Below are 57,671 nucleotides of genomic sequence, written 5' to 3' on the forward strand. Positions count from 1 at the left end.
ATTGAGAGGCATCGTCTCCATCTTGGATGGATTGGTCGATCTGTTCAGCAGCCCCTTCGGCTCTGGACATGACCAGTCCTATGGCCCTGGGTAGGGCATCGGCCACCTGCCCGGCGCGGATTGGCTGTCCCATGTGCCCAGCAACGACCCCCTGACCCTCAGGCTGGTTGTCCTCGGCAACCAGATCCGCAAAATCCTGAGGCTTGCGGGGGTCGAAGATCAGCGGTTGTTCCCAGCCGGTCTGCCTGCCGCCGCTGGCCAGAGAGCCTGCCAGTCCGTGCAGGAAGGCCGCGGCAGCCGTTAGATCCACCATCAGTGTGGCATCATCCTGGATCGGTCCGGCGTTCTGGGCCAGCATGGCCCCGATGGTTCCGGAGAGCACGTCCCCTGATCCGGCTGTGGACAGCCAGGCTGGGCCGAAACCGGTGGTCATGACTCGAGGGCGGTCGGTGCCGTCCTCGCCGACGACCAGTGTGATGGCCCCCTTGAGCAGAATGGTGGCCCCGGTCAGTTGGCAGGCGCGGACAGCCCAGCGCAGGGGTTCGGCCATGACCTGGTCGCCGTCCACGTTCTCGCCATGCGAGTTGAGCAGGGCGGCCATCTCGCCGGCATGCGGGGTCAGCACGGTACGCGGGCCCAGTCGGTCCGGCAGCAGATCCAGGGCTCCTGCATCGGCCACCACCGGCGGGTCGGCCGCTGCATCGTCCTCGTCCAGGTCCGCGGCCTGACGATTGAGTATGTCGGCAATCAGGTCCCTCTGGCCGTCCTGGCCTTCAGGTCCGGCGGCCTCCTGGGCCTGCCGGGTGGGCACGCCCGAGCCCAGCACCCAGGACTCGACCCGCCCACGGCCCAGGACAGTTTCGGGCAGCTCCTGCAGGATTAGGTTGCCCACCTGTTCGGGGCCACAGTAACGGATCATGCCCACATTGCTGCTGGCCGCAGCCCTGCTGGAGAGCAGCCCGGCGCCATGGTAGAGGGCGGATCCGGTGACCAGGCCGACTACGCCCCGGCTGTACTTTGTGTCATCGACCCGGGGCGCCCGCAGGAGACCGGCGCAGTCCTCGGCGTTCATGCAGGAGACGCTGGGGACCAGGGCCGAGGTATCGAAGCCGAAGTCCACCAGGACGATTCTGCCGCAGACGTAGGCGGACGGGGGCAGCATCAGGCAGGGCTTCATGGCCCCCATGGTCACGGTCACATCAGCCGGGATGTAGGCCCCGGGCAGGGTGCCTTCATCAATGTCCACGCCGGAGGGGGTATCTACAGCCAACACCAGGGGGCCATCCTGTCCGGCGGGATCGTGCCAGGCTGGTCTGTCGGGCAGACCGCTCTCCATGCCCAGTTCTGCGGCCAGAGCTGCGGGAATGCCGCGCAACGCACCCTTGAGACCGATACCCGTCATGGCGTCGATGATCAAATCCGCCTGTCGGCACAGCTCCAGGGCCTGGTCCAGCTCCTCGGAAGCCTGGTCCGGTCCTACTGGTGCCTCGCAGCCCTGGATGGCTGCCTGGGGATCCAGGGTAGTGACCACTCCGCCGGCGCGCAGGAGGGCATCCAACCCGCCCTGGTGCAGGCTGCGCCCGGTCGCCACCACAGTCACGTCGGCTCCATGCCCGGCCAGATCAGCCGAGGCATAGAGTCCATCGCCGCCATTGTTGCCGGCCCCTGCCAGCAGGACGATCCTGGCTCCTGCCGGCTCCAGCCCGGCCTGGGTCAGCATGACGTCGGCCACGGAGGCCAGGGATCCGGCGGCAATGCGCATCAGGGGCACCCCGTCATCCAAAAACGGCTGCTCCAGGGATCGGATCATGTCGGCGGTATAGGCGCTGGTGGCCAGGGTCCGCCAGGCTTCGCGGCGTTCATCTGATGACGGCTTCATGGCATCACACCCTTCATTCAAAAGGTCCACGTGCGGCGGCGGCAGGGCCGGCCACGTGCTGGCTCCACTCTATCCGATGGCCATGTCCTGCAAGCGTTATAAAGTCTGCCTATTTACGAGGGCAGGAAGGGAATTTCATGCAGGGATTCGCAATGCCGAATCAAGGCCAGATTATGGCGGTGGTCCTGACGGTGGTCCTCTGTGGCCTGATCGGCTTCGAGCGCGAGTTCCTCAAACATGACGCTGGCATCCGCACCCACATCCTGGTGGGTCTGGGAAGCTGCTTGTTCACCATGGTCTCCCTCTATGGCATCCAGGCTGCTGTGGGCAACTACTCCTGGGACGCCTCGCGAATCGCAGCCGGAGTGGCCTCGGGCATCGGCTTTATCGGCGCCGGAGTCATCTTCTTCAACCATGATTCGGTCAAGGGTCTGACCACGGCCAGCGCCATCTGGGTGGCTGCCGCCGTTGGCATGGCCTGTGGGGTACAGCTCTTCGCCATCGCCATCCTGGCGGTCGTCTTCTACTTTCTGGCCGTTCTGGTCATCGCGCCCATCCTCAAGTGGTTCCTGCGCAACCGTCAGAATACGGTCCTGCGCATCGTATATCAGGATGGCCACGGCTGCCTGCGCGAATCTTTGCTGCTGGCAACCCGAATGGGCTTCGAGTCCCGGGTACTGACCATCCACGAGCTGCACCGGGATGCCTGGAAGGGCGCCGATGTAACCGTCAACCTGCTGGGCAAGGGGGATGTGACCGAGCTGGTCGAATCCATTGGGCAGACTCCAGGGGTCAAAGGCGTGGAAGTCCTGGGGGAGGACGACTGACCCGCTTTTCGCTATCGCGGCTACCTACTCCTCGGCCACCAGATCCAGGTAGTCGTCGCTCCAGAGGTCCTCGTCACCGTCGGGCATGAGCAACACCCGTTCGGGATTGAGCGCCTTGACGGCACCCTCGTCGTGGGTGACCAGCACGATGGCTCCCTCGTACTTGGCGATGGCCTTGAGAATCTCGTCGCGCGAGGCGGGGTCCAGGTTGTTGGTGGGTTCGTCCAGCAGCAGGACGTTGGCCCGGCTGGTCACCAAGGTGGCCAGGGCCAGACGGGTCTTCTCGCCGCCCGAAAGCACCTTGGTGGGCTTCATGGCATCGTCCCCTGAGAAGAGGAAGGAGCCCAGGATGGTCCGTGCCTGGGTGTTGTCCAGGTCCGGGGCCACATGCTGCAGGTTCTCCAGAACGGTGACGTCGTTATCAAGGGTGTCGTGCTCCTGGGCGAAGTAGCCGATCTTGGCCCCATGCCCCAGGGTCACCTTGCCCGTGTCGGGCTGCTCGATGCCGGCCAACAGCCGCAGGGTGGTGGTCTTGCCGGCACCGTTGTATCCCAGGATGACCACCCGGGAGCCCTTGTCGATGGCCAGGTTGATGCCGGCGAAGACGATGTTGGAGCCGTAGGCCTTGGACAGGTCCTCGGCCATGATGGGCGTGCGGCCGCAGGGTGCCGGATCCGGGAAGCGCAGATCGGCCACCTTTTCGGCCTTTTCCGCCTCCTGGGTGTCGGCCAGCAGACGCTGGGCGCGACGCATCATATTTTGAGCAGCCACAGCCTTGGTGGCCTTGGCATGCAGACGGATGCCCTGCCGCATCAGCCGGTCGGCCTTCTTTTCGGCCACCTCGCGTTCACGGCGGCGGCGTTCCTCGTCCACCACCCGCTGGCGCAGGTAGGCCTTCCATCCCATGGTGTACATGTCGATGCAGGAGCGCTGGGCATCCAGGTGCCAGATGCGGTTGACGGTCTCGTCCAGCAGCTCGGTGGAGTGGGAGATGATCAGGAAGCCGCCCTCGAACCGGCGCAGGTAGCCCTTGAGCCATTCGATGGAGTCGGCATCCAAGTGGTTGGTGGGCTCATCCAGAATCAGGGTGTCGGCGTCGGAGAAGAGGATTCTGGCCAGTTCGACCCGTCGGCGCTGACCGCCTGAGAGGGTGCCCAGTGCCTGCTGCAGGGTCTCCTGGCTCAGCCCCAGGCTCTCGCCCATGACGATGGCCTGCGATTGAGCCGCATAGCCGCCGGCGTTCTCGAAGTCCTGCTGGGCCTTGTCGTAGCGCTTCATGGCCTTTTCCATGACCTTGGGATCAGGACTGGTCATCTCGGTCTCGGCCTTGCGCATCCGCTGGATGATGGATGCGATGTCCCTGGCGCTCATGACCCGGTCCAGTGCGCTCTGCTCGGAGTTGCCCGCATGGGTGGACTGGGGCAGGTATCCCAGCTGTCCGGTCACACGCACCTTGCCGGCCGAGGGGAGCATATCGCCGGTGATGACCCGGGTCAGTGTGGTCTTGCCTGCGCCGTTACGGCCCACCAGGCCGATCCGGTCGCCCTTGGTCACGTGGAAGTCGGTGGCTTGCAGCAGTAGCCGGGCACCTATTCGGATCTCAAGTCCCTGCGCCTCAATAGCCATGCCGCCTCCGACCCCGCTTTCCTTATGGATTCAAAACTTGCAAGGAATCATGGTAGCAAGAAGCAAGCCCCGCCAGTGCGTCTCGGCTGACGGGGCAATGGATCAGTCATGGATGGGTCAGCGACGGACCACCCTGAACTTGCTCCAGGGGAAGTAGACCAGGAAGGCACCTACTGCGGTCAAAGCAATGACCAGCACACCCATGACTGCCGCGAAGGAGAAGATCCTGATGCCGATGCCCAGGCAGGCCCAGATGACCACCAGGCCGAAGACCCAGTCCTTGCCATGCCTGTTCATCAGATAAGCGACGGCCAGTAGGGCGCCGACCACGATGATGGTGGCGAATCCCTGTACTGCATTGCCGACCTTGTGCCCGGCCACCACCATGTATCCGGCGTTGACCAGGGTGGCCACACTCAGCCAGCTTGCGTAGATGGACAGGGGGATCCAATCCAGGGCCTTGGCTGCGGTGGGGGTTCCGGCCTTGGTGGCATCCCTGCGCACCAGGGCGTAGAGCATCCAGGCCAGCACGGTCAGAATGAGGATGATGACCAGGGCCCAGAAGTTGCGCTCCATATGCCACAGTGCCAGCCAGGCGATGTTCAGGCAGCAGGTGGCCACGAAGAGCAGCCCGCTCAGCGTGAAGGGCAGGAAGCCAAGACGTTTGCGGCTGGGGCCGGCCAGGCAGAAGCGGAAGAGCCAGATGGCCAGGGCGATGTAGATTACCCCCCAGATGGCGAAGACGTATCCGGCGGGCATAATCCACAGGTCGACCTTGCGTGCCAGGCCGCCCACGGTCGTGCCATTGAAGTGGTAGACCTCCGCATAGCCGTTGAAGCCCACCATGGCCACCCAGGCCACCCAGAGCACGATATCCTCGAAGAGCTTCCAGCCGCGTCCCTTGGAGGATTGCTGCTCCTTTTCAGGCTGACTCTGCTTTGTTTGATTTGATTCCTGCGCTGCCTCATTGCTGCTGCGATTAGAGCGACTCTTGACTCCATTGGCAGTCTCATCTGCACTGGTTTTGTCAGTTGGCGCCTTCTTCGACGAATCACCAGACTGGTGGTCTGCGGCACCTGAAGGCGATGAACCTGAGCTAGATGAATTTGAAGTAGACGACTTTGGTGTCGATGAATTCGGAGACCCCGAACCTGTACTCGTCGAACTCCGAGATGCCGATGCCGAATTTGCGCTCGATTGGTTGCCCTGCATGGCAGGGGAGGTGCGCTTGGCCCTCTCGACCGGGTTCTCATCGTCGGTCCAGAGTCTGCGCGGATTGTCCTTGTCAGTCATGGCACATGCTTCCTCTCCTTGCCGGCCGCAACCGTACTGCCGCCGTGGGGATTGCCCCGGGCATGGGCCGACCGGCCTCTGCTCCAACTCTAAATCAGCCCGCCTGGCTCAGTGGTATTGACCACCCGTTCCGGGCGGCCTCCGGTGCTAGCCTGAAGCCGAATACTGGAGAGGGGGAGTGCGAGATGGTTGAACCTTTACATCGGTGCGACTGGGCTCAGGTGGACGATCCGCTCATGCGCAGCTACCACGACCATGAGTGGGGCCGCCCCTTGCACGGGTCCCAGAGGCTCTTCGCCATGCTCTCCCTGGAGATATTCCAGTGCGGGCTCAGCTGGCAGCTGGTCCTACACCGCCGCCAGGCCCTCTTCAAGAATTTCGACAACTTCGATATCCAAGCGGTCTCCAACTTCGATGCCGACCGCATCAACCGTCTCATGGCCGACCCTGCCATCATCCGCAATCGTCGCAAAATCGAAGCCACGGTGGCCAACGCGGCCCTGATCACCCGACAATTTCCCGGGGAGGCATTCGACCGCTACTGCTGGTCCTTCACCGGTGGCCAGACCATCAACCACGACTACCCGGACGACCCCTCCATACCGCGCTACGACCACCTGTCAGCCATCGTCTGCAAGGACATGCGCGACCTGGGCCTGCGCTTCCTGGGGCCGGTGACCGTCCACTCCTTCCTCCAGGCAGCCGGCATGATCAACGACCACCAGCACGACTGCTTCCTCAACGGCTGCGGCCGTCCGCCCCTGGATTCGCCCGCCCCGTCCATCTAAGCCGTCGTCGAACACCTGTTCGAATTATTCGGCCCCGGCGATATTATGGTCAGGCTTTGGCCTCAGCCTTGGCCATGGGTCTTCAGGGAAGCGGATGGGAAGCACGTGAAGCAGCAGAACAAGCCTAAGTCGACAGTGGACGCGGCCATCGAAAACCCGCGCATGATCGAATCCAAGGGGTCCCTGGTGGCGGACCTGTCCATGGTGCCCAACGACCGCAAGATCGTCATCCAGGGCGCCCGGGCCCACAACCTCAAGAACGTCAACCTGTCCATACCCCGCAACCGGATGGTGGTCTTCACCGGCCTGTCGGGCTCCGGCAAGTCCTCCCTGGCCTTCGACACCCTCTTCGCCGAGGGTCAGCGCCGCTATGTGGAATCCCTCTCCGCCTATGCCCGCCAGTTCCTGGGCCAGATGGACAAGCCCGACGTGGACTTCATCGAGGGCCTGAGCCCGGCCGTCTCCATTGATCAAAAGACCACCAACCGCAACCCCCGGTCCACCGTGGGCACCATCACCGAGGTCTACGACTACCTGCGCCTGCTCTTCGCCCGGACCGGCATTCCCCACTGCCCGGTCTGCGGGGCCGAGGTGCGCGCCCAGTCGCCGCAGCAGATCGTCGACACCCTCATGTCCAGGCCGGAGGGGACACGCTTCCAGCTCCTGGCCCCCATCGTCAAGGGTCGCAAGGGCGAGTTCGTGGAGACCCTGGAGCTCCTGCGCTCCGACGGCTACTCACGGGCCATCATCGATGGGGACATGCACCAGCTGTCCGACTCCATCAAACTGACCAAGCAGAAGAAGCACACCATCGAGGTGGTGGTGGACCGGCTGGTCATCCGCGAGGGCATGCGCCAGCGGCTGACCGACTCCGTGGAGACCGCCCTGCGCCTGGCCAAGGGGACGGTGGTGGCCGACTTCGTGGATCTGGATGCCAAGGACCCCGAGCGTCGTCAGCCCTTCTCCGAGAAGCGGTCCTGCCCCAACGGCCACGAGCTGGAGCTGGATGAGATCGAACCCAGGACCTTCTCCTTCAACGCCCCCTACGGAGCCTGCCCGGCCTGCACCGGCCTGGGATTCAACCTGGAGATCGACCCCGAGCTGGTGGTGCCCGATCCCGACAAGAGCCTCAAGGACGGGGCCGTGGAGCCCTGGAGCGGCACCAAGAGCCAGCAGCGCTTCTACGGCCACCTGCTGGACGGCCTGGCCAAGGAGATGGGCTTCTCCACCTCGACCCCCTGGAAGGACCTACCCGAGGAAGTCCGTCACGCCGTCATGTACGGGCACGACTTCAAGGTGGACGTCTCCTACCGCAACCGCTGGGGACGCCTGCGCGAGTACACCACCGGATTCGAGGGCGTGGTCCGCACCCTGATGCGCCGCCACGACGAGACCGACTCGCAGCCCATGAAGCAGTACTACGAATCCTACATGCGCGAGGTGCCCTGCCAGGTCTGCCAGGGCAAGCGCCTGAAGCCCGAGGTGCTGGCCGTGACCGTGGACGGCCTGTCCATCGCCCAGGTCTGCGACATGGCCGTGTCCGCCAGCCTGAAATGGGTTGAGGGCCTGCATATGGAGGGTGCCCAGGCCAAGATCGCCGGGGAGGTCCTCAAGGAGATTCGTGCCCGTCTGCGCTTCCTCAACGACGTGGGCCTGAACTATCTGACCCTGTCCCGGGCTGCGGCCACCCTCTCCGGCGGCGAGGCCCAGCGCATCCGCCTGGCCACCCAGATCGGCTCCGGACTGGTGGGCGTCATGTATGTGCTGGACGAGCCCTCCATCGGCCTGCACCAGAGGGACAACGACCGGCTTATCAAGACCCTGCAGCGGTTGCGCGACCTGGGCAACACCCTGATCGTGGTCGAACACGACGAGGACACCATCCGCCAGGCCGACTGGCTGGTCGACATCGGCCCAGGGGCCGGCGAGCATGGCGGCGAGGTCATCTTCTCCGGGCGTTCGCAGGACCTGGTCAAGGCCTCCCGCTCCATCACCGCCGACTACATTGCCGGGCGTCGGTCCATCGAGGTGCCCAAGCGCCGTCGCAAGACCAGCAAGACCAGACAGCTGACCGTGGTGGGGGCTCGCGAGAACAACCTGAAGAACCTCAAGGTCTCCTTCCCGCTGGGGGTCATGACCCTGGTCACCGGCGTCTCCGGCTCCGGCAAGTCCACCCTGGTCAACTCCATCCTCTATCCGGTTCTGGCCGACCAGCTCAACAACGCCCGCATCGTGCCCGGCAAGCACACCCGGGTGGAGGGCGTGGACCAGGTGCGCAAGGTCATCCATGTGGACCAGAACCCCATCGGCCGCACCCCGCGCTCCAACCCGGCCACCTACACCGGCGTCTGGGACAAGATCCGCCAGCTCTTCGCCAAAACCCCCGAGGCCCAGGTGCGCGGCTATGGTCCCGGCCGCTTCTCCTTCAACGTCAAGGGCGGCCGCTGCGAGACCTGCCACGGTGACGGGACCATCAAAATCGAGATGAACTTCCTGCCCGACGTCTACGTGCAGTGCGAGACCTGCCACGGCAAGCGCTACAACAGGGAGACCCTGGAGGTCACCTACAACGGCAAGACCGTCTCGGATGTGCTGGACATGCCCATTGAGGAGGCCGCCCACTTCTTCAAGGCCTATCCTTCCATCGCCCGCTACCTGGACACCTTGGTGGACGTGGGCTTGGGCTACATCCGCCTGGGTCAGCCAGCGCCCACCCTGTCCGGAGGCGAGTCCCAGCGGGTCAAGCTGGCCACCGAGCTGCAGCGGCGCTCCGACGGCAAGACCGTCTACATCCTGGACGAACCCACCACGGGTCTGCACTTCGAGGATGTCCGCAAGCTGCTCAAGGTCCTGCACGGCCTGGTTGACAAGGGCAACACGGTCATCGTCATCGAACACAACCTGGATGTGATCAAGACCGCCGACTGGATCATCGACCTGGGACCCGAGGGCGGCGACGGCGGCGGCACCGTGGTAGCCCAGGGCACCCCCGAGCAGGTGGCCGCCAATCCGAACAGCTGGACCGGCAAGTACTTGAAGCCCATGCTGGATCCCGCCAAGGTAGCCAAGGCCACCCGATCATGACCCGTAGCTGCTTCGAGCGGCACACGCCGCAGGTATGGCGACGCACCGCCCAAGCCCTGGAGGAGGAGTCCGCCACCGGCACCACGACCGGTGTCAACAAGAACGGCGCACCCCTGCTGGGCGACAGCCGGGACCTCTTCCGTCCCAAGACCTCGGACATTCCCACTCAGCCGGGGGTTTACAAGTGGCGGGACGGCGACGGCCGGGTCATCTACGTGGGCAAGGCCAAGAACCTGCGCAACCGTCTGACCAACTACTTCCAGCCCCTGGAAAACCTGCACCCGCGCACCCAGACCATGGTCCTGACGGCCCGGAGCCTGGAGTGGACCGTGGTGGGCACCGACCTGGAGTCCCTGACCCTGGAATACACCTGGATCAAGGAGTTCGACCCCCGCTTCAACGTCAAACTGCGGGACGACAAGACCTACCCCTACCTGGCTGTCTCCGTGGGGGAGGAGTTCCCCCGGGTCTGGATGACCCGCGTGCGCAAGCGGCACGACACCCGCTACTTCGGCCCCTACGCCAAGGTCTGGGACATGAAGCACACCCTTGATGCCCTGCTCAAGACCTATCCGGTGCGCACCTGCACCCCCGGCGTCTTTCGCAAGGCCAAGCTCAGCGGCCGTCCCTGCCTGCTGGCCTCCATCGGCAAGTGCTCAGCCCCCTGCGTGGGCCGGATCAGCGCCAGCGACCACCGGCGTCTGTGTACGGAGCTGACCGGGGTCATCACCGGCAGGCTGGGCAAGAGCTACCGGGCCGGACTGACCAGGAGCATGCAGAAGGCCAGTAAGGAGCTGGACTTCGAGAAGGCCGCCCGCCTACGCGACCAGATCGCCATGTTGGACACGGTCATCGAGCAGAATGCCGTGGCCTTCGCCTCCAACGTGGATGTGGACGTCTTCGGAGTGGCCTCGGACGAACTGGAAGCCTCGGTCCATGCCTTCTTCGTGCGCTCAGGAGCCATCCGTGGCGAACGCAACTGGAGCGTGGAGCGGGTCGAGGACGTCTCCGACAGCGAGCTGATCAGCGACCTGCTGGTGCAGGTCTACTCGGACCTGATGAATGAGAATGACAGTGAGCTACATAAGCTGCCCGGGGATTCTGATGCACCTGTCTCCATCAGCCAGGACCGGGATGCCATGGGCTCCACCCAGAAGGTCACGGCCTTGGATGCCGAGGCCCGGGCCAAGGCCACCAGGAGCCGACACCAGCATCAGGATCAGACCGGACGCGCCGACCTGCTGGCCCCCATCTCGCCGGTGCCTCCCGAGGTCATTGTCCCCATCCAGCCGGATCGGACCGGCGACCTGCAGGAGTGGCTACGGGAGCTGCGTGGATCCGCAGTGACCATCCGTGTGGCCAGCCGGGGTGAGAAGAAGTCCCTGATGGACCGGGCCAACGCCAATGCCCGCCAGGCCCTCCAGCGCAGCAAGCTCAGCCGCATGAGCGACATGGGTACCCGCACCCAGGCCATGAACGACGTGGCCAAGGCCCTTGGACTGGACCGCGCCCCGCTGCGCATCGAGTGCTATGACATCTCCAACACCGTGGGCGGCCAGTTCCAGGTGGCTTCCATGGTGGTCTTCGAGGACGCGGTCCCCAAGAAGTCCGAATACCGTCGGTTCGCCATCCGCGGCGAGGACGGCAAGGGCGCTGTGGACGATATGAGCGCCATCTACGAGACCCTGACCCGGCGCTTCCGCCATGGCAACATCGCGGGCGACAGTGGCGACAGCATGGAAGCCGAGCGAAAGGCCAGCGACAAGGCACCCGAATTGGTGGAGCAGGAGGAGGGGGCCATCGTCCAGCAGAACACCGCCGCCCGCCACTTCGCCTACAAGCCCAACCTGATCGTGGTCGATGGTGGCAAGCCCCAGGTGACCGCCGCAGCACGGGCCCTGCACGACTGCGGAGTGGACGATGTGGCCCTGTGCGGGCTGGCCAAGCGTCTGGAGGAGGTCTGGGTGCCTGACGACGACTATCCCATCATCCTCAAGCGTCAGTCCGAGGGCATGTACCTGTTGCAGCGGGTGCGCGACGAGTCCCACCGTTTCGCTATTACCTACCACCGGCAGACCCGGCGCAAGGGTGCCCTCCGGTCGGCCCTGGACGAGATTCCGGGCATCGGCCCCTCCTACCAGAAGAAGTTGCTCAATCACTTCGGTTCGGTCAAGCGCATGCGCCAGGCCTCCCAGGAGGAGCTGGAGGCAGTCAAGGGCATCGGCGCAGCCAAGGCCAAGGCCATCTACCAGGCCCTGCACAGTGACCAGGACCAGACCGGGGACAGCCAGCGATAAAATGGCTCAGGAGGCTGGCAGAGGGCCATGCCCTGAGTTGATTGGTGCGTGATTGCAGATATGAATGGACCTGATCGTCGTTGTGCCGTCCTGGGCGACCCAATCAGCCATTCCCTTTCGCCACTCCTGCATCGTTCAGCCTATGCCGCACTGGGCCTGGATGGTTGGCGCTATGACCGTGTGCGCATGGACGCTGACGGTCTGGCGGACTTTATCCACGGCCTTGACCCGTCTTGGGCAGGACTCAGCCTGACCATGCCCTTGAAGAGTGCTGTAGGGCCTTTGGGTGATTTTCGCGATTGCTGGTCCAAGACCCTGGGAGTGGCCAACACAGCAGTCTTTGCACAGGGCGGCCCCGCCAAAGGTTTGTCCTTGTACAACACAGATGTAGAGGGGATAGTTGCCGCTCTTCTGGAGGCTGCCGACCGTTGCCGGGCTGACGAAGATCCTGACGATCTGGCCGCCTTGCTGGAGGCAGCCGGTCAGGGTCGGCAGGACCGACTTCCTGATCAACCGTATGGGGGAGCGCAGGCCCTGGTCGTCGGCAACGGGAATACAGCCGAGTCCGCCTTCTGCGCCTTGAAGGTGCTGGGGGTCGAGCGTGTGGACCTGTTGGCCCGCAACCCCGAGCACTGCGACCACATGCTGGACCTTGCCTCCCGGCTTGGCCTTCCTGGGCCAACCGTCACAGCCATGGACCAGTCTGAGGCAGCCGAAAAGGCACTGATCGGGACCGATATTATCGTCTCAACCCTGCCTTCGGGGGCAGCCGACCCCCTTGCTGATCTGCTCAATACAGCTGGGACTCCAGAGGCCGATGACGACAAACGCCTGGGCCCGGTTCTGCTGGATGTGGTCTATGACCCCCGGCCCACCCCACTCATGAAGGCCTTCTGCAGCCGACCGGGTGCCCGGGCCATCAGCGGTGAACGTATGCTGCTCTACCAAGCCGTGCGTCAGGTGGCTCTGATGACCGGCCGACCCCTGGCCACTGTTCCGGTGGCCGCTATGGACCAAGCCTTGAGGGAGGCATGACGATGACGACGGAAAAACCGCCCTTCGCAGGCTTCGAGGTACTGCTGATCACAGGCATGTCCGGCGCAGGCCGCTCCCGGGCCGCCGACTCCATGGAGGACATGGGCTGGTATGTGGTCGACAACATGCCCCCGCGCCTGCTGGTGCCCCTGGTCGACATGATGACCTCGGCCGGCAGCTCCCTGCACCGCCTGGCCGCCGTCATCGACGTCCGTTCCCGCTCCTACTTCGATGATCTGTCGGCCGTGCTCAGCCACCTGGACGACCTGGGTGTGCGCTGCCGCATCCTTTTTCTGGACGCCTCAGACCAGGTGCTGGTCAAACGCTATGAGTCCGTTCGCCGACCCCATCCTTTGCAGGGCTCGGGCCGCCTGATCGACGGCATCCGCGAGGAGCGCCGCCTGCTGGCCGGGCTCAAGGAACGTGCCGACATGGTCATCGACACCTCCAACCTGAGCATCCATCAGCTCTCCACCCGCCTCTATGAAATGGTCCTGGGCTCCGGCCCGACCACCGTAGGCGTGCACATCATGAGCTTCGGATTCAAGTACGGCCTGCCCATCGATGCTGATTTCGTCGCCGACGTCCGCTTCCTGCCCAACCCCTACTGGGTCCCCGAGCTGCGCGACCTGAACGGGCATGACGGCCCGGTCCGTGACTATGTGATGGCCAGCAAGGGCGCCAAGGAGTTCCTGGATGCCTACACCACCGCCATTCTGACCGCGCTCAGCGGCTATGCGCGCGAGGACAAGCACTATGTGACCATCGCCTTTGGCTGCACTGGCGGACAGCACCGCTCAGTGGCCATGGCCGACGCTCTGGCCGCCCGTCTGCGGTCCCGGGGAATGGAGGTGACCGTCTCGGCCCGCGAGCTGCCGCACCGTTCCCGCGGATAGCCAAAGGCGCAATTTGTCCAAGATATTCGGTATCACAGTAATCCGGTGGTCGGCACGGCAGGTGTGTCGCGCGGCCAAGAAGTATTCATTTTTCAGTATTTTTTCGTAGGAGGACGGCTCTTGGCCCTACTTGATGATGTCAAAAGCGAGCTGGCCGCGATTGACAACGAACCCCCCTCTGCCAAGAAAGCACAATCGGCGGCGATGATCCGCTTCGGTGGCGGTCTGCACATCATTCAGCGCCACATTGTGGTGGAAGCGCAATTCGACTCCTTGCCGGCAGCGCAGTGGTTGCAGAACACCATCAGGGACGTCTACGGCCATGATTCCGATCTGATTCAGGTCAAGCGGCAGGCCCCCACCGGCAACCTGACCCGCTACTCGGTCCGCGTGCTGCGGGCGGGCGGCGCCCTGGCCCTGCAGACCGGTCTGCTGGACCGCCGCAAGCATCCGGTTCGTGGTCTTCCGGCCGACATCGTCTCCGGCAACATCGCCCAGGTCAAGGCCGCCTGGCGAGGGGCCTTCCTGGCCCATGGCGAGCTCTCCGACCCAGGCAAGGCCTCCTACCTGGAGATCGTCTGCCCCGGATCCGAGGCAGCCCTGGCCCTGGTGGGTGCAGCCCGCCGTCTGGGCATCAACGCCAAGGCCCGCCAGGTGCGCAGCTCCGAGCGCGTCACCCTGCGCGATCCGGACGTCATCGAACGCATGCTCAACCTGATGGGCGCACCCAAGTCCTCCAGGGAGTGGACCGGCAAGCGCAGCGACGGGGAATCCCGCGGCAAGGCCAATCGACTGGCCAACTTCGACGACGCCAACATGCGCCGGTCGGCCAAGGCCGCCGTCGAGGCCAGTGCCAAGGTCACCAAGGCCTTCGAAATTCTGGGCGACGACATCCCCGAGAACCTGCGTGCGGCCGGCCAGCTTCGTCTGGATCACCGTGAGGCTTCACTCGAAGAGCTGGGTCGCCTGGCCGATCCGCCGGTCACCAAGGATGCCATCGCCGGACGCATCCGCCGTCTGCTGCAGCTGGCCAACAAGGTCGAAAAGAAGAGGGCCGAGGAAGAGACCAAACAAGAGTGAGATAGCTCACACAGGTCGGTCAGCCTGAGTACCATGGCAGAGGAGCGGGCGCATGGACCCGCAGTCAGAAAGGATACGCATGAAAACACTGAAGAGCCTCGGTGATCTCAAGGGCAAGCGCGTGCTCGTCCGCGCGGACTTCAACGTGCCGCTGGACGGCACCACCATTACGGACGACGGCCGCATCCGCGCCGCCTTGCCAACCATCGAGCAGCTTCGTGGCCAGGGCGCCAAGGTCATCCTCATGGCCCACCTGGGTCGCCCCAAGGGCAAGGTCGTTCCCGAGTTGAGCCTGGCCCCCGTGGCCGCTCGTCTGGGCGAACTGCTGGGCGTGCAGGTTCCTCTGGCCGAGGACACCTATGGTCCCGATGCCCATGCCAAGGTGGCCGCCATGAACGACGGCGACGTGGTTCTGCTGCAGAACGTGCGCTACAACCCCGAGGAGACCAGCAAGGACGAGGCCGAGCGCGATGCCTACGCCCGCAAGATCGCCGACCTGGGCGATGTCTTCGTCTCCGACGGCTTCGGCGTGGTCCACCGTGCCCAAGGCTCCAACTACTCCGTGGCCAAGTTCCTGCCCTCCGCAGCAGGCCTGCTGGTCGAGAAGGAAGTCAAGGCCCTGTCCAAGGCGACCGAGAACCCCGAGCGGCCCTTCACCGTGGTCTTGGGCGGCTCCAAGGTCTCCGACAAGCTGGGCGTCATCGAGAACCTGCTCAGCAAGGCCGACCGTCTGGTCATCGGCGGCGGCATGGTCTTCACCTTCCTCAAGGCCGAGGGCTACGAGGTCGGCTCCTCCCTGCTGGAGGAGGATCAGGTCGATACCGTCAAGGGCTACATGGCCACCGCCCGTGAGAAGGGTGTGGAGCTGGTTCTGCCCACCGACATCGTGGTGGCTGACGAGTTCAAGGCGGATTCGCCCCACCAGGTGGTTCCTGCCGATGGCATCCCTGCAGACAAGATGGGTCTGGACATCGGTCCCGACTCCCAGAAGCTCTTCCACGACAAGATCGTGGACTCCAAGACCGTGGTCTGGAACGGACCCATGGGCGTCTTCGAGTTCCCGGCATTCGCCGACGGCACCCGGGCTGTGGCCCAGGGCCTGGTCGACGCCACCAAGGCCGGAGCCTTCACCATCGTCGGCGGTGGCGACTCCGCCTCGGCCGTGCGCAACCTAGGCTTCCCGGAGGATGGCTTCTCGCACATCTCCACCGGTGGTGGCGCCTCTCTGGAATTCCTTGAGGGCAAGGAGCTTCCGGGTCTGAAGGTGCTGGAGTAAAATCGGCAGACAGACGGGCAATGCCGGGTCACCGGGTTTCGCATCCGGCGGCCCGGCATTGCTGTTGTTGCGCGGATGGAAAGGTCTGGTATGGCACGCATTCCCCTGGTGGCCGGCAATTGGAAGATGAACTTCGACCACCTGGAAGCCACCTATTTCGTACAGAAGCTGGCCTGGCTCCTGCGCGACGCCCACTTCGACCGCAGGCGCTGCCAGGTGGCGCTGATGCCCGCATTCACCGCCCTGCGTTCTGTCCAGGTACTGGTCGAAGCCGACAACCTGCCCATCGAGTATGGGGCCCAGGCCGTCTCCGTCACCGCCCAGGGGGCCTTTACCGGCGATGTGTCCGCCGACATGCTGGCCCAGCTGGGCTGTAGTTACGTCATCGTGGGCCATTCGGAGCGGCGCAAGTACCATCCCGAGGACGATGCCAACATCGTCGACCAGGTCCGCGCCGTTCTGGCTGCGGACATGAAGCCCATCCTCTGTGTGGGGGAAAGCTACGAGGAGCGTCGCCAGGGCATCCAGCTGGACTTCGCCGTTGGCCAGGTCAATGACGTCACCCGAGACCTGGCCAAGGAGGACATGGACAACCTGATCGTGGCCTACGAACCGGTCTGGGCAATCGGCACCGGCATGGTGGCCACCCCGGACACCGCCCAACAGGCCGCCCGGGCCATCCGTGACCATATCTCAAGCAAGTTCGGAGAGCCAGCCGGCCAGGCCGTGCGCATTCTCTACGGCGGCTCGGTCACCTCCAAGAACGCCTCCCAGATGATCACCCAGCCGGACGTGGACGGTTTTCTAGTGGGCGGCGCCTCCCTGGATGTGGAGGAGTTCGTGCGAATCGTGCGACTGGCCGCCAAGGGCTGATGCGTTTTTCGACGGGTGTATGTATACTTGTTCCCAGTTCCTTACATGGAGGTATGTGCCGTGACCATTGTCAAGATTGTGCTTCAAATCGTCGTCATCCTCGCCAGCATATTGCTGACCATGTTGATTCTGTTGCACAAGGGCAAGGGTGGCGGTCTGTCCGATATGTTCGGCGGCGGAATCGGCTCCAACGCTGGCACCTCGGGCGCAGCCGAGAAGAACCTGAACCGGCTGACCATTATCGTGGCTCTGATCTGGGTTGCCATCATCATCGCCTTGGACCTCATTTCCAAGTACAAGCTGGCCTGATTCCAGCAACCAATACCTGAAATACCTGACCCCGGCATCGCCCGGGGTCTTTTCATATCCGGACGATTTCAGTGCAAGGCACATAGTCCTTGACTATTACCACAATATGTCATTCACAATGCACCGATAATCCAACGATTCAGCCGCCTGGCGGATAGAGTGGGTAACGGTGTGCCCGACGAGTGGCACATCACACAATGTCGTGCAAGCTAAGCAAGCGAAAGGATGTGCTCATGGCTGAGCAAGCTGCACCGAGTCTGGAGGGCTGGTTCTGCCTTCACCTCTTCTGGAAGATCGATTGGGCCAAGTGGCGCCGAGTGGATCAAAACGAACGCCGGGTATGCCTGGTGGAGTTTGATAACCTGGCCGCAAAGTTGGATGCGGTCCAGTCCCAGGGGAAGGGAAGCCATTACTGGTGCCAGGTCAACGGGCAAAAGGCCGACCTGGGCCTGATGGTCCTCAGGGAGACCCTGGATCAGCTGCAGGAGGTCGAGACCTCCTTGGAGAAGCTGCCTCTCTCCGATTATCTGGAGCCGACAATCTCCTATGTGTCGGTCACCGAAGTAGGCCTCTATTCGGGCGAGCCGACCACGGACCGTGGCTGGTCCTACGTCAATGCCAGCCTGCATCCCAAGACCCCTGACAAGCCTTACATCTGCTTCTATCCCATGTCGAAGACCCGAGTTCCGGGCGCCAACTGGTACACGCTGCCCTACGATCAACGCAAGGCCTACATGCACGACCACGGCAAGATCGGCCGTTCCTATGCCGGCAAGGTCTCAATCATCCTGACGGGCTCCATCGGCCTGGACGACTACGAGTGGGGCGTCACCCTGTTCGCCGACGACCCTGTCCAATTCAAGAAGATCGTGACCGAGATGCGCTACATCGAAGCCAGCTCCATCTACGGCGAATTCCCCTACTTCCTGGTGGGCACCCAGACCGATCCTGAGCGCATCGACAGGCTGCTCACGGACCAGATGGGACAGTAACACCATGTCGACAAGAGAGAGAAGATCAATCCTTTCCACGCCCATATGGTTCTTCATGGTCATCGTCTTCATCACCCAGCTGGATGGGGGAGCGGTGCCGACCATGCTGCCGTCCATCACTCGGACCTTCAGCCTGACCACCATGGGCTCCTCCTGGGTGGTCGGACTCTACACCCTGGGCCTGGTGGTGGGCACTCCCATCACCTCCAACCTCTCCGACGCCCATGGGACCAGGAAGGTCTTCCTCTGGGAACTGGCCTTCTGGTTCCTTGGATGTCTGATGACGGCGGTCTCGCCCAACTATGCGGTCATGCTGCTGGGTCGGTTCATCCAGTCCCTGGGAGACAGCGGCATCATGGTCCTGTCCATGAACGTCCTTCTGCAGCGCGCCCGCAGGAACAACCAGGGCAGGAAGGTCTCCACGGTGGGCATCATCGCCGGTCTTTCCGCCATGGTCAGCCCGGTCCTGTCCGGCATGCTCCTGGGCATCACCCACGGATGGCGGGCCTACTACTTCATGATGCTGCCCTTCCTGGCCATCCTCTTCATCGTGGCCTGGTTCATGATGGGTGACTCCCAGACCGACCGCGCCTGGAAGACCGACTACCTGGGCTTGGGCTCCTTCAGCATCGCTCTGGCCCTGCTGATGGTGGCGATCACCTTCCTCCAGTACGGCACCACCTACCTGGCCCTGATCATCGGATGCCTCCTGGTCGCAGTGGTGGCCGGCGCGATCTTCCTGGTGCATGAGCGCAACCTGGGCGACGCCAAGGACACCATGCCCTTCCTGCCCATCCGCCTGCTGAAGCTGCCCTCCTATGGGCTGACACTTCTGCTGGGGACGCTGGGAGGCATGTTCTTCTCCCTCTTCGTCTACATTCCAACCTATGTCCACTCCGTCTTCGGGCTTCCGGTCCGCTCGGCCGGCATGGTCATGGTCGGCGTCGGGCTGGGCTCCGTAGTCGGATCCTGGCTGGGCGGGCTCCTGGTCGACAAGTTCGGCTACCGGACCACGCTCGTTTTTTCATCGTCGCTGATAGGCCTGATGGCCCTGGTGATCACCCTGACCCTGCACAACCTGCAGCTCTTCATGGTCCTGTCCTTCCTGATGGGGGTCGGCATGGGCTCCATGATGTCCTCGCCGCTCCAGGTCATCGCCGGAAGGCTGGCCGGGCCCGAGAACCGCATGCAGGCCATCGGCGGGCTGTCGGCCTGCAAGAAGATCGGCACCACCATCGCCCCCCTGCTCTTCGCCTCGGCCATTGAGCTGGGCAAGGCGGGTGGACAGGCCGGGCTGGCCTCCTACAGGAACATGTTCCTGGTGGTCATCGTCATAGCCCTGGTCAATATCGGCCTGACATATTGCATTCCATTTTCACAGAAAGAAGTTGCTGATGACTGAACCTACAGCAGTCCTCCTCATGGCTTACGGCACCCCCTACCAGGAGTCCGACATCAGGAGGTACTACACCAACATCCGCCATGGGCAGGAGCCGCCCAAGCCGCTCATGGACCAGCTGGTCGGCCGCTACAAGGCCATCGGTCTGCCCTCGCCCCTGGCCAGGATCACCACGGCCCAGCGCGACGGCCTCCAGGCTGCGCTGGACAAGGCCCATCCCGGCGCCTACAAGGTCTACGAGGGGCTGAAGTACATCACCCCCTTCATCAAGGATGCGGTCGACCAGATCGCCGCCGATGGCATCACCAGGGTGATCGGCCTGCCGCTGGCCCCGCAGTACTCCTCCTATTCGAGCGAGGACTACCACAACCGCGCCCGCAAGGCCATCGAGGCCCATCCGGGCATGGAATACCTGCCGGTGCGGTCCTGGTGGAACCACCAGGAGCTGATCCACTTCTGGAGCGACCAGCTGGTGGCCAAGAAGGATCTGACCGACCGGCCGGACACCAAGGTGATCTTCAGCGCCCACTCCCTGCCCCTGCGCATCATCCAGGGAGGGGACCCCTACAAGGATGAGGTCATCGGTCTGTCCAATGCCGTGGCCCGGGCAGCCGGTCTCAATGAGGACCAGTACGTACTGGCCTGGCAGTCGGCAGGCCGCACCGAGGAGCCCTGGATCGGGCCTGATTTCGTCAAGGTGGCCAAGGATCTGATCACTGAGAGCGGCATGAAGACCATCGTCTCCGCCTCCATCGGCTTCATCGCCGACAACCTGGAGATCTGCTACGACGTGGACATGGAGCTGGCCAAGGCCATCGAGTCCGCCGGCGGCACCCTGACCAGGCTGAACATGCCCAACGACAGCCCAGCCCTGATCGCCACCCTGCAGCAGGTGGTCGAAGAGACCAAGGCCGAGTAGCCCCGCAGCGGCAAGAAATCCAGCAAAATCCATCACTAATATCAATTGTGCCCCGTCTGGTTTAAACCAGATGGGGCACAATCTTTAATAGCTGCGACTGCCAGTCAGGCGCTCAGCCGTTGACGCGGTCGATGCCCTTCTGCACGTCGGAGAGGACCGAATCCCAGGAGTCGATGAAGGCGGCGACGCCATCGGCCTCCAGCTTGTCGGTCACATCCTTGATGTTGATGCCCAGGTCTGCCAGCTTCTGCATCACCTGGTGGCTCTCCTCGTAGGTGCCCTTGACAGAGGGAGCGCCGTTGCCGTGATCGGCCAGAGCGTTCAGGGTCTTCTCAGGCATGGTGTTGACCACGTCAGGGGCCACCAGCTCGTCCACGTACTTGCAGTCGGAGTAGGCGGCGTTCTTGGTGCCGGTGGAGGCCCAGAGCGGACGCTGACGCTTGGCGCCCTTGGCTTCCAGGTCGGCCCAGCGGGGATCGCTGTCGAAGGCCTTCTCGAAGAGCTCGTAGGCCAGGCGGGCGTTGGCAACAGCGGCCTTGCCCTCCAGGGACTTGGCCTCGTCAGAGCCGTTGGCCTCCAGCAGCTTGTCAACCGCAGTGTCCACGCGGGAGACGAAGAAGGAGGCGACCGAGCCCATGTGCTTCAGGTCATGGCCGTTCTTGTCGGCCTGGACCATGCCCTCGATGAAGGCGTCGATGACCTGCTTGTAGCGCTCCAGGGAGAAGATCAGGGTCACGTTGACCGAGATGCCCTTGGCCAGGGTGGCGGTGATGGCAGGCAGGCCCTCCAGGGTGGCGGGGATCTTGATCATGGCGTTGGGACGATCGACCTTGTTCCAAAGCTCTTCGGCCTGCTTCTCGGTCTCTTCGGTGTTGTGGGCCAGACGAGGATCGACCTCGATGGAGACGCGTCCATCCACGTAGTCGGTCTTCTCGGCAACCTCGCGGAAGATGTCGGTGGCGTTGCGTACATCGGTGGTGGTCAGCTCGCGGACGGCCTGCTCAACGGGGATGCGGCCCAGCTGCTTGAGCTGTTCGTCATAGGGACCCACCTGGCTCAGGGCCTTCTGGAAAATCGAGGGGTTGGTGGTCACGCCCACCACATTGCGCTCGGCGATCAGCTGCTGCAGATTGCCCGACTCGATGCGGGTGCGGCTCAGATCGTCCAACCAGATCGAGACACCTGAATCGCTGGTGCGCTGGGTGTTTGCATTTTCTGCCATCTTGTCACTCCTTATTTGGGTTCCCGATGGAATCACATTCACTATGCACTACCGGGAAGTCTGTTGCTGTATTCCCGCAGGCCCGCGTTTCGGGCGTGCCTGCAGGGGAGGGGGCCGGCGTCGCGGACGGCCCCCGATTGATCACGATGCCGGGGTCAGCGGGCCCGACGGACTTCCTCCAGGGAGGCCTGTGCTGCTTCGACCACATGATCGGCGGTGATGCCCAGGTCGCGCATGTTCTCGTCGCCGCTGCCCTGCAGGCCGAACTGCTCGATGGAGACGGGCTTGCCATAGCTGCCCAGGTACTTGTACCAGGGTGTGGCCAGTCCGGCTTCGACGGAGACGCGGGCCTTGACGGAGGCGGGCAGAACGGCTTCCTTGTACTCGTCGTCCTGCTCCTCGAACCACTCCAGCGAAGGCACGGAGATGACGCGGGCCTTGACGCCCTGCTCGGCCAGGGTCTTGGAGGCGGCCACAGCGTGCTGCACCTCGGAGCCGGAGGCCATGATCAGCACGTCGGGCTGGCCCTCGGTGTCGACCAGCACGTAGGCGCCCTTGCGCACGCCTTCGCGGGCCTTGGCCTTGGTCTCCTCCAGGGTGGGCACGCCCTGCCTGGTCAGGATCATGGCCGTGGGGTGGGTGTTGTCCTTCTCGAAGAAGGCGCGGTAGGCTTCAGCGGTCTCGTACTGGTCGGCGGGGCGCACAACCTCCATCCGGGGGATGGCGCGCACGGCGGTCAGGTGCTCGATGGGCTGGTGGGTGGGGCCATCCTCGCCCAGGGCCACGGAATCGTGGGTCCACACATACAGGTTGGGGATGTCCATCAGGGCGGCCAGGCGCACCGAGGGGCGCTCATAGTCGCTGAACTGGAAGAAGGTCCCGTTGTAGGGCCTGGTGTCCGAACCCAGCAGGATGCCGTTGGTGATGGCGCCCATGCCGAACTCGCGCACGCCGAAGTGCAGCTGGCGGCCGTACTTGCTGGCCTTGGGCCACTGGACGGTCTTGTCGGCCTCCGGGGCGAAGGAGACGGCACCGTTGATGTTGGTGTTGTTGGAGCCGCCCAGATCGGCGGATCCTCCCCAGAGCTCGGGCATGATGGGGGCCAGGGCGTTGATGACTGCGCCGGAGGCCTTGCGGGTGGCCACCTTGGAGCCGGGCTCGAAGCCAGCCTCCAGATCGTCCAGGGCCTTGTCGAAGCCCTCGGGCAGCTTGCCGGCATGGATGCGGTCGTAGAGGGCAGCCTTGTCGGGGTTGGCCTTGCGCCAGGCCTGGTACTTCTCGTCCCAGTCCTTGTGGGCGGCCAGACCGCGCTGGGCGACCTCGCGGGCGTGGGCCAGGGCCTCCTCGTCAATCTGGAAGTTCTGCTCAGGGTCGTAGCCCAGGGTCTTCTTCAGGCCGGCGACGGCCTCGGCGCCCAGGGCTGAGCCGTGGGCTGAAGGATCGTTGGTCTTGCCGGGGGTGGGCCAGGCCATCAGGGTGTCCACCTTGATGAACTTGGGCCGGTCGGTGACCTGCTCGGCCTTCTCCAGGACGGCAGCCAGGCCCTCGACGTCCTCCTTGTAGGAGCCGTCGGGCTGGATGAAGCTGAACTCGTCGGTGTACCAGCCATAGGCCTGGTAGCGCTTGAGGATGTCCTCACCCAGGGCGATGCGGGTGTCGCCCTCGATCTGGATGTGGTTGGCATCGAAGATGACGGTCAGGTTGCCCAGGCGCTGGTCGCCGGCCAGGGAGCTGGCCTCGGAGGAGACGCCCTCCTCGACGTCGCCCTCGCCGCAGATGACCCAGACCTTATGGTCGAAGGGGGACTGCCCCTCGGGTGCATCCGGATCCAGCAGACCGCGCTCGTAGCGCTGACCATAGGCGAAGCCCACGGCCGAGGCCAGACCCTGGCCCAGCGGGCCGGTGGTCATCTCGATGCCGGGGGTCAGGCCGTACTCGGGGTGGCCGGGGGTCCTGGTGCCGGCGGTGCGGAAGCGCTTCAGATCGTCCAGGGTCAGTCCGTACCCGGAGAAGTAAAGCTGCACGTACTGGGTCAGCGAGGCGTGGCCGCCGGAAAGAATGAACCGATCACGCCCGACCCAGTCGGGGTCGTTGGGGTCGTGCCGGATGAAGTGCTGGTAGAGCGCGTAGGCGATGGGCGCCAGCGAAATAGGGGAGCCGGGGTGGCCGCTTCCGGCCTTCTCGACCGCGTCGGCCGAGAGGACCTTGGCCATCTTGACAGCCCGCTCATCGAGTTCGGACCATGTGAAATCTGCCATATGGTGCTGCTTTCCTTCCAATGTAGAGGTCTCCATGTTCGACTTGTGTCGAAAATGTTCGATTACCTTCACTATGCGTTTCCATCGTATCGGTTTGAGACGACACAATTCGGCTCTTCGCACGACGTTTTGGCACTCTCATGGCCCGAGTGCTAATAATGAAACCATGACGGAAGGAGCGACATTGCCTAATACCAGACGCATGCTGGTGCTGCGCGCGGTCGTCGAGGACTATATTCGTTCTCGCGAGCCGGTAGGGTCGGGTTCGCTCACCAGAAATCATCAGCTTGGAGTCAGCTCCGCCACCGTGCGCAACGACATGGCGGCCCTGGAGAGCGAGGGCTACCTGGTCCAGCCCCACACCTCGGCCGGCCGCATCCCCACCCAGAAGGGCTACCGTTACTTCGTCGACAGGCTGGCCACCATCGTGCCCCTGTCCGCCGCCCAGCGCCGGGGGATTAACGCCTTCCTGTCCGGGTCGGTCAACCTGGAGGACACCCTCCAGCATGCCGCCCAGCTTCTGGCGCAGATCACCGGGCAGATCGCCGTGGTGGCCTCACCCTCCCTGGCCAGTTCCAACCTGCGCCGGGCCGAGCTTATAGGACTGAGCCGGGGGACCATACTTATGGTGGTCATCACCGACACCGGCCGGGTGGTCCAGCGCACCCTGCACGGGCCCCTGCAGGAGGACCCGAACGCCCTGGCGGACCTGTCCGACCAGATCAACAGACAGTGCCAGGACCTGCCCCTGGACCGCGCCGCCGACCGCTGCCGCATGCTGGCCGACTCCCTGACCGAAGGCCGTGACAAATCCATGCTGCGCCTGGTGGCCACGATCTTCGACGAGATGGCCACCCGGGAGCAGACCAGCGGCCTCTACATGGCCGGCACCTCCCAGCTGACCCACAGCCAGGCCGTCTCCCTGGGGGACCTGGGCTCGCTGCTGGACGCCCTGGAGGAGCAGGTGGTGCTCATGCGGCTCATGCGGGCCCAGAGCGAGCTCTCGCGCGAGAGCAATGGGGTCAGCGTGGCCATCGGCACCGAGACCCGGACCCCTGAACTGGCCCACGCCTCAGTGGTCACCAGCGGATACGGGCATGCCCGGTCCAGGCAGACCGACGGCTCCGAAGCCGACGAGCCCGTGGCCTTCGTAGGCTCCATCGGCCCGACCCACATGGACTATCCGGCGACCATGAGCGCGGTTCGTGCCGTGGCCTCGTATTTGACCGGTTTCCTGGCCGGCGGCGGGGAGCCGTGAGCGTCAAGGCGGCGACATAAGTCATAGGTATCGTGGGCCCATGCAACCATGGGTCGAGAGGGCATCAAACGAAAAGGATGATCGGTGGCAGATTACTACGAGGTTTTGGGAGTCGAGCGCGGCGCGAGCGATCAGGACATCAAGCGTGCCTATCGCAAGATGAGCCGCAAGTACCACCCGGACATCGCCGGGCCTGAATACGAGGACAAGTTCAAGGAGGTCAACAGCGCCTACGAGGTGCTCTCCGACCCCGAGAAGCGGCGCATGTACGACGCGGGCGTGGACCCCAACGACCCGCAGGCCTCCCAGGGAGGCAGCCCCTTCGACATGGGCGACGTCTTCAACCAGTTCTTCGGCGGCGGCTTCGGGGGCACCGCCCAGGGGCCCATTCCGCGCACCCAGCCCGGCCGGGACGCCCTGGCCCAGGTCTCCGTGGACATGAAGACCGCCATCTTCGGCGGCGTGGTGCGCACCCCCATCAGCACCTACGGCCTCTGCCAGGAGTGCGGCGGCTCGGGGGCCCAGAAGGGGACCTCGCCGGTGACCTGCCCGGTCTGCAACGGCAAGGGCTATGCCCAGAAGGTGGTGCGGACCCTGCTGGGGCAGATGATGAGCCAGGCACCCTGCGAGCGGTGCGAGGGCCACGGCACCATCATCGAGCACCCCTGCCCGGTCTGCAACGGCCATGGCCGTGTGCGCACCCGGCGCGAGGTGGGCGTCAACGTGCCCGCTGGCGTGGCTGACGGCTCCCGCCTGCGGCTGGCCTCCCAGGGCGAGGTGGGCGAGGGCGGCGGTGCCGCCGGCGACCTGTATGTGGACATCACCATCAAGCCCGACAAGCACTACACCCGCAGCGGCCAGGACCTGCACTGCTGGATCGCTGTGCCGATGACCTGGGCCGTGCTGGGCCACCAGGTTGACCTGCAGACCTTCGACGGCCAGCGCCAGGTGGATATTCCCGCCGGCTGCCAGCCCGACCAGGAGATCACCATCAAGGGTCTGGGAGTAACCAGGCTCGGCAACCGGGAGGATCGCGGCGACATCATCGTCCACGTGCTGGTCCAGATTCCCACCAAGCTGGACGACGATCAGCGCCGCCTGATTGAGGACTTCGCCAACAGCCACGACTCCGAAGCCAAGCAGGTCCCGCAGAGCGCCAAGCCTGCCGGAGTCGGGGGCCGCAAGGGGATCTTCGGCAAGCTCAAGGACATCTTCAGCTGAGTCGGCTGGCTCAGCCCAGCAGCGACTGGCACATGGCCCGGTACTCGCTCACATAGCCGCCGCCGAAGAATGCGCAGTGCCCGGCGATGGCGTAGAGCTGCCAGAGCGTGGTCCGGTTCCGGTAGCCGGCCGCCAGCGGGTGCACGCTCTGGTAGCCGTCCAGAATCTGCCCCAGGTAGGGGATGCCGAACAGCTGCAGCATGGCCAGGTCCTCCTCGCGGTGGCCGCCATGGGCCGCAGGGTCGATCAGGACAGCTTCGGTGTTCCCGTCGTTCCTGGTCCACATGACGTTCCCGCTCCACAGGTCCCCGTGGACCCGGGCGGGCTTGTCATTGGCGGCCGCGCCCAGCAGCTCCGGCAGGGCCTGGATCACCTCTTCGGTCATCTTCATGTCATCGCGGTTCAGGGCCCGCCGATCCATGGCCATGCCCACCATCGGCTCCAGCCGTCCCTCGGCCCAGTAGGTGGCCGGGTCGTCCCAGGCGCCCACGTCCATGGGGAGCGGATCCTGCAGGGGTCCGAAGTAGCAGGTGCCCGTGTAGCCCTCGGGCGCGGAGCCGAAGTGGTCTGCCCCAGCATCATGCATGTGGGCCAGCTGGGCGCCGAAGCGGTAGGCCGCACCAGGCGTGGGGGAGGCGGAGGTCACCTCCTCGATGTCCAGGTAGTCCGGCCCCCAGCCGTAGACGTCCACCACCCGGGGACCGCCCTGCGCCTGGGCCTGGCCCAGCCATTGAAGCCCGCGCCCCTCGCACTCGAAGAATCCCGCCGGGGCCCCGCCCCTGGATTTTCTGTAGGTCTTGGCCATGATGATCCACACCCCTAATCGTCGAGTCGTCGATTCCGACAAGACCCATTGTGGGCATTCTGCGAGACATGCCCGGCCCCTGGCTCTGCCTGCCCTGTGCGGTGGCTATGCTTGCCATTGTTGTCCGACATAGCAAGAGGGGTCCATGAATTTCTTCGAAGCCATTCTGTTCGGCCTGGTGCAGGCCCTGACGGAGTATTTCCCCGTCTCATCCAGCGCCCATATCCGCATTGTGGGCGGCCTGCTGGGCCAGGACCCGGGCGCAGCCTTCACAGCCATCATCCAATTCGGCACCGAGCTGGCGGTCCTGCTCTACTTCCGGCATGACATCGCCCGCATACTGACCCACTGGTTCCGCTGCCTGGCCGGCAAGGACGGCTCCTCCTGGCGTGAGCGGATGGGCTCCAAGGACCATGACGCGGCCCTAGGCTGGTACATCATTCTGGGCACCCTGCCCATCGTGGTGGCGGGCCTGCTCTTCCAGAAGATCATCGAGACCAAGCTGCGCAACCTCTGGATCACCGTGGTGGTGCTGATCGTCTTCGGCCTGCTGCTGGACTACTTCGACCGCCACGGCCGCCAGAACAAGGAGATCCGCCAGATGAGCGCCCGCGACGCCCTGCTCTTCGGCATCGGGCAGATGCTGGCCCTGATCCCCGGTGTATCCCGCTCGGGCGGCACCATGACCTTCGGCCGCGCCCTGGGCTACACCCGCGAGTCCGCCACCCGGGTCAGCTTCCTCATGGCCATTCCCGCCGTCTTCGGCGCCGGCATCCTCGAGACGGTAAAATCCTTGAAGAACATCAACGCGGACGCCGCCTTCCCCGGCTGGGGGGCCACCATCTGCGCCACCGTGGTCAGCTTCCTGCTGGGATACATCGTCATCATCGCCTTTTTGAAGATCGTCTCGCGCTTCTCCTACCGGGGATTCGTCATCTACCGGATCGGCCTGGCCATCTTCGTGGCCATCATGCTCATGGTCGGCGCCCTGCCCGCAGTGGGCGGCGTGGCGGCCAGCTGAGCCTTAGTGAACTGCCGGGGGATTCGACGCTCACATGGCCCCGTGATAGGATTTGCTCATGCGCTGCCCATGGTTGCGGGGGACTGGGTAAGCCAAGCGTTTTGAATCCTTTGGGGAGGTTTGTTGTGGTTTCGTCGTCGACGTCTGCCGGTTCTCGTAAGCATAGGTTTGGCCTGCGGCCGCTCATGTCAGCATTGGTGCTGATACCCCTGCTGCTGACCGGCATGGCCACCGGCACCGTCTTCGCCTCCGGCTCAGATGTCAACGAGGGGGGGGGGGTCGTTATACCGCTCAGGTAGATAACGGTTCCCTAAGCCATCTACAACCTTCTAGCCTGCCTTCCCCCTCGCCGCTGAAAACTTCATCTGTTTCCTCCTCACCTGTTCAAACCCCAGCAGGTTCTTCCCAACCCCTGGGAATCTCGCCATCCAGCTCTTATTCACCTGCTGGGACCCAGTCTGCTGCTGATCCTCGTACTGTGGTGTTCGAACCTGCTAATGGAAGCAAAGCGGAACGTGTAACTGTGCACGACGGTGCTTTGGTGTCGCCGCCTGCCGATAATCCGAAGCGTGACGGCTACCGGTTCGACGGATGGTCGGAGCATGGCAGGATCATGGACTTCCGCACCCCAGTCACCAGGGACATCACCTTGAAAGCCAAGTGGATCCCGGTGACTGATTGGGCGCTCAGCCCCGACCATGGTCCGGCTTCCATCGGCACCAGCATCACCATCACACCCCCGAGTGGAGATTCACCCTCGTTCAGCACACTGGAAGCCCATGACGGCAAGCTGATCGGTGTGACCGGCGATGATCGCCTATTCACGTGGACATCAAACGATAAGAAGCCTATTCAGGTGCCATCACCTAGAGATACGTCTGGCGAGGTGCGATTCATAACTGGAGTTGTTGGCGATGACAGATACGCGGCCCTGAGCCGGGACCACCGCATCTACACCTGGAGCAAAGTCGGGGAGACACCAGCCCTGCTCGACACAGGCTCCACGACCTACACCAGTATTGCCATAGCTGCCGACCGACTCATAGCAGCGGACCGAAAAGGTCAAGTCCATATTTGGACCAGTAAGGGCGAGCCAACAGGAAAGGCCATAAGCCTGCCTAAGCAGGCCTTAGCAATCAAGGCGGCTGGCAATGCTGATCGCATGCTCGCCTTAGATAGCAAGGGCCAAGTCTGGATTTGGTGGCAAGATACTTTTGATACCGGTCAGATCCAACCTGTCAAGCTTGCCAACCGAATTGTTCAGATATCAGCCATGGATCACGGCTTTATGCTGCTGGACTCGACAGGCCAGACTAGCTATCTGGACAACAGACAAACCCAACCAGAAACACTGGTTTTGTCCGACCATTCTGCCATCACAGTCATAAGCTGTGACGCCACCCAAACGGTATTAGTTGATATCAGAGGCCGACTTTGGGCCTGGCATCCGGGCAACAAGCCCACCCGGGCGGACGACGGGAACCAGCAGTACATGCAGGCCGTCAAAGCCGGCAACAGGATCACCGCCCTGAACAGGAACGGCGGCATTTACAGGTGGAGCCTGGAAGAGCAGGGCCAGCCCGGCCAGCCAGCCAGGCTCGACACTACCCAGGCGCCCACACTGGAATCAGTCAGCATGGACAGCCAGCCGCTCACACTCACCAGGAACAACGGCTCATGGCAGGCGGACATACCCCCCAGTAAGCCCGGTCCAGCCGTCATCCTCATCACAGGTCGGCAGGACGGCCAGCCCCTCACCAGGAGCCTTACGTACACGGTCGACCAGACACTGACCAGAGACACCGAACCACGATCCACGCTCACGGTCCACTTCGACACGGGCGGCGGAAACCCCGAACCAGAAGACCAAAGTTTCCCCGTCACGAACGGCAAGGTGAAGCGGCCCTCACCCGACCCGTCTCGTGAAGGCTATCTGTTCGACGGATGGTTCATAGGCGAAGTCGCCTACGATTTCAGCAGGCCCGTCAGCAAGGACCTGACCCTGACCGCCAAGTGGACTGAAAGCCGGAACACCACGTGGAGCATCAGCCCCGACAAGGGCAGCCAGCTGGGCAGGGAATCCACCACCATCACCCCGCCTGACAGCACCAGCCGAGGCATCAGGTTCAACCAGGTCAGCGCATCAACATACGACGGTAGTACTTCCTATGGTTTTTCCTTGGCTGTGGGCAGCGACGGCAACGCCTACGCATGGGGAAACAACGAATATGGCCGGCTCGGCGACGGGTCGAGAGCCACCCGGACTACGCCGGTCAAAGTGGAGAAGCCCACAGACCTGCCAGAGGATTTCACCTACGTGCAAGTCAGCGCCGGAGGCTTTCATTCGTTGGCCGTGGGCAGCGACGGAAACGCCTACGCCTGGGGATACAACAGCGATGGCCAGATCGGCGACGGGTCGAGAGCCACCCGGACTACGCCGGTCAAAGTGGAGAAGCCTACAGACGCGCCCGCGGACTTCACCTACGCACAGGTCAGCGCCGGACGATTTTATTCGCTGGCCCTGGGCAGCGACGGGAACGCCTGGGCATGGGGACGCAACAGCGATGGCCAGATCGGCGACGGGACAGACACCGACCGGAATACGCCGGTCAGGGTGAAGACGCCTGACCGCAACACGTACCCGGACCTGCCCAAGGATTTCACCTACATGCAGGTCAGCGCCGGGAACGACCATTCGCTGGCCCTTGGCAGCGACGGATACGCCTGGGCATGGGGATGCAACCAGGATGGCCCGCTCGGCAACAACACCACCAGCCCGTACGGTGACGTGAATCCTGTTCCTAAGCGCGTGCGCGACCCCGCCAACCCCACCGACACGAGCAAAGGACTGAAAGCCGCACAGGTCAGCGCCGGACTCCATGATTCGCTGGCCGTGGGCAGCGACGGCAACGCCTACGCGTGGGGATACAACAGCGATGGCCGGCTCGGTGACGACACCACAAACGACAAGTCGGCTCCTGTGCCGGTGGCATTCAACCTGCAGCTGGTGATCACCGGCGTCAAATTCGACAGCAATGCCGGCACGAACCTGACGCGCGGCGACGGCAGCAGCGTGACCGTGCTCACGCCCGCACACCTGCCGGGCATGGTCACCGTCAGCGTTGACTATACGCTGGGCGGCGCACCCCAAACGCCGGACACCTCCCTCAGGTACACGTACCTGCCTGCAGGCGTGCTCCCTCGCGCCGGCGGGGAAGGCATCCTGCTCGCCCTGGCTACGGGCATGACTGGCATGGGCGGGGTGCTGGCATCCCGCCGCCATAGAAAAGGACAACGTAGTCTGTCACACGCTTCGCACGAGTAAGAGCGGCCGGGCGGCGTATCAATCCCCCTGCCCCCGGCCCTACATAGGGGGAGCAGGGAGGAACGTGTCACTTTAAGGCTCAAACCCCAAGAGAGCCGACACTTCCCTCCCGCACCCCCACCACACTTCTGCAGGCGGAAGCCGAGGGCAGGCATGCACGCCCCCGCCCCCGCCTGGGAGAGGAGGAAACACGGCCAGGCCGGCCATGGGCAGACACCCACAGCCAGCCCGGCCGCTATTTACTCATTTCATTATGTGCCCCCACGTAAGCCAGTTCGGTATCCTTGGCAAAATCGCTTTCAGATCAAGCCGATGCCAAAACACGTGACCAGACTCACATTGTTCTTGCGTCTTGTCCTAGGAACCCAACTACTGATGCCCCGCTTCTGAATCACTGGGTTTCCAACGATTACCGATCATCTTGCCTCTTTCTGTCCTGCAAGATTGGCAAAAAGCAGCTCCGTTACGACACCGAATCCGTTACGACTGGCCGGGTTTGCGAAAAGCAAGATTCAGCCGCCTTCGTGCGCTACCATGAAAATCCCTTCTGCACTTCGGCTCTCCTGCGGCCTCAATAGGCCGTATGTAACGGATAGAAGTGCGCAAAAGAAGGTCTAATATACGGGATTAGAGGAGGCCGATTGGCTGGTATGGAGGTGATGGACCATATCACGCCATCCAATACCTTTCGCTTCCCGCAGCACCAACCGGTGGCTACAAGCCGCCCTGTTAGGATGTTGAGGATCAGCCATGCATTTCACAGTAGACAACCTTGAACAGGTATTTCCCCTGGCAGAATTCATAGCCGATTCCTTCGGTCCCATGGCCGAGATTGTGGTGCATGACATCACCCGCCCGGAGAATTCCATCGTCTTCATCCGCAACGGGCAGCTATCCGGACGCTCCCTGGGCGACGGGGTTACGGACCAGACGCTCCAACTGGCCATACGGGCCGACCAGGACGGGGCCGACTTCGTCTCCGACTACCGTGGGCGCCGCCTGAACAAGCATGAGTTCCGCGTCTCCTCCTACCTGATCCGCAACCAGGAGCAGACCGTCATTGGCCTGCTCTGCATCAGCATCAACATCACCGGGCTGCAGCAGGCGGCGCATGTGCTGCAGACCCTGTCCTCGATCGACTCCGACGATGTGCAGATCTCCACCGAGACCTCGCGCCGCCACGTGAGCGAGGAGCCTGCCGAGAACATCCGCAGGATCACCAGGGACGAGGTCCGCCAGTTCAACATCCCAATGGACAAGCTGACCAAGCAGGACAGGCTGGAGATCATCCGCAACATCAAGGACCAGGGCATCTTCCTCATCAAGGGCGCGGTGGGCATCGTCGCTCCCGAGCTCAAGATTTCGATTCCCACCCTTTACCGGTACCTGCAGGCCCTCAAATAGGGCCTGAAAAGTAAAACCTCCGGCGGCAGGAGAGGGGGGTATATTTCTGTGCCGCCGGAGGAGCTTTACAGCGCGGCCGCCGCCATTGGCGACAACCGGAACGTGGTCACACATACAGACCACGCAAGTATTTCATAGGTAAAACAGGGAGACCACAGTTTCCTCAAGCTGCGGTGCATTGCAGATTCAGCCAGGCTAGTTACGTGCCCTCATTGGCCTAGGCCTTTCTTCATGCTATCACCTCTTCAAGGATGCATCAGGTACTCCCGTTTCTGGCAGGTCCCCCGACCTGTTGCTAAGAGCAAATTATCACAAGGTCCCGGACATACTCAACACTCCGTTCGCCATCCGCCATGACAACCGGCATTACAGGGGCGGTTTGTGCATAATTCAGCGGAGTCGGCTGCCTAAAGCGAGCCCGAAAAGTAAATCTCAGCTGGTCTGCTAACAATAATTTATTACCTGAATTTCTGCTGGAGGAATCATTAGCTATGCATCGTCAGGGATTCGATCACTGAAAATTGAGAAGATTTGTAGGCATCAATTACTGACTGAAAACTGTCTCTAGATGGAAGGTAGGGGAGAGGTAGAAGATCCAGGTGGGCGATGCAGGAATCGAACCTGCGACCCCTTCGGTGTGAACGAAGTGCGCTAGCCGCTGCGCCAATCGCCCGGATTGGGAAAGACCACCGAAGTGATCCTCGTGGGCGATACTGGATTCGAACCAGTGACCCCTTCCGTGTCAGGGAAGTGCGCTACCTCTGCGCCAACCGCCCGGGTCATTCTCGTTTCGAGAGAGAGGTGGGTACGAGAGTCGAACTCGTCTATACGGCTTTGCAGGCCGCTGCCTAACCGCTTGGCTAACCCACCGTATTGGTTAAACTGCTCGAAACCTCGAGCGGGCAACGGGACTCGGACCCGCGGTCTCGACCTTGGCAAGGTCGCGCTTTACCAACTAAGCTATGCCCGCACATTCAACCTTCACCGTGGTGGTGACTGCCGAAGCACGTTGCACTACTGTAGCGTAGACCTCCGCACTTGGCAAAAAGCGCGTGTCGCCGCGTCATAGAGCCACCCTCCGCTGATGGCAAAGCCGCGCAATACAAGGCTTCCTACCGGTAGGGTGAGAGGTATGAGTGAAGAAGCCAGGCAGCACTGCACCATGGTGGCCGCCTTCGATGGCTGGAACGATGCGTGCTCAGCCTCGACCAACGTCATCCGCCACCTGTTGAACGTCTACGAGTCCCACGAGATCGGCAGCATTCCGGGCGACGGGTTCTATGACTACCAGATGTCACGGCCCATGCTCTGCCATGTGCAGGGTAGGCGGCGGATCATCTGGCCCTCCACCAAGATCTACCGGGTGCAGATTGATGACACCCACACCCTCCTGCTGGAGATGGGCCCGGAGCCCAACTACCACTGGAGTGACTTCTGCCGGCGCAGCATCCACTGGGCCGAAGACGATGAGGCCGAGGCCGTCATCACCCTGGGCGCCATGTTTGCCGACTGCCCCCACACCAGGCCCCTGCCCATCGATGACCTGGCCGGCGACCAGCCCAAGACCGACACCGACGGCCACTCCGGCCCCATAGGCATCCCCACCGTCCTGGATGCCCTGGCCACACAGGACGGCTACAGCACCGAGTCCATCTGGGTCTCCGTGCCCCAGTACCTGGGTAGCGACGAGTGCGCCCAGGGCACCCTGCAGCTGCTGCAAAGGCTCTCGGCCATGCTTGGCGTTCACCTTGACGAGGGGGAGCTGCCTCGCAAGGCTGCCGAGTGGAAGGCCCAGGCCGGAATGCTGCTGCGCTGCAACGACGACCTGGCCAACTACGTCCACCGTCTGGAGATGGATGTCGACCAGGCCCAGGTGGACGAGCCGGCCGCCGAAGAGCTGGTCCGTGAGGCCGAGGATTATCTGCGCTCCATGGGCAACAAAGGCCCCTCCTTGTCTGAGTGACGACCTAGGCTGTGGCACGATAACCATGTCCAGCCTGCACCCTGTAACGCGGGCTCCGATAGCAAGGACGGCATTCATGACACAGTCGAGCATCTCCATCATCGTCAAGGGCGAACGGAAGGAGGTGGCGGCGGATCAGACTGGCGTCCAGCTTTTTGCTGACGACAAGGACATCATCGCCGTCGACCTCAACGGGCAGCCCCGCGACCTCTATACACCCCTGCACGAAGGCGACAAGGTCGAGCCCATCACGCTGGAGAGCGACCAGGGACTGGCCATCATGCGGCACTCGGCCACCCACGTCATGGCCCAGGCCGTCCAGGAGATCCGTCCGGACGCCAAGCTGGGCATCGGTCCGGTCATCAAGGACGGCTTCTACTACGACTTCGACGTGGACAAGCCCTTCACCCCCGACGACCTTAAGCAGATCGAGCAGCGGATGAAGCGGATCATCAAGTCCTCCCAGAGCTTCCGCCGGCGCGTGGTCACCGAGGAGGAGGCCCGCAAGGAGGAGGCCGACCAGCCCTACAAGCTGGAGTTGATCGGGGCCAAGGAAGCCGAGATCAACAGCGAGGAGGCCACCGAGGTGGCCACCGGCGGCGAGCTGACCATGTATGACAACCTGGACCGCGAGGGCAACACGGTCTGGAAGGATCTCTGCCGGGGCCCGCACCTGCCCAACACCCGCTACATTCGCTGCTTCAAGCTCATGCGCACGGCCGCCGCCTACTGGCGCGGGGATGAGAAGAACCCCATGCTCCAGCGCATCTACGGCACCGCCTGGGCCAACAAGGACGACATGAAGGCCTACACCGCCCGTCTTGAGGAGGCCGCCCGACGCGACCACCGCAAGCTGGGCGCCGAGATGGATCTCTTCTCCTTCCCGGACGAGATCGGGCCCGGCCTGCCCGTCTTCCACCCCAAGGGCGCGGCCGTCATCAACGCCATGGAGGACTACTCCCGGCAGATGCACCGGCGCAACGGCTACTCCTTCGTGCAGACCCCGCACATCACCAAGGGCCACCTCTACGAGATCTCGGGCCACCTGCAGTGGTACAAGGACGGCATGTACCCGCCCATGCACCTGGACGAGGAGAAGGACGCCAACGGCAAGGTGACCCGCCAGGGCTTCGACTACTACCTGAAGCCCATGAACTGCCCCATGCACAACCTGATCTTCAAGTCCCGGCAGCGCTCCTACAAGGAACTGCCCCTGAGGCTGTTCGAGTTCGGCACCGTCTACCGCTACGAGAAGTCCGGCGAGGTCCACGGCCTGACCCGTGTGCGCGGCCTGACCCAGGACGACTCCCACATCTACTGCACCCGGGACCAGATGAAGGGTGAGCTGACCAACCTGCTCCAGTTCGTGCTCAAGGTGCTCAAGGACTTCGGCCTCAACGACTTCTACCTGGAGCTGTCCACCAAGGATCCCAACAAGTTCGTCGGCTCCGACGAGGTCTGGGAGGAGGCCACCAACACCCTGGCCGAGGTGGCCAAGGACTCCGGGCTGGAGCTGGTTGACGACCCCGAGGGCGCCGCCTTCTACGGGCCCAAGATCTCCGTGCAGGCACGGGATGCCATCGGGCGCACCTGGCAGGTCTCCACCATTCAGCTGGACTTCAATCTGCCAGAGCGCTTCCAGCTGGAGTACATCGCCGCCGACGGCTCCCACCAGCGGCCGGTCATGATCCACCGGGCCCTCTTCGGCTCCATCGAGCGCTTCTTCGCCATCCTGCTGGAGCATTACGCCGGCGCCTTCCCGGCCTGGCTGGCCCCGGTCCAGGTGCAGGCCGTGCCCGTGGCCGACGAGTTCGCCCCCCATCTGGAGCACCTGCTGGACCAGCTGCGCGACGACATGGTTCGTTGCGAGATCGACCGCTCCGACGATCGATTCGGCAAGAAGATCCGCAACGCGGCCAAGTCCAAGGCCCCCTTCATCCTGATCGCCGGCGAGGAGGACGTCTCCAAGAACGCGGTCTCCTTCCGCTTCCGCGATGGCAGCCAGCTCAATGGTGTGCCCGTGGAGCAGGCCCGCGCCTGGATCAATGAGGCCATCAAGGTCCGCGCCCAGATCAACTCGGCAGACGACTTCCGAGCGAACACCTCCTGCAGTCAGGACTGACCAATGTTCGAGCATCTACGGCGCCCCTGGAAGCGCATCATCGCCCCCATCGCCCGCGGCCTGGTTCGTCTGGGCGTGAGCGCCAACGGTGTCACCATCAGCGGAGCCGTAGGCACCACACTGGTAGCCATCCTGACCGGGTTCACCGGCTGGCTTCTGCCTGGGGCCATCGTCCTGGCCATCCTGGTGGCCTTCGACTCCCTGGATGGTTCCGTGGCCGCGCTGACCGGCGGTGGCACGCAGTTCGGGGGCTTCCTGGACTCCACCCTTGACCGGATTGCGGACTGGGCCGTCCTGACCGGGGTCATCATCTACCTGCGCCGTCACGAGCTGGCCTGGGTGGCTGATGGCAGCCACCAGGGTCCCGACATCTGGGCCCAGGTGGGCATGGCTGCAGCACTCTTCGCCATCATGACCTCCTTCGTCACCTCCTACGCCCGGGCCCGGGCCGAAGCGGAGGGCTTCGAGGCCAAGAACGGCATCGCCACCAGGTCCGACCGGCTGGTCATCATTCTGGTGGGCATGGCCCTGACCGGGGCCGGGCTGCCCCTGGCCGTGCTCAGCTGCTTCCTGGTACTGCTGGCCCTGCTGGGCGTCGTCACTGTCTGGCAGCGGATCAGCCACGTGGCCAAGGACATGAGCCGTAACCCGCAGCCTGCCAACCCCAACCACGAGTGAGCCTATGCCGGATCGACTGCTCATCTTTCTGGCGCAGCACGCGCGTCTGGTGCCCGAGAGGCTGTTGCGCGGCCTCTTCCTGGTGGCAGCCGACCTCTGCTGGCTCTTCCGGATAGGCGGCGTCAGACAGCTGGAGCGCAACCTGGCCCATGTCATGCCAGAGGCCGACCGTCGTAGTCTGAGGTGCACCTCGCGCCAGGGTATGCGCTCCTACTTCGTCTACTTCGTCGAGGCCTTGACTGTGGGAGCCCGCACGAAGGAGCAGCTGCTGGCGCGCATACACGGTGGCGGCAACGCCTACCCGGCTCCGGCCAAGACCGACATCAGCCTACGCTCCCTGCCCATAGGCATGGGCCACCAGGGCAACTGGGACTATGCAGGCTTCTGGGCCTGCTCCACGGTCGGTCAGGTCACCACGGTGGCCGAGCGGCTAAGAGACCAGGGGATGCTCAACACCTTTGCGGACATCCGTCGCCGCCTGGGTATGAACATCCTGCTGACCGGCGAGCCGGACATCACCGGCCGTCTGACAACCCTGCTGCGGGAGCCTGACCAGGTGGTGCCCCTGCTGGCCGACCGCGACCTGAGTCGCCGAGGCGTCTTCGTCAAGGCCTTCGACTCCTGGATTCGCGTGGCCGCAGGTCCTGCCGTCATCGCCCTGGATGCCCGTCTGCCCCTCTATACCGTGAACATGCACAGGGAAAGGCTGACGGGGGAGCGCCGGCGTCAAGCCAAGACCCCCTACGGATATGTCTGCCAGGTGGACGGGCCAATCGCCATCGAACCCTACCTGGACATGCCCCGGGAGCAGGCCATCAACGACCTGACCCAGGCCTGGGTGGACCAGTGGGCCCAGGGCATTCGCGAGCACCCCGAGGACTGGCACATGCTCCAGCCGATTTTCCTCGAGGATCTGGATCTTTCCCGGATGCACGACCTGCCGGACTTCATCCTGGCCCAGGCATCCAAGGACAAGGGAGGTGACGGGCATGAAGGCACCCGAGCAAAGGCCTGAGCAGACAGAACGGGACGCCATCAAGGCGCCTCTGCGGGTGGGGATCATCTCGCCCTATTCCTTCGAGACCCCGGGCGGCGTCCAACTGCACATCCGCGACTTCGCCAGGCATCTTATGGACCGTGGCCACCAGGTGCAGGTTCTGGCCCCGGGCCGACGCACCCAGGACATGCCCCTCTGGGTGCAGACCACCGGCTCCTCCTTCTCCATTCCCTACAACGGATCCGTGGCCAACCTGAGCTACTTCGGCGTGGCCGGTCACAAGACCCGTCAGTGGGTCAGGCAGGGCCACTTCGACATCCTGCACCTGCACGAGCCCGAGGTGCCCTCCCTGAGCCACAAGCCCTTGAGGCCCGGCTTCATTCCCTGCCCCTATGTAGCCACCTTCCATGCGGCCTTCGATTCGACCCCGCTGGCCCTGAGGCTGACCAGGCGCTACCTGCGCCGATACCTGGCCAACATCAGCCAGGCCATCTTCGTCAGCCCCTCGGCCATGCAGAACGCCAAGAATCTGCTGGAGCCGGGCATACCCAGCCAGATCATCCCCAACGGCATCGAGACCAGTGCCCTGCGCAATGCCCGGCCACGCCCGGAATGGCAGGGGAGCGAGCGGGAACCCACCATCGGATTCCTGGGACGGATGAAGGAGGAGCGCAAGGGGTTCAAGATTCTGGCCCAGGCCGCACCTGCCATTCTGCAGCGCGTGCCTGGAGCCCGCTTCCTGTGTGCGGGAGACGGCCAGGGGGAGGCTCGGAAGATACTCGAGGCCGTCGATCCCGGATTGGCCCGGCACTTCACCTTCCTGGGTCGGATCAGCGACGAGGACAAGGCCTCCTTCTACCACAGCCTGGGCCTGTATGTAGCCCCGCAGACTGGGGGCGAGAGCTTTGGCATCGTGCTGGTCGAGGCCATGGCGGCAGGATGCCCGGTGGTGGCCTCGGACCTGCCAGCCTTTAAGGATGTCTCCCAGAACGGGCGCAGTGCGCGTCTGTTCGCCACCGGAAACCCCCAGGACTGCGCCCGGGTGGTTCTGGACCTGCTTGATGACCGATCTGCCCGCCTGAACCTGGCCTCGTGCGGAATGCGTCGGGCCAGCGACTATGACTGGGAGCGGGTCACCGACCAGGTTCTGGATGTCTATGCCCGGGCCCTGGCAGCCCGACCCGATCATCGCCGTGGACTGCTGGGCAGGCTGGTGGGCCGGAAGGCTGGTTCTCCTTACGATGAAGCCCCCACGGAAGGGCCTGAAAACCCGTAAAATTGTCGAAGAGCAGAACTAGAATTCCATTCGTTTACGTATTCGTACCGTCAGGAGACATATGTCAGGGCATTCGAAGTGGGCGACCACCAAGCACAAGAAAGCAGCCATCGACGCCAAGCGTGGCAAGCTCTTCGCCAAGCTGATCAAGAACATCGAGATCGCTGCCCGTACCGGCGGCGGTGACCCCGACGGCAACCCCACCCTCTACGACGCCATCGTCAAGGCCAAGAAGTCCTCCGTGCCCGCGGACAACATCACCAGGGCCGTCAAGCGCGGCTCGGGCGAGGAGGCCGGAGCGGCCAACTATGAGAGCATCGTCTACGAGGGCTACGCTCCTGCCGGCGTGGGCATCATCATCGAGTGCCTGACCGATAACCGCAACCGTGCGGCCGCCGAGGTCCGTTCCACCCTGACCAAGGGCGGTGGCTCCCTGGCCCAGAACGGGTCGGTCAGCTTCAACTTCGAACGCAAGGGCCAGATCATCGTCCCCTCGGAGGGTCTGGACTACGATACGGTCTTCGAAAAGGCCGCCGAGGCCGGTGCCGAGGACGTGCAGGACAACGGCGACAGCTACACCGTGCTGACTGCCCCCGGTGACATGGTCACCGTCCGTAAGGCCCTGCAGGATGCCGGCATGGACTACGACTCCGCCGACCTGGTCCTCAACCCCAAGAGCGAGGTCACCCTGGACCTGGACTCCGCCCGCAAGGTCTCCAAGCTGATCGACAACCTGGACGACCTGGACGACGTGCAGGAGATCTACAGCAACTGGACCGCCCCCGACGAGGTCATGGCCCAGTTGGACGACGAGTGACCTTATGATCGTTCTCGGCGTCGATCCGGGGCTCACCCGATGCGGCGTTGGCGTTATTGAAGCCGGTGCATCGCGCCGGCTTTCCTTTGTTCATGTGGATGTCGTGCGCTCAGACCCCGAACAGAGCCAGGACCTGCGTCTACTGACCATCTACCAGGGGCTGACGGCCGCCCTGGACCGTTTCAGCCCAGACGTGGTGTCCATTGAGCGGGTCTTCGCCCAGTCCAATCACAACACCGTGTTGGGAACCGCCCAAGCGGCCGGACTGGCCATGCTGGGGGCGGCGCAGCGGGGGATTCCCGTGGCCCTGCATACACCTACCGAGGCCAAGATGGCCGTGACAGGCAACGGCCAGGCAGACAAAATTCAGGTGCAGCGGATGGTGGCCCGCATTCTTGGGCTCAACCAGTTGCCCAAGCCCGCCGATGCAGCCGATGCTCTGGCGCAGGCGATTTGCCATGCCTTAAGGCCTGCCGGGGCCATCCAGGGCGGAGAGCGCGAGGAGCATCTGACCCAGGCCCAGCGTCAGTGGGCCGAAGCCTCCGCTAGGTACGGCAAGCATCGGGGAGTCCAGCGAGACATGTAAGCTGATTCGAACAGACGTTCGAATTCATTGAGGGGTGATCAAGTGCTGGCAATGCTGACCGGGCGGGTGGCCGCCATCGAAACAGGCTCTGCCGTCATTGATGTTTCGGGGGTGGGTTTCGAGGTGCGCATGCCTCAGTCGGATCTGGCCTCCATGCGGGCCGAGTCCACGGTCACCGTCTACACGGCCTTGTCCCTGACCCAGGATGCGCTGACCCTCTACGGGTTTCTCAGTCGCACCTCCAAATCCCTCTTCGCCCAGCTGCAGAAGGTCAGCGGCATCGGACCTCGCGTGGCCTTGTCCATCCTCGCCACCCTGAACTCGGACCAGCTGGCCCAGGCCGTGGCTGACGGCGATGCTGCGGCCCTGTCCCGTGCACCGGGTCTGGGCAAGAAGGGCGCTCAGAAGATCATCCTCGAACTCTCCGGCAAGCTGGATTTGGATGCCGGCGCAAGCAGACAGGGACCCGCTCAGACCGACGATGGCGCCCACCAGGTGGTTGAGGGACTGATCTCCCTGGGCTGGTTGCAGCGTGATGCCGAGCAGGCCGTGGAGCAGACCTGCAACGAGGGCGGCTACACCCTGCCACTACAGTCGGCCGACATTCCCAAGGTGCTCAAGCAGGCCCTTACCCGGCTGGACAGGGGGCGCTGACCCATGGCTAAAAAGCAGATCTCTACGGGATACATCGACTCCCAGAATGGCGACGCCCAGGAGGAATCCCTGCGGATGGTCTCGGCCAGGCCCATCGAAGGCGAGCCTGTCAGCGACGAGGAGCTGCGTCCTGAAACCCTGGACGGGTTCATCGGCCAGCCCCGGCTCAAGGCCCAGCTTGGGCTCTTCCTGGAGGCCGCCAAAAAGCGGGACGTGGCCCCGGACCACATCCTGCTGGCAGGCCCTCCAGGCCTGGGCAAGACCACCCTTGCCATGATCGTCGCCCATGAGCTGGAGGTACCCATCCGCGTTACTTCGGGACCGGCTGTCCAGCACGCCGGCGATCTGGCCTCCATCCTGAGCTCTCTGGAGGCCGGCGAGGTGCTCTTCATAGACGAGATCCACCGTCTGCCCAGAGCCGCCGAGGAGCTGCTCTACATCGCCATGGAGGATTTCCGTGTGGATGTCATGGTGGGCAAGGGTCCAGGAGCCTCCTCCATTCCGCTGACCCTGCCCAGGTTCACGGTCATCGGCGCCACCACCCGTGAAGGCATGCTGCCCTCACCCCTGCGGGCCCGTTTCGGCTTCACCGCCCACTTGGACTTCTACCCGGAGGAGGAGCTGGAGAAGCTGGTCGAGCGGTCGGCCAAGGTCCTGGGCATCGTCCTGCGGGATGACGCCGCCCATCAGCTGGCCCTGCGCTCCCGCGGCACGCCCAGGATCGCCAACCGCTTGTTGCGCCGTGTGCGCGACTGGGCCATAGTCCACGATCTTCCCGAGGTTGGCCCTGAAGATGTCAAGCAGGCCCTGGCCCTCTACCAGATTGACTCCGAGGGGCTGGATCGTCTGGATCTGGCCGTGCTCAAGGCCATCGTCGACAGTTTCGACGGCGGACCCGTGGGCCTGAACAATCTGGCCGCCATGGTGGGCGAGGAGGCCGAGACAGTAGAGACAGTCTGCGAGCCCTACCTGGTGCGCGAAGGCTTCCTGGTGCGCACCCCAAAGGGACGTGTGGCCACCTCCAAGGCCTGGGAGCACTTGGGCCGCAAACCGCCCGAGGATGTCATGAAGCTGTTCTAGACTGGGGTCTTCGCAGCAATGTATATCGCCGTTTGATACCCGTCGAAACAAGGAGTGGAAACAACCATGGGATCCATGATTTTCATGATCGTCATCATCGCCCTGATGATCGCCATGATGTGGGGAAGCTCCCGCAAGAGCAAGCAACAGCAGGAAGCCATCCGGGACTTCCGCCAGTCCCTGCAGCCCGGTGACGAGGTGGCCACCACCCAAGGTCTCCTGGGCAAGATTGTCTCCGTGGACCTGGAGAAGGAGCAGGTGGTTATCGACTCCGAGGGTTCGCTGTCCCGCTGGCGCATCCAGGCCATCACCAAGCCCCCCATCGTACCCGCCTACATCCACGACGACGAGGTTGACGAAAACGGCAACCCCCTGCCCGAAAATGCGGATGCCCACGCCGAGGTCACCGCCGCTGAAGACGATGACAACGCCGACGACAATGCCGATGGCGAAGAAACCGCCGCTGACGATACTGCCACACAGAACTTCGCCGCCTCAGAGCCCGAGGATGAGGCTGAATCCAAGTCGGATTCCGAACCGGAGCCTGAAGACGAATCAGACAAGGCCAAGACTGCGGAGAAGTCGGATGACGCTGACGAATCCGATGCTTCCAAGGCTTCAGATTCGACTTCCGCCAAGTCCTGAACCTTATACGCGCGCCACACCTTCCGTCAGGCTGACTCTGAACGGAAACGCGGCGCGCGTATGATGGCCCCGGCAACCACTTCCAAAGAGCAAGACAGAAAGAAGATCATGGCTCAATCGGACGATATCAAGGTTGGAGAACTTAAGCAGGTCGGCGATGATGACGCCGCTTATCTGATCTCATTGATCCGTACCATTCCGGACTTTCCCAAGAAGGGGATCCTTTTCAGGGACTTTATCCCGGCCATGTCGGATCCCAAGGGATTGGCCATCATCCTCGACGCCATGAAGCGCACCTTACCCGTGAAGCCAGAGGACTTCGACCTGGTAGCCGGCCTTGAGGCACGCGGCTTTCTGATTGGTCCCCAGCTGGCCACCGATTTGGGCAAGGGCTTCCTGCCCATGCGCAAGGCCGGAAAGCTCCCTGCCCCCACCTACAGCCAGGAATACGCCCTCGAATACGGCAACGCCCGCATCGAAATCGAGCAGGGCTGCCTCAAACCAGGCCAGCGAGTCCTGATAGTGGACGATCTGATCGCCACCGGCGGTTCTGCTCAGGCGGCTGCACGTCTGGTGGAGCAGGCCGGAGGCCAGGTGGCTGGTTTCAGCTTCGTCATGGAGCTCAACGGTCTCGACGGCCGAAAGGCCCTCGGTGCCTACCCGGTCACCTGCCTGATGAACATGCCCGCCTGAGCACGATTGGGGGACTTTCACCATGGATTTGTACGAATACCAGGCCAGGCAACTGCTCGCTGAACATGGCATCTCCCAGCCCAGGGCCGTCTATGCCTCAACCGCAGAAGAAGCCGGCCAGGCGGCCGACGTCATCGGCTACCCCTGCATGATCAAGGGCCAGGCCACCATCGGCCACAGAGGCCAGGCGGGAGCGGTCAAGCGAGCCGAGAATCACGAGCAGGCCGTGGCCTTGGCTCAGGCCATCCTGCCCATGAACATCGACGGCCATCCGGTCAGCGGGATTCTGGTCACCGAGGCCCGCAACATCCTGCACGAGTACTACCTGTCCATCTCAGTGGATCGCACCTCCCGGGACTACGATGTTCTGGCCACGGCCAGCGGCGGCACCGAGGTTGAGACCATAGCCCGCGAGCATCCCGAATCAATCCGGCGCTTGCATATCGGCCCATTGGAGGACTTCGACAGACGGGCCGCCCGCACCATGGCCGAGCGCATCGGCTTCTACCATGCCGATCTGGAGCAGGCTGCGCAGATACTTCTGGGTATGTGGCACACCTTCCAGGACAGCGATGCGACCCTGGTCGAGATCAACCCCCTGGCCAAGGTGGGCGATCCGGACGACGAAGCCACCAAGCACCTGGATGCCCTCGATGCCAAGATTTCCCTGGATGGGAACGCAGCCTTCCGGCACGACGGCTGGAAGCGCTTCACGGACCCGGCTCAGGTTGACCCACTGGAAGCCAAAGCCAAGGCCGCGGGCCTGCACTACGTTCATCTGGACGGTCAGGTGGGCGTCATCGGCAATGGCGCAGGACTGGTCATGAGCTCCTTGGATGCGGTCGCCGGATCGGGACGCCGACAGGGCGTTCCTATCGGGCCGGCCAACTTCCTTGACATCGGCGGCGGAGCCTCGCCCGAAGTCATGCGCACCAGCCTGGACGTGGTCCTTTCCGATCCCAAGGTCCGTTCGGTCATGGTCAATGTCTATGGAGGCATCACCTCCTGCAAGCAGGTGGCCCAGGGCATCCTGGCCGCCGTGGACGCTGAAGGCAAGCAAGACCAGAACGACGACCGGCCCATCGTGGTCCGCTTCGACGGCAATGAGGCTGCCGAGGGACTGGACCTGCTGGCCAAGGCCCAACAGCCTCGGCTCAAGGTGGCCCGCACCATGGAGGAGGCGGCGGACCAGGCCGTGGCTCTGGCCGCTCAGGCAGGAAAGGAGACGGGACGATGACCCTCTTCGTTGAAGACGGCGCCCCCGTCATGGTTCAGGGCATGACCGGTCACCAGGGCATGGTCCATACAACCCGCATGATGGCGGCCGGTACCAACATCGTGGCCGGAGTCAACGCCCGCAAGGCTGGAATGACGGTAGATTTCGACGGTCCGGACGGCCAGGCCCGTCATGTGCCCGTATACGCCGACTGTGCAGCCGCTCGACAGGCGACCGGAGCCCGCACCTCCGTGGTCTTCGTTCCGCCCAGGTTCGCCAAGGATGCCATGGTCGAGGCCATCGAGGCCGGCATCACCCTGATCGTGGTTATCACCGAGGGCATTCCCGTAGCCGATACCGCCTACTGCGTTGCCCTGGCAAAGGAACACGGCTGCCGCATCGTCGGCCCCAACTGCCCGGGACTGATGACCATGTCCGATCGGCCCAACGGCGTCGGCGTGGACCTGGGCATCATCCCGCAGGGCATCGCCGGTCGCGGCCCGCTGGGACTGGTCTCCAAGTCCGGCACACTGACCTATCAGCTCATGGGAGAGTTGTCCTCCATCGGCTTCACCGCCTGCCTGGGCATCGGCGGCGACCCCATTGTGGGCACCACCATGTTGGAGGCCTTGCAGGCCTTCAACCGCGATCCTGAGACCAAGGCCTGCGTCATGATCGGCGAGATTGGCGGTTCGGCTGAGCAGGAGGCCGCCCACTGGGCCTCCACCCACATGACCAAGCCCATCGTGGCCTATATCGCCGGTTTCACCGCCCCGGAGGGCAAGCAGATGGGCCATGCCGGAGCCATCATCTCGGGCGGCAAGGGTACGGCCGCCGACAAGAAGGAAGTGCTTGAGTCCGTCGGCATCAAGGTGGGCACCACACCCGGCGAGACGGCCCGACTGACCCGCGAACTGCTGCGGGAGCATGCCATCATATGACCGACAGGGTGAAAGCATGGCTCCGGGGGGCCCTAGAGGCCTTCCTAGCCATGCTTATCTACACCGTCGCCCTCGGTGCCTGCATGGCCCTGCTCCTGCTCGTTATTTCCATTGAGGAGGGCGGGCCTTCCCTGTCCATGGCCACTGTGGCCCTGACGGAAACCATCACCCTGCTCACTCAGGGCTGCGGGTTCACGGCCGGGGCCCTGACCCTGACCGTCATCCCCCTGTTGCTGACCGGCCTGCTGATTTGGATGATTCGCTCCCTGGTCAGTCGGCTTGGCATGTCCGTCGGTGGTTGCATTGCCGGCCTGGTCGTCTGGGTGCTGTGCAACCTCATTCTCATGCAGGGCAGCCAGACCATCCAGGTAGACACTACCCCGGTCATTCTTCTGCGGACCAGCCTGGTCTTCCTATTGGGTTACGGCTGGGCCTGGGTCCGCTCTGAACCGTTCCGCCAGGCTCTTGCCAAACGAATCAAAGAGGCCGTGCCTGTTCAGGTTCGCAGAACCATTCGGCTCGGGCTCACGACCGGTTTGATCCTACTGGCTGCCATGCTGGCCGCCGGCCTGATGGCCCTGATTGTATGGATCGCCCTCTACCACGGAGACGTGGGCCGCCTGTTCAAACTGACGCGTATGGGTACCGCCTCGGCTGTAACGACCAGCCTGGCCTCCCTGGCCTGGCTGCCCAACCTGATTATCTGGGCCGCCTCCTGGCTCTTCGGAAACGGTTTCAACATAGGCAGTCTGGCGACCTTCACCCTCTGGTCGGGCCACGCATCCAGTCTGCCCTCACTGCCCCTCTTTGGGCTGTTCCCAGAGCCGGTTTCCCAGCAGGAGGTTCGTCTGCTCCTGCTCAACATTCCTCTGCTGGCCGGCGTGGTTGCCGGAATTCTGCTACTGACCGGGCCATGGGGGGTCAGAATTCACGCTGCCGTGCACCAAGCAGGGCTGAAATCCCGAGATACGGCAGTTTGCTTCCTGATGGCAACCCTGTCCATGGCCCTGACCTGGCTGGTCACCCTGCTCGGCCTTGCCCTGCTTTTCCAGATATCCAACGGGGCCCTGGGCCGCCAGCGACTGACCGGAGTGGGCGTGCCCATAGCCTCTTCCCTGCGAATGATCGGAACCTCCCTGGGGGTCGGCCTGCTGGGAGTGTGGCTACTGGCACTCGTCATAGCCGCCCTGGTCATTATCAAGGATGCCCTGGTTGACTATCTGCGCCAGGCAGGTGACAAAAAGACTTCCGCCCAGGCGGAAAACAAGGAAAAACACAACCTATCACGCGGTCTGGAGAGAAAGGAGTCCAAGGCAACCGACCGAGCAGACACACCACGACAGGTTTCGTCCACCCGCAGACCAGGCAAGTAGGTCCGAAGGTGGCGGGGCGCCTCGGCATTCAAGCATAGGAGTAGGAGTTTCCATGGTCACCACGAATCGAACTATCAACCGAGCACTGGTCTCGGTCTACCACAAGCAGGGTCTTGAGGCCCTGGCATCGGCCTTCCGTCAGGCAGGCACCGAGGTCGTCTCCACCGGCAGCACCGCGAAGAAGCTGCAGGATCTGGGCGTCCAGGTCACCCCGGTGGAAAAGGTCACCGGTTTTCCGGAGAGTCTTGACGGCCGGGTCAAAACCCTGGATCCGCATATCCACGCCGGGCTGCTGGCCGACATGACCAATCCCGACCATGTCCAGCAACTCAAAGACTTGGGCATAGCCCCCTTCGACCTGGTGGTGGTCAACCTCTACCCCTTCGAGCAGACGGTCCTCGAGGGCGCCGATGCTGACCAGTGCCTGGAGCGCATCGACATCGGCGGCCCTGCCATGATCCGGGCCGCCGCCAAGAACCATGCCAGCGTGGCTGTGATCACCGACCCGGACGACTATGCCCTGGCAGCTGACCGCATCGCCTCCGGCACCGGTTTCAGCCTGGCCGAGCGCGGACGCCTGGCTGCCAAAGCCTTCGCCCTGACCGCTTCCTATGACGCGGCCATCGCCGAGTGGACCGCACGCACATGGGTTGACGACAAGCAGGACAAGGTCGAGGATCAGAAGCCAGCCCAGGCGCTGACGCGCACCTGGCGTCTGGCCAGCCAACTGCGCTACGGGGAGAACCCCCACCAGAAGGCCGCCCTCTACCTGGACCCACTGGATCGTGATGGTTTCGCCGCCGCAGAGCACCTGGGTGGGGCCAAGGAAATGAGCTACAACAACTACGTGGATGCGGATTCCGCCTGGCGCTCGGTCTGGGACTTCCCCGACCTGCCCGCAGTGGCCGTGGTCAAGCACTCCAACCCCTGCGGTCTGGCCGTGGGGGAGGACATCGCCCAGGCCCACCGTCGCGCCCACGCCTGCGATCCCATGAGCGCCTATGGCGGGGTCATCGCCGCCAACCGTACGGTCACCCTGACCATGGCCCAGCAGATCAAGCCGGTCTTCACCGAGGTGATTGTGGCTCCAAGCTATGAGCCCGAGGCCCTGGACCTGCTGCGGACCAAGAAGAACCTGCGCATCCTGTCCGTGCAACGCCGCCCACGTCAGCGCCCGATCATCCGTCAAATCGACGGGGGAGCCTTGGTACAGACGCCCGACCTGATCGACGCCCCGGGAGACGATCCCTCCACCTGGCGTCTGGTCTCCGGCAACCCGGCCGACCAGGCAACCATGGATGATCTGACCTTCGCCTGGCGGGCCATCCGCTCGGTCAAGTCCAACGCGGTGCTCCTGGCCAACCAGGGAGCCACCGTGGGCATCGGTATGGGCCAGGTCAACAGGGTGGACTCCAGCCACCTTGCAGTCGAACGTGCCAACACCCTGGACGAGGGCCGCAACCGGGCCAAAGGCTCGGTAGCCGCATCCGACGCCTTCTTCCCCTTCGCAGATGGTCTGGAGTATCTGATTCAGGCCGGCATCAGGGCCGTGGTGCAGCCGGGAGGCTCCATCCGTGATCCTGAGGTGATCAAGGCCGCCCAGGATGCTGATTTGACCATGTATCTGACCGGAACCCGCCACTTCTTCCACTGATAAAACCGGACCCCGCGGTCGAATGTCGCCCTGCGACAAATTCCTTGACCGCGGGGTCCAATGCGGTGATATGCTGAATGGACTGACCAGCGAAGATGCTGACTGGTTATCAATCATTCGAAGGAGATATTGTGACCTATCAGACTGTCAATCCCTTTAATAATGAACTTGTCAAAACCTACCCCGATGCCACCGACGAGGACCTGGAGAACGCCCTGGCCCGTGGCCATGACCTCTACAAGACCTGGCGTAAGCAAGAAGGCCCCGGAGACCGTCCCGCACAACTGCGCCAGGTTGCCAAGCTCTTCCGCCAGAACGAGGATGCCCTGGCTGCCAACCTGACCCTGGACATGGGCAAGCTGGTGGGCGAGGCCCGCGCCGAGGTGGAGCTGTGCGCGGACATCGCCGACTACTTCGCCGACCACGCCGAGGATCTGCTGGCCCCCGTTCCCCTAGACAACCCCGCTGGCAAGGCCTACTACATCAAGCAGGCCACCGGCATCGTCTTCATGGTCGAGCCCTGGAACTTCCCCTACTACCAGATCATGCGTGTGTTCGCCCCCAACTTCATTCTGGGCAACCCGATGATCCTCAAGCACGCCTCCAACGTGCCCGGCTCGGCAGTGGCTTTCGAACAGACCGTGAGAGAAGCAGGAGCCCCCGAGGGCAGCCTGACCAACCTCTTCGTCAACTATGCCCAGGTGGACCGTGCCATCGCCGATCCCCGCGTCTCAGGCGTGGCACTGACCGGGTCGGAGCGCGGCGGCGCTTCCGTGGCCAAGTCGGCCGGAGCCAATCTGAAGAAGTCCTCCATGGAGCTGGGCGGCAACGACGTCTTCATCGTCCTGGATGACGCTGACTGGGATCTGCTGAAGAAGGTGGCACCAAGTGCCAGGCTGATGAATGCAGGCCAGGTCTGCACCTCCTCCAAGCGCTTCATCGTCACAGAGAACCGCTACGATGACTTCGTCTCGCTCATCGTCGATGCCTTCTCACACGCGGTTCTAGGAGATCCCAGCAACCCCGAAACCACGCTGGCCCCCATGTGCATGGTCTCCGCCCGCGACAACCTGGCCAAGCAGGTCGAAAGCGCTGTGGCCGGTGGAGCCAAGGTTGCCTACGGAAACAAGCCCTACGATTCGCCGGGGGCCTTCTTCACCCCGACGGTTCTGACGGACATCGACCGTGACAACCCCGTCTACAACCAGGAGATGTTTGGCCCTGTGGCCTCCATTTACAAGGTTGCCAACGAGGATGAGGCCATCGAACTGGCCAACGACTCCAGCTACGGCCTGGGCGGTGTGGTCTTCTCCTCGGATACCGACCATGCGGATGCTCTGGCCCGTCGCATCGAGACCGGCATGACCTTCATCAACGGCAGCTGGGTGACCATGCCTGAGCTGCCCTTCGGCGGCGTCAAGAACTCCGGCTACGGCCGCGAGCTCTACAGCCTGGGCTTCGACACCTTCGCCAACGAGCATCTGATCTTCCAACACAAGAACTGATCAGGCTGCTCTGGCTCCTTGTTGAAACGGCGACCGTGTCATCATCGTCCGAGGGCGATGGCGGCACGGTCGCTTTGCGTCAGCAGCGCTGGTAGGCTCGAACCGGCAGAGCAAGTGCAGAGGTAGGAGAGCATGGCAGACGCGAATAAGACCGAGAACCCGGATCTCAAGCCCCCACAGCCGCCCAAGACATCGGGTCGAGGCCATCCCTTCGTCTCGGAGGCTCAGGAGGGTCGTCCTATCTGCGAGGGCATCATCTTTTTGGTGGTTCTTGTCGCCGCGCTCGTGGCCTTCTGCGGATACACCTGGGCCGCGACTGGACTGGTGTCCATCGCGGCCCTGGTTTGCGGCGCCCTGCGCCTGATTCTCAAGGATCGCAGCCCCTGGAAGGTGCGGTCAGTACCCTTCGACGCTTTTATCTGCATCGCCCTGGGTATCGGCCTTCTGGTCACCTACTTCAGCATTCAGCTGTTGCTGTGACCCCCTCCGGGCTTTCGATCCTTAGTGGTTCAGTCTTCAGTAGGCTTGTCTTTGGGTTCCTTGTCACTGTCTTCTTTTTCAGATGCAGTGTGAAGGGGCTCGGCCTGCAGATCGGGAATGGTTCCCGCATCGACATGTGCAACAGCATCCTGGTTAGCATCAGCATTCTTACTTGCATCGGCATCTTGGACAGCATCGACGTCGGAAAGAGCTGACACATCGACAGTCTGAGCTGAGGTGTCGGCAGCATCAGCGGCGGAGCTTTCAACTGGAGCAGGAGAGGCCTGGGCCGATTGATCCTGAGTCTTAGCACCTGCAGGAGCAAAGGCATCAGCCTGAGCATCTGTGCCCGTCTGAGCCTGAACACCGGTTGCAGCAAAGGCATCTACTTGTGCCTGTGCTTCCGGCTGGGCATCAGTGGCGACACCCATGGCACGCATGGCCATGTTGTCGGTGATGATGCTGGTCACGATGATGACCAGGGCCACCAGGGATGCAGCCAGCAGGGGGCAGATCCAGAAGAGCCAGAGCTGCGAGATCGGGCTGACGGCCATGTGCTTGGACTGGGCGAAGATGGCGATGCCGGTGGAGCGAGCGGGGTTCAGTCCCGCGCAGGTGATGGGGTAGGTGACCAGCACGCCGACGCCATAGGCCAGCCCGGTGTAAAGAGCATGGTTGCGACGGGCACGACCGTCAGAGCGCAGGGTGGTGATGGCCGCAGCCACCACAATCATGCAGCCGATCAGCTCAACCACGATGGCCATGGGTGCCCCGAAGGCGATGTGCTGCTGACCCAGAGTGGCTGCAGCTGGCGAGCCACCGGAAAAACCGTTCACCGAGAACATGAGCCAGGTCCTGGCCGGCACAGACCTGCTGACCGGCACAAGGGCAACAGCGAGTGCGCCGGCGCCAATAGCGCCGATCACCTGGGCGACGATGTAGATCAGCCCGTCCACCATGCTGATCTGCGAGGTGAACATGGCTGCCACGGTCACGGCAGGGTTGAAGTGCCCGCCGGAGACGCCGCCCAGCATGGCCGTAACGACCAGGTAGGTCAGGGCGGTTCCCAGGACCGGCAGCACCACGCTAGGCTGGCCCATGACCAGCTGGCCGAAGCTGTAGGACAGGTAGATGACCGCGCAGATCAAGAAGGTGCCCGCCAACTCGGCGGCGGCACGAATCCAACGAACATCACGAGGCCTGATCCGCCTGCGGACGGGCTTTGCGGCAACCTGCTCGTCGGCCTGTTCGAGGACCGGCTCAGCACTTGCTTCCATAGTCATGTTCCCCACCTTGCAATCCCTTCGACGACAATGAACAACAACAGTTTCAAGCTTAGGGCAAGCCAACAACACTTCCCTAGACTCCGATATAGTATGATATGACCTTTCGGCGGCTGCGGTCGTCCAGAACGGTATCCGTTACATATCTATCAGGCCACGTTGGGAGAACGATGCCACATCCATACACACAGGCGATCAGAGCGCGCGAACAGGGGGAGGAGGGCATCCGCCTCCAGAAGGTGCTGGCCCAGGCCGGATTCGGCTCTCGTCGCAAATGCGAACAAATCATCACCCAGGGCAGGGTCGAGGTCGATGGCGAGCTGGTCACCACCTTGGGCAGCCGGGTTGACCCCTCCCGCCAGCAGATCCGGGTGGATGGATCCCGCATCCATCTGAACGACAAGCACGTCACCCTGGCCCTGAACAAGCCCCGCAAGGTCCTCTCGACCATGGACGACCCCAAGGGCCGGTTCACCCTGCGCGACATCATAGGGGACCGCTACGAGCGAGTCTTCCACATGGGCAGGCTGGACTATGACTCCGAGGGTCTAATCCTCATGACCGACGATGGGGAGCTGGCCCAGCACGTCATGCATCCGCGCTATGAGGTGGAGAAGACCTATATCGCTACACTCAGCGGCCACATTGGCGGCAACGTCTGCCGACGGCTGGTCACCCAGGGTGTGGAGCTGGACGACGGCCTGATTCGGTTGGACCGTTGCGCCATCATCGACCACAATCGCGAGCACACCATCGTCAAGGTGGTCCTGCACTCGGGCAAGAACCGGATAGTACGGCGCATCTTCGGTGCCATCGGTTTCCCGGTGACAAGGCTGGTACGCACCCAGATCGGCCCCATCCGACTTGGCGAGATTCGTCCGGGCTCCTATCGGGTGCTCTCCGCCGCCGAGATCAAGGCTCTGGATAAGGAGGTCGGACTGTGATCACTGTCGCCATTGATGGCCCTGCGGGAGTAGGCAAGTCCTCCACATCGCGGGCCCTGGCCAAGCATTTCGGACTGGCTTACCTGGATACCGGTGCCATGTACCGGGCGGTCACCTTATGGTGCATGGACCGCGGGCTGGACCTGGACGCGGACCAACCCGACCAGGAGGCAATCACCGAGGCCGTGGCCGATTCCATCACCGGTGGCCACTTGGTCATGGGGCTTGACCCCGAACATCCCAGAGTCAGCCTGGATGATCGCGACGTGGATGAAGAGATACGTTCCACCAAGGTCTCCGAGCATGTTTCCGTGGTCTCTTCGATTCCGGCCGTGCGCCATGTTCTCATCGCCGCCCAGCGGGCCATCATGTCCGATCAGGAGCGCGGCGTGGTGGCCGAAGGACGGGACATCACCACCGTGGTGGCCCCGGATGCCCAGGTCCGTGTGCTGCTGACAGCCCGTGAGGAGGTCCGTCAGGCCCGCCGCAGCGGCCAGGCCCAGTCCGGGTCAGCCGGCGCCGAAGATCTGGCAGCACGGGATGCCCGGGATTCCAAGGTCACCTCCTTCATGAGCGCTGCCGACGGGGTGACCACCGTGGACAACTCCGATCTGACCTTCGAGCAAACATTGCAGGTCCTGATCGATCTGGTCTCCTCGGCTATGGAGGAGGACTCCTACGACGAGTACGCCCGGAACCTGGACGACTATGAGCTGGATGAAGAAGACCGTGCCCTGTTGGAGGGCGGCTCCGAGAACCAGGATGACCAGGACCAAGGCCCTAAGGCCGTAGGCGTGCTGGCCGTGGTGGGAAGGCCCAACGTGGGCAAGTCCACCCTGGTCAACAGGATCCTCGGCCGACGTGCCGCCGTGGTTGAGGACACCCCTGGCGTGACCCGGGATCGTGTCAGCTACGAGGCCGAATGGGCCGGCACCCAATTCAAGCTGGTGGACACCGGGGGTTGGGAGAGCGATGTGGAGGGCATCGAATCCGCCATCGCCTCCCAGGCACAGGTAGCCGTGTCCCTGGCTGATGCCGTCATTCTGGTCGTGGATGGTCAGGTGGGGCTGACCGCCAGCGACGAGCGGATCGTCACCATGCTTCGGGCCGCCGGTAAGCCGGTTGTCCTGGCTGTCAACAAGCTGGATGACCGGATGGCCGACTACACCGCATCCGAATTCTGGAAGCTGGGCCTGGGCGAACCCTATGCCATCTCAGCCATGCATGGCCGGGGGATAGGCGACCTGCTGGACGCAGCACTGGAACAGCTCAGCAAGGCCGAGAAGACCTCGGGATTCCTCACCCCGGAAGGCCTGCGCCGGGTGGCTCTGGTCGGCCGGCCCAACGTGGGCAAATCCTCCCTGCTCAACCAGCTGGCCCACGAGGAGCGGGCAGTGGTCCACGATGTGGCCGGCACCACCCGCGACCCGGTCGATGAGGTGGTCCAGGTGGACGGCGAGGACTGGCTCTTCATCGATACCGCCGGCATCAAGCGCCGCCTGCACAAGATCTCGGGTGCTGAGTATTACTCCAGCCTGCGCACCCAGGCGGCAATCGAGCGCTCGGAGCTGGCGCTCATCCTCTTCGATGCTTCCCAGCCCATCGCCGACCAGGACTTGAAGGTCATGAGCCAGGCCGTGGATGCCGGTCGGGCCATCGTCCTGGTCTTCAACAAGTGGGATCTGCTGGACGACTTCGGCCGGCAGCGTCTTGAGCGGCTCTGGCAGACCGAGTTCGACCGGGTCACTTGGGCCGAGCGGGTCAACCTGTCTGCCAAGACCGGCTGGCACACCAACCGGCTGGCCAGGGCCATGCGAACAGCTCTGGAATCGTGGGACAAGCGCATACCGACCGGCAAGCTCAACTCCTTCCTGGGCAAGGTTCAGGCTGCGCACCCGCATCCCTTGCGAGGCGGCAAGCAGCCCAGGATCCTCTTCGCCACCCAGGCCTCGACCAGGCCGCCGCGTTTCGTGATCTTCGCCACCGGCTTCCTGGAGCACGGCTACCGCCGCTATCTGGAACGTTGCCTGCGCGAGGAGTTCGGCTTCGAGGGCACTCCCATCCAGATCTCCGTGCATATCCGCGAGAAGAAAAAGCGCAAATAAAGAAGGTCCCTGGGCCGACTAAGGAGCCGGGCCAGGGACCTTTCCATACCTCTGCGGGCGGGCGCGGCACCTCGACCATCTCACTCCAGTAGCAGCGCAATGCAAACTTGACTTACAGGATTCGTGTCTTTCCCGAAGTTTGGGTTTGATTGATTTACTCTGGGGTCACTTAAACGAGGTCTTTGTATCATTGTTGCCAATATAAATTCTGAGTCTGCATATTGCGTAAGGAGAAAATATGAAGTTTGAAAAAATAGCGTTATTAACTCAAGCAAATGCAAACCAGATCGCCAGAGAATGGCATTACAGCGATACGTATAGTTTTTATGATATGGAGAATGATCCAGAAGATTTTGAAGAAATAATCACTCCAAGGTTGCGGGCAAATAAGTACTATCAGATTTTGGATGATAAAGATGAACTGGTTGGTTATTTTTGCTTGGAAAGGTTATCAGAGGAAAAGGTTGAAGTCGGTTTAGGATTGAGACCGGATTTAACTGGACTAGGGCTAGGATTATCTTTCGTTAAAGAAATTGAAGCCTTTATACAGAATAATTTCAATTATAAATTGATAATTCCATCAGTAGCCAGCTTCAATAAACGTGCAATCAAAGTTTATCAGAAAGCGGGATTTAAAATTGATGGTTCTATGCTGCAGAAATCAAACGATGGCGTATATGAATTCATAAATTTAAGCAAACCTGTGGATCGTTGCTAAGAAAGCAAGAACTTCCCTGGGATCTACACTGATTAGATAGCTATGCAAGTTCAAGCGGGTGAACGTGCGGGTGATTGCTGGGCGTGTAGCCAGTCATTCTTGGATTAGTTGGACGAGAAAGATACCGGGGATGCTCTTACATCCACAGTAAACCCCGATAGAAGTGCGCTGGCTTTAATCCTTGTTTTTGACAAACTAGTTTCCATGAAATACAGGCTGTGCGCCATGGCCGCTAATAGAGCACCATGGCGCCGGATACTTGATTTGGTCTAAATCAGCATCGACATCCTTCCTTCGAATTCAGGAAGTTCTTACTTGTATCCTGATCTGTCATTCACAGTCCCCTTTAGCTCACGCATTGCCTACAGGAACTAACGGTGGTAGACAGGTTCTCCCTGCCCGGCATACTTTCTGCCAGCGTATGAACCATAGGCAAGAATGAGTACAAGAGCGATTGCCAGAGCGGTTCCACAAATCCAATAGAGCCTGACTCCGCTATAAGCTAGGGCAGACAGGATCATGACCACGCCCAGAATCATGAAGAGCACCCCGCCAAACTGCTGACAACGGCGCCAAGCCTCGCGGCTGGCGTAGGCACCTGGCACTCGAAAACCGCTGATGCCGTTGGGTCTGGTTTTAGGAGCAAGATTGCCGATGACTATGAGAGTCAGACCAATCAAAAGCATGGCGACCTTATCAATGCCGAAATCCGTCGGCCACCAACCCCAATGAGGATCAGCGGAAGCTATTTCGAACAGATCTAAAACAGCGAGAATAATCTGCATGCATAGCCCACCCAGCAGAAAAACGGTCAAAGTATGTCCCGCTTCATCACCACGTTTAATCAAATATGC

At 62.9% G+C, this 57,671-nt stretch carries 46 protein-coding genes and 4 tRNA genes (2 of these 50 cut by a window edge); 38 read left to right on the plus strand and 12 right to left on the minus strand.

Annotated features, from left to right (window positions below; all coding sequences use genetic code 11):
* Positions 1–1,879, minus strand: the 5' portion of a protein-coding gene (locus tag P272_RS0106875) for a bifunctional ADP-dependent NAD(P)H-hydrate dehydratase/NAD(P)H-hydrate epimerase (protein ID WP_029678806.1). 29 nt of this gene lie to the left of the window's left edge; 1,879 of the gene's 1,908 nt are visible here — the first part of the coding sequence; it begins with the start codon at positions 1,877–1,879; the stop codon falls past the left edge of the window.
* Positions 1,880–2,016: 137 nt separating this feature from the next.
* Between P272_RS0106875 and P272_RS0106880 the strand changes: the two genes are divergently transcribed.
* Positions 2,017–2,706, plus strand: a complete 690-nt coding sequence (locus P272_RS0106880) for an MgtC/SapB family protein (RefSeq protein WP_015021846.1) — start codon at positions 2,017–2,019, stop codon at positions 2,704–2,706.
* A 24-nt stretch (positions 2,707–2,730) separates the two neighbouring features.
* Here P272_RS0106880 and P272_RS0106885 read toward each other — a convergent pair whose 3' ends face one another.
* Both P272_RS0106885 and P272_RS09445 read right to left on the minus strand, forming a co-directional pair.
* A complete protein-coding gene (locus P272_RS0106885) occupies positions 2,731–4,332 on the minus strand; it encodes an ABC-F family ATP-binding cassette domain-containing protein (protein ID WP_029678807.1) in 1,602 nt (533 codons plus the stop codon).
* Between the two features lie 117 nt (positions 4,333–4,449).
* Entirely contained in the window at positions 4,450–5,625 is a 1,176-nt protein-coding gene (locus tag P272_RS09445) for a TspO/MBR family protein (protein ID WP_172636722.1), read from the minus strand.
* A 185-nt stretch (positions 5,626–5,810) separates the two neighbouring features.
* Between P272_RS09445 and P272_RS09450 the strand changes: the two genes are divergently transcribed.
* The 12 genes from P272_RS09450 to hemH all read left to right on the plus strand — a co-directional run bounded on the left by P272_RS09450 (position 5,811) and on the right by hemH (position 20,573).
* Entirely contained in the window at positions 5,811–6,413 is a 603-nt protein-coding gene (locus P272_RS09450) for a DNA-3-methyladenine glycosylase I (protein WP_044097884.1), read from the plus strand.
* A gap of 162 nt (positions 6,414–6,575) precedes the next feature.
* Positions 6,576–9,497 carry an excinuclease ABC subunit UvrA gene (uvrA, locus tag P272_RS0106900; RefSeq protein ID WP_044097896.1) on the plus strand — a complete coding sequence of 974 codons (2,922 nt, stop codon included), beginning with the start codon at positions 6,576–6,578 and terminating at the stop codon, positions 9,495–9,497.
* Positions 9,494–11,794 carry an excinuclease ABC subunit UvrC gene (gene uvrC, locus P272_RS0106905; RefSeq protein ID WP_029678811.1) on the plus strand — a complete coding sequence of 767 codons (2,301 nt, stop codon included), beginning with the start codon at positions 9,494–9,496 and terminating at the stop codon, positions 11,792–11,794. Before uvrA ends, uvrC begins: the two co-directional genes overlap by 4 nt.
* A gap of 60 nt (positions 11,795–11,854) precedes the next feature.
* On the plus strand, positions 11,855–12,829 hold the full coding sequence (locus P272_RS0106910) for a shikimate dehydrogenase family protein (protein ID WP_029678812.1): 975 nt from the start codon (positions 11,855–11,857) through the stop codon (positions 12,827–12,829).
* 2 nt (positions 12,830–12,831) lie between these two features.
* Positions 12,832–13,725 (plus strand): RNase adapter RapZ, encoded by an 894-nt coding sequence (rapZ, locus tag P272_RS0106915; RefSeq protein ID WP_155805045.1) that lies wholly within the window; start codon positions 12,832–12,834, stop codon positions 13,723–13,725.
* A 120-nt stretch (positions 13,726–13,845) separates the two neighbouring features.
* Positions 13,846–14,805, plus strand: a complete 960-nt coding sequence (gene whiA / locus P272_RS0106920) for a DNA-binding protein WhiA (protein ID WP_029678814.1) — start codon at positions 13,846–13,848, stop codon at positions 14,803–14,805.
* A 79-nt stretch (positions 14,806–14,884) separates the two neighbouring features.
* Positions 14,885–16,081: a phosphoglycerate kinase gene (locus P272_RS0106925; protein ID WP_024628061.1), complete on the plus strand. Its 1,197-nt coding sequence runs from the start codon at positions 14,885–14,887 to the stop codon at positions 16,079–16,081.
* A gap of 90 nt (positions 16,082–16,171) precedes the next feature.
* Positions 16,172–16,954, plus strand: coding sequence for a triose-phosphate isomerase (tpiA, locus tag P272_RS0106930; RefSeq protein ID WP_029678815.1), 783 nt, complete (start codon positions 16,172–16,174; stop codon positions 16,952–16,954).
* Between the two features lie 60 nt (positions 16,955–17,014).
* Positions 17,015–17,263, plus strand: coding sequence for a preprotein translocase subunit SecG (gene secG, locus P272_RS0106935; protein WP_029678816.1), 249 nt, complete (start codon positions 17,015–17,017; stop codon positions 17,261–17,263).
* A gap of 233 nt (positions 17,264–17,496) precedes the next feature.
* Positions 17,497–18,255, plus strand: a complete 759-nt coding sequence (gene hemQ / locus P272_RS0106940) for a hydrogen peroxide-dependent heme synthase (protein ID WP_029678817.1) — start codon at positions 17,497–17,499, stop codon at positions 18,253–18,255.
* 4 nt (positions 18,256–18,259) lie between these two features.
* Positions 18,260–19,657, plus strand: coding sequence for an MFS transporter (locus tag P272_RS0106945; protein WP_029678818.1), 1,398 nt, complete (start codon positions 18,260–18,262; stop codon positions 19,655–19,657).
* Positions 19,650–20,573, plus strand: a complete 924-nt coding sequence (gene hemH / locus P272_RS0106950) for a ferrochelatase (protein WP_029678819.1) — start codon at positions 19,650–19,652, stop codon at positions 20,571–20,573. The genes P272_RS0106945 and hemH overlap by 8 nt, the downstream gene beginning before the upstream one ends.
* Before the next feature lie 112 nt (positions 20,574–20,685).
* On the opposite strand, the gene tal is transcribed toward hemH, so the two are convergent.
* Positions 20,686–21,795 carry a transaldolase gene (gene tal / locus P272_RS0106955; protein ID WP_029678820.1) on the minus strand — a complete coding sequence of 370 codons (1,110 nt, stop codon included), beginning with the start codon at positions 21,793–21,795 and terminating at the stop codon, positions 20,686–20,688.
* A gap of 155 nt (positions 21,796–21,950) precedes the next feature.
* Complete coding sequence (tkt, locus tag P272_RS0106960; protein WP_029678821.1) at positions 21,951–24,053, minus strand: transketolase; 2,103 nt, start codon at positions 24,051–24,053, stop codon at positions 21,951–21,953.
* 184 nt (positions 24,054–24,237) lie between these two features.
* Here tkt and hrcA point away from each other — a divergent pair, with 184 nt between their 5' ends.
* Positions 24,238–25,311 carry a heat-inducible transcriptional repressor HrcA gene (gene hrcA, locus P272_RS0106965; protein ID WP_155805038.1) on the plus strand — a complete coding sequence of 358 codons (1,074 nt, stop codon included), beginning with the start codon at positions 24,238–24,240 and terminating at the stop codon, positions 25,309–25,311.
* An 84-nt stretch (positions 25,312–25,395) separates the two neighbouring features.
* Positions 25,396–26,532: a molecular chaperone DnaJ gene (gene dnaJ, locus P272_RS0106970; protein WP_029678824.1), complete on the plus strand. Its 1,137-nt coding sequence runs from the start codon at positions 25,396–25,398 to the stop codon at positions 26,530–26,532.
* A gap of 10 nt (positions 26,533–26,542) precedes the next feature.
* Here the strand turns inward: dnaJ and P272_RS0106975 are convergent, their stop codons facing one another.
* Positions 26,543–27,337 (minus strand): fructosamine kinase family protein, encoded by a 795-nt coding sequence (locus P272_RS0106975; RefSeq protein WP_029678826.1) that lies wholly within the window; start codon positions 27,335–27,337, stop codon positions 26,543–26,545.
* A gap of 145 nt (positions 27,338–27,482) precedes the next feature.
* Here P272_RS0106975 and P272_RS0106980 point away from each other — a divergent pair, with 145 nt between their 5' ends.
* From P272_RS0106980 to P272_RS0107000, 3 genes are all read left to right on the plus strand, one after another.
* Positions 27,483–28,358, plus strand: a complete 876-nt coding sequence (locus tag P272_RS0106980; protein WP_029678827.1) for an undecaprenyl-diphosphate phosphatase — start codon at positions 27,483–27,485, stop codon at positions 28,356–28,358.
* A gap of 523 nt (positions 28,359–28,881) precedes the next feature.
* A complete protein-coding gene (locus P272_RS08920) occupies positions 28,882–31,683 on the plus strand; it encodes an RCC1 domain-containing protein (protein ID WP_052323229.1) in 2,802 nt (933 codons plus the stop codon).
* Positions 31,684–32,433: 750 nt separating this feature from the next.
* Positions 32,434–33,087, plus strand: coding sequence for a helix-turn-helix transcriptional regulator (locus P272_RS0107000; RefSeq protein WP_029678829.1), 654 nt, complete (start codon positions 32,434–32,436; stop codon positions 33,085–33,087).
* A 600-nt stretch (positions 33,088–33,687) separates the two neighbouring features.
* On the opposite strand, the gene P272_RS0107005 is transcribed toward P272_RS0107000, so the two are convergent.
* From P272_RS0107005 to P272_RS0107020, 4 genes are all read right to left on the minus strand, one after another.
* Positions 33,688–33,760 (minus strand) — tRNA-Val (locus tag P272_RS0107005).
* A gap of 31 nt (positions 33,761–33,791) precedes the next feature.
* Positions 33,792–33,863: transfer RNA gene (locus P272_RS0107010), tRNA-Val, on the minus strand.
* Between the two features lie 23 nt (positions 33,864–33,886).
* A tRNA-Cys gene (locus P272_RS0107015) sits at positions 33,887–33,957 on the minus strand.
* A gap of 27 nt (positions 33,958–33,984) precedes the next feature.
* Positions 33,985–34,057 (minus strand) — tRNA-Gly (locus P272_RS0107020).
* Positions 34,058–34,219: 162 nt separating this feature from the next.
* Between P272_RS0107020 and P272_RS0107025 the strand changes: the two genes are divergently transcribed.
* From P272_RS0107025 to P272_RS0107105, 17 genes are all read left to right on the plus strand, one after another.
* Positions 34,220–35,050, plus strand: coding sequence for a PAC2 family protein (locus tag P272_RS0107025; protein ID WP_029678830.1), 831 nt, complete (start codon positions 34,220–34,222; stop codon positions 35,048–35,050).
* A gap of 76 nt (positions 35,051–35,126) precedes the next feature.
* Positions 35,127–37,172 (plus strand): threonine--tRNA ligase, encoded by a 2,046-nt coding sequence (thrS, locus tag P272_RS0107030; protein ID WP_029678831.1) that lies wholly within the window; start codon positions 35,127–35,129, stop codon positions 37,170–37,172.
* Between the two features lie 3 nt (positions 37,173–37,175).
* Positions 37,176–37,850: a phosphatidylinositol phosphate synthase gene (gene pgsA / locus P272_RS0107035; protein WP_029678833.1), complete on the plus strand. Its 675-nt coding sequence runs from the start codon at positions 37,176–37,178 to the stop codon at positions 37,848–37,850.
* Between the two features lie 4 nt (positions 37,851–37,854).
* Positions 37,855–38,865, plus strand: a complete 1,011-nt coding sequence (locus tag P272_RS0107040; protein WP_029678834.1) for a phosphatidylinositol mannoside acyltransferase — start codon at positions 37,855–37,857, stop codon at positions 38,863–38,865.
* A complete protein-coding gene (locus P272_RS0107045) occupies positions 38,840–40,123 on the plus strand; it encodes a glycosyltransferase family 4 protein (protein WP_029678836.1) in 1,284 nt (427 codons plus the stop codon). The genes P272_RS0107040 and P272_RS0107045 overlap by 26 nt, the downstream gene beginning before the upstream one ends.
* 61 nt (positions 40,124–40,184) lie before the next feature.
* On the plus strand, positions 40,185–40,940 hold the full coding sequence (locus tag P272_RS0107050) for a YebC/PmpR family DNA-binding transcriptional regulator (protein WP_029678838.1): 756 nt from the start codon (positions 40,185–40,187) through the stop codon (positions 40,938–40,940).
* A gap of 4 nt (positions 40,941–40,944) precedes the next feature.
* A complete protein-coding gene (gene ruvC / locus P272_RS0107055; RefSeq protein WP_029678839.1) occupies positions 40,945–41,526 on the plus strand; it encodes a crossover junction endodeoxyribonuclease RuvC in 582 nt (193 codons plus the stop codon).
* Positions 41,527–41,568: 42 nt separating this feature from the next.
* On the plus strand, positions 41,569–42,180 hold the full coding sequence (ruvA, locus tag P272_RS0107060; RefSeq protein ID WP_029678841.1) for a Holliday junction branch migration protein RuvA: 612 nt from the start codon (positions 41,569–41,571) through the stop codon (positions 42,178–42,180).
* Between the two features lie 3 nt (positions 42,181–42,183).
* A complete protein-coding gene (gene ruvB / locus P272_RS0107065) occupies positions 42,184–43,260 on the plus strand; it encodes a Holliday junction branch migration DNA helicase RuvB (protein ID WP_029678843.1) in 1,077 nt (358 codons plus the stop codon).
* A gap of 66 nt (positions 43,261–43,326) precedes the next feature.
* Complete coding sequence (locus tag P272_RS0107070; protein ID WP_052323230.1) at positions 43,327–43,905, plus strand: preprotein translocase subunit YajC; 579 nt, start codon at positions 43,327–43,329, stop codon at positions 43,903–43,905.
* Between the two features lie 108 nt (positions 43,906–44,013).
* Complete coding sequence (locus P272_RS0107075) at positions 44,014–44,598, plus strand: adenine phosphoribosyltransferase (protein ID WP_029678845.1); 585 nt, start codon at positions 44,014–44,016, stop codon at positions 44,596–44,598.
* A gap of 22 nt (positions 44,599–44,620) precedes the next feature.
* Positions 44,621–45,835 (plus strand): ADP-forming succinate--CoA ligase subunit beta, encoded by a 1,215-nt coding sequence (gene sucC / locus P272_RS0107080; RefSeq protein ID WP_029678846.1) that lies wholly within the window; start codon positions 44,621–44,623, stop codon positions 45,833–45,835.
* On the plus strand, positions 45,832–46,755 hold the full coding sequence (gene sucD, locus P272_RS0107085) for a succinate--CoA ligase subunit alpha (RefSeq protein WP_029678847.1): 924 nt from the start codon (positions 45,832–45,834) through the stop codon (positions 46,753–46,755). Before sucC ends, sucD begins: the two co-directional genes overlap by 4 nt.
* Complete coding sequence (locus tag P272_RS0107090; protein ID WP_052323231.1) at positions 46,752–48,128, plus strand: cell division protein PerM; 1,377 nt, start codon at positions 46,752–46,754, stop codon at positions 48,126–48,128. The genes sucD and P272_RS0107090 overlap by 4 nt, the downstream gene beginning before the upstream one ends.
* A 52-nt stretch (positions 48,129–48,180) precedes the next feature.
* Positions 48,181–49,782, plus strand: a complete 1,602-nt coding sequence (gene purH / locus P272_RS0107095) for a bifunctional phosphoribosylaminoimidazolecarboxamide formyltransferase/IMP cyclohydrolase (protein ID WP_029678849.1) — start codon at positions 48,181–48,183, stop codon at positions 49,780–49,782.
* Between the two features lie 131 nt (positions 49,783–49,913).
* Positions 49,914–51,287, plus strand: a complete 1,374-nt coding sequence (locus P272_RS0107100; RefSeq protein ID WP_029678850.1) for an NAD-dependent succinate-semialdehyde dehydrogenase — start codon at positions 49,914–49,916, stop codon at positions 51,285–51,287.
* A 132-nt stretch (positions 51,288–51,419) separates the two neighbouring features.
* Entirely contained in the window at positions 51,420–51,767 is a 348-nt protein-coding gene (locus P272_RS0107105; protein ID WP_253269683.1) for a DUF3017 domain-containing protein, read from the plus strand.
* A 29-nt stretch (positions 51,768–51,796) separates the two neighbouring features.
* On the opposite strand, the gene P272_RS08925 is transcribed toward P272_RS0107105, so the two are convergent.
* A complete protein-coding gene (locus tag P272_RS08925; protein ID WP_052323232.1) occupies positions 51,797–53,050 on the minus strand; it encodes an MIP/aquaporin family protein in 1,254 nt (417 codons plus the stop codon).
* Between the two features lie 170 nt (positions 53,051–53,220).
* On the opposite strand from P272_RS08925, the gene P272_RS0107115 reads away from it, so the two are divergent.
* The 3 genes from P272_RS0107115 to P272_RS0107125 all read left to right on the plus strand — a co-directional run bounded on the left by P272_RS0107115 (position 53,221) and on the right by P272_RS0107125 (position 56,817).
* A complete protein-coding gene (locus P272_RS0107115; protein WP_029678853.1) occupies positions 53,221–53,994 on the plus strand; it encodes a pseudouridine synthase in 774 nt (257 codons plus the stop codon).
* Positions 53,991–56,099, plus strand: coding sequence for a bifunctional cytidylate kinase/GTPase Der (gene der, locus P272_RS0107120; RefSeq protein WP_029678854.1), 2,109 nt, complete (start codon positions 53,991–53,993; stop codon positions 56,097–56,099). The genes P272_RS0107115 and der overlap by 4 nt, the downstream gene beginning before the upstream one ends.
* Before the next feature lie 238 nt (positions 56,100–56,337).
* Positions 56,338–56,817, plus strand: coding sequence for a GNAT family N-acetyltransferase (locus P272_RS0107125; protein ID WP_029678855.1), 480 nt, complete (start codon positions 56,338–56,340; stop codon positions 56,815–56,817).
* Between the two features lie 371 nt (positions 56,818–57,188).
* Here the strand turns inward: P272_RS0107125 and P272_RS0107130 are convergent, their stop codons facing one another.
* On the minus strand, positions 57,189–57,671 hold the 3' portion of the coding sequence (locus P272_RS0107130; protein WP_029678856.1) for an SdpI family protein. The gene runs 246 nt beyond the window's last position; 483 of the gene's 729 nt are visible here — the last part of the coding sequence; its start codon lies beyond the right edge, outside the window — the gene reads right to left on this strand; it ends in the stop codon at positions 57,189–57,191.

Origin of the sequence: Bifidobacterium sp. 7101 (assembly GCF_000499285.1) — a bacterium.
GTDB classification, from domain to species: domain Bacteria; phylum Actinomycetota; class Actinomycetes; order Actinomycetales; family Bifidobacteriaceae; genus Bombiscardovia; species Bombiscardovia apis_A.

What these genes read in the sequence shown, in the direction of transcription:
- P272_RS08925 (WP_052323232.1), bottom strand. Translation starts at nt 53,050, where the DNA reads ATGACTATGGAAGCAAGTGCTGAGCCGGTCCTCGAACAGGCCGACGAG.
- rapZ (WP_155805045.1), top strand. Translation starts at nt 12,832, where the DNA reads ATGACGACGGAAAAACCGCCCTTCGCAGGCTTCGAGGTACTGCTGATC.
- P272_RS0106885 (WP_029678807.1), bottom strand. Translation starts at nt 4,332, where the DNA reads ATGGCTATTGAGGCGCAGGGACTTGAGATCCGAATAGGTGCCCGGCTA.
- P272_RS0106880 (WP_015021846.1), top strand. Translation starts at nt 2,017, where the DNA reads ATGCAGGGATTCGCAATGCCGAATCAAGGCCAGATTATGGCGGTGGTC.
- uvrC (WP_029678811.1), top strand. Translation starts at nt 9,494, where the DNA reads ATGACCCGTAGCTGCTTCGAGCGGCACACGCCGCAGGTATGGCGACGC.
- P272_RS0106980 (WP_029678827.1), top strand. Translation starts at nt 27,483, where the DNA reads ATGAATTTCTTCGAAGCCATTCTGTTCGGCCTGGTGCAGGCCCTGACG.
- tal (WP_029678820.1), bottom strand. Translation starts at nt 21,795, where the DNA reads ATGGCAGAAAATGCAAACACCCAGCGCACCAGCGATTCAGGTGTCTCG.
- ruvC (WP_029678839.1), top strand. Translation starts at nt 40,945, where the DNA reads ATGATCGTTCTCGGCGTCGATCCGGGGCTCACCCGATGCGGCGTTGGC.
- P272_RS0107045 (WP_029678836.1), top strand. Translation starts at nt 38,840, where the DNA reads ATGAAGGCACCCGAGCAAAGGCCTGAGCAGACAGAACGGGACGCCATC.
- thrS (WP_029678831.1), top strand. Translation starts at nt 35,127, where the DNA reads ATGACACAGTCGAGCATCTCCATCATCGTCAAGGGCGAACGGAAGGAG.
- P272_RS0106945 (WP_029678818.1), top strand. Translation starts at nt 18,260, where the DNA reads ATGTCGACAAGAGAGAGAAGATCAATCCTTTCCACGCCCATATGGTTC.
- hemH (WP_029678819.1), top strand. Translation starts at nt 19,650, where the DNA reads ATGACTGAACCTACAGCAGTCCTCCTCATGGCTTACGGCACCCCCTAC.
- P272_RS0107040 (WP_029678834.1), top strand. Translation starts at nt 37,855, where the DNA reads ATGCCGGATCGACTGCTCATCTTTCTGGCGCAGCACGCGCGTCTGGTG.
- hemQ (WP_029678817.1), top strand. Translation starts at nt 17,497, where the DNA reads ATGGCTGAGCAAGCTGCACCGAGTCTGGAGGGCTGGTTCTGCCTTCAC.
- P272_RS0107090 (WP_052323231.1), top strand. Translation starts at nt 46,752, where the DNA reads ATGACCGACAGGGTGAAAGCATGGCTCCGGGGGGCCCTAGAGGCCTTC.
- P272_RS0106910 (WP_029678812.1), top strand. Translation starts at nt 11,855, where the DNA reads ATGAATGGACCTGATCGTCGTTGTGCCGTCCTGGGCGACCCAATCAGC.
- P272_RS0107115 (WP_029678853.1), top strand. Translation starts at nt 53,221, where the DNA reads ATGCCACATCCATACACACAGGCGATCAGAGCGCGCGAACAGGGGGAG.
- P272_RS0106925 (WP_024628061.1), top strand. Translation starts at nt 14,885, where the DNA reads ATGAAAACACTGAAGAGCCTCGGTGATCTCAAGGGCAAGCGCGTGCTC.
- tkt (WP_029678821.1), bottom strand. Translation starts at nt 24,053, where the DNA reads ATGGCAGATTTCACATGGTCCGAACTCGATGAGCGGGCTGTCAAGATG.
- sucD (WP_029678847.1), top strand. Translation starts at nt 45,832, where the DNA reads ATGACCCTCTTCGTTGAAGACGGCGCCCCCGTCATGGTTCAGGGCATG.
- uvrA (WP_044097896.1), top strand. Translation starts at nt 6,576, where the DNA reads ATGATCGAATCCAAGGGGTCCCTGGTGGCGGACCTGTCCATGGTGCCC.
- P272_RS0107000 (WP_029678829.1), top strand. Translation starts at nt 32,434, where the DNA reads ATGCATTTCACAGTAGACAACCTTGAACAGGTATTTCCCCTGGCAGAA.
- P272_RS0107125 (WP_029678855.1), top strand. Translation starts at nt 56,338, where the DNA reads ATGAAGTTTGAAAAAATAGCGTTATTAACTCAAGCAAATGCAAACCAG.
- tpiA (WP_029678815.1), top strand. Translation starts at nt 16,172, where the DNA reads ATGGCACGCATTCCCCTGGTGGCCGGCAATTGGAAGATGAACTTCGAC.
- P272_RS0107025 (WP_029678830.1), top strand. Translation starts at nt 34,220, where the DNA reads ATGAGTGAAGAAGCCAGGCAGCACTGCACCATGGTGGCCGCCTTCGAT.
- pgsA (WP_029678833.1), top strand. Translation starts at nt 37,176, where the DNA reads ATGTTCGAGCATCTACGGCGCCCCTGGAAGCGCATCATCGCCCCCATC.
- sucC (WP_029678846.1), top strand. Translation starts at nt 44,621, where the DNA reads ATGGATTTGTACGAATACCAGGCCAGGCAACTGCTCGCTGAACATGGC.
- P272_RS0107075 (WP_029678845.1), top strand. Translation starts at nt 44,014, where the DNA reads ATGGCTCAATCGGACGATATCAAGGTTGGAGAACTTAAGCAGGTCGGC.
- P272_RS0107070 (WP_052323230.1), top strand. Translation starts at nt 43,327, where the DNA reads ATGGGATCCATGATTTTCATGATCGTCATCATCGCCCTGATGATCGCC.
- P272_RS0107105 (WP_253269683.1), top strand. Translation starts at nt 51,420, where the DNA reads ATGGCAGACGCGAATAAGACCGAGAACCCGGATCTCAAGCCCCCACAG.
- P272_RS0106975 (WP_029678826.1), bottom strand. Translation starts at nt 27,337, where the DNA reads ATGGCCAAGACCTACAGAAAATCCAGGGGCGGGGCCCCGGCGGGATTC.
- P272_RS0107050 (WP_029678838.1), top strand. Translation starts at nt 40,185, where the DNA reads ATGTCAGGGCATTCGAAGTGGGCGACCACCAAGCACAAGAAAGCAGCC.
- ruvB (WP_029678843.1), top strand. Translation starts at nt 42,184, where the DNA reads ATGGCTAAAAAGCAGATCTCTACGGGATACATCGACTCCCAGAATGGC.
- purH (WP_029678849.1), top strand. Translation starts at nt 48,181, where the DNA reads ATGGTCACCACGAATCGAACTATCAACCGAGCACTGGTCTCGGTCTAC.
- P272_RS09445 (WP_172636722.1), bottom strand. Translation starts at nt 5,625, where the DNA reads ATGACTGACAAGGACAATCCGCGCAGACTCTGGACCGACGATGAGAAC.
- P272_RS09450 (WP_044097884.1), top strand. Translation starts at nt 5,811, where the DNA reads ATGGTTGAACCTTTACATCGGTGCGACTGGGCTCAGGTGGACGATCCG.